42 protein-coding genes are annotated in these 40682 nt (G+C 71.5%); 33 read left to right on the forward strand and 9 right to left on the reverse strand.

The genetic code is table 11. The features are described from left to right. Positions 1-65: 65 nt before the first annotated feature. The 3 genes from M8C11_RS27720 to M8C11_RS27730 all read right to left on the reverse strand — a co-directional run bounded on the left by M8C11_RS27720 (position 66) and on the right by M8C11_RS27730 (position 2553). Entirely contained in the window at positions 66-824 is a 759-nt protein-coding gene (locus M8C11_RS27720) for a VOC family protein (RefSeq protein WP_252454294.1), read from the reverse strand. A 94-nt stretch (positions 825-918) separates the two neighbouring features. After that, a complete protein-coding gene (locus tag M8C11_RS27725; RefSeq protein WP_252454295.1) occupies positions 919-1656 on the reverse strand; it encodes an ABC transporter permease in 738 nt (245 codons plus the stop codon). A 9-nt stretch (positions 1657-1665) separates the two neighbouring features. Beyond that, complete coding sequence (locus tag M8C11_RS27730; protein WP_252454296.1) at positions 1666-2553, reverse strand: ABC transporter ATP-binding protein; 888 nt, start codon at positions 2551-2553, stop codon at positions 1666-1668. A 147-nt stretch (positions 2554-2700) separates the two neighbouring features. Here M8C11_RS27730 and M8C11_RS27735 point away from each other — a divergent pair, with 147 nt between their 5' ends. From M8C11_RS27735 to M8C11_RS27750, 4 genes are read left to right on the forward strand one after another with little or no spacing between them, the layout of a single operon-like run. Beyond that, a complete protein-coding gene (locus tag M8C11_RS27735; protein WP_252454297.1) occupies positions 2701-3021 on the forward strand; it encodes a type VII secretion target in 321 nt (106 codons plus the stop codon). Positions 3022-3033: 12 nt separating this feature from the next. Beyond that, on the forward strand, positions 3034-3960 hold the full coding sequence (locus M8C11_RS27740; RefSeq protein WP_252454298.1) for a WXG100 family type VII secretion target: 927 nt from the start codon (positions 3034-3036) through the stop codon (positions 3958-3960). A gap of 9 nt (positions 3961-3969) precedes the next feature. Then, a complete protein-coding gene (locus tag M8C11_RS27745) occupies positions 3970-4323 on the forward strand; it encodes a YbaB/EbfC family nucleoid-associated protein (protein WP_120572099.1) in 354 nt (117 codons plus the stop codon). Positions 4324-4327: 4 nt separating this feature from the next. Then, positions 4328-4927 (forward strand): hypothetical protein, encoded by a 600-nt coding sequence (locus tag M8C11_RS27750; protein ID WP_252454299.1) that lies wholly within the window; start codon positions 4328-4330, stop codon positions 4925-4927. A 47-nt stretch (positions 4928-4974) separates the two neighbouring features. On the opposite strand, the gene M8C11_RS27755 is transcribed toward M8C11_RS27750, so the two are convergent. Continuing rightward, positions 4975-7020, reverse strand: a complete 2046-nt coding sequence (locus tag M8C11_RS27755) for an AAA family ATPase (protein ID WP_252454300.1) — start codon at positions 7018-7020, stop codon at positions 4975-4977. Positions 7021-7241: 221 nt separating this feature from the next. On the opposite strand from M8C11_RS27755, the gene M8C11_RS27760 reads away from it, so the two are divergent. The 5 genes from M8C11_RS27760 to M8C11_RS27780 all read left to right on the forward strand — a co-directional run bounded on the left by M8C11_RS27760 (position 7242) and on the right by M8C11_RS27780 (position 10781). Beyond that, positions 7242-7613: a type II toxin-antitoxin system RelE/ParE family toxin gene (locus M8C11_RS27760; protein WP_252454302.1), complete on the forward strand. Its 372-nt coding sequence runs from the start codon at positions 7242-7244 to the stop codon at positions 7611-7613. After that, positions 7610-7930 (forward strand): helix-turn-helix transcriptional regulator, encoded by a 321-nt coding sequence (locus M8C11_RS27765; protein WP_120572095.1) that lies wholly within the window; start codon positions 7610-7612, stop codon positions 7928-7930. Before M8C11_RS27760 ends, M8C11_RS27765 begins: the two co-directional genes overlap by 4 nt. A 55-nt stretch (positions 7931-7985) precedes the next feature. Beyond that, positions 7986-8567, forward strand: coding sequence for a helix-turn-helix transcriptional regulator (locus M8C11_RS27770; RefSeq protein ID WP_252454304.1), 582 nt, complete (start codon positions 7986-7988; stop codon positions 8565-8567). 40 nt (positions 8568-8607) lie between these two features. After that, a complete protein-coding gene (locus M8C11_RS27775) occupies positions 8608-9861 on the forward strand; it encodes an MFS transporter (RefSeq protein WP_252454306.1) in 1254 nt (417 codons plus the stop codon). A gap of 68 nt (positions 9862-9929) precedes the next feature. Next, positions 9930-10781 (forward strand): menaquinone biosynthetic enzyme MqnA/MqnD family protein, encoded by an 852-nt coding sequence (locus M8C11_RS27780; protein WP_120572092.1) that lies wholly within the window; start codon positions 9930-9932, stop codon positions 10779-10781. 16 nt (positions 10782-10797) lie between these two features. Here the strand turns inward: M8C11_RS27780 and M8C11_RS27785 are convergent, their stop codons facing one another. Together M8C11_RS27785 and M8C11_RS27790 are read right to left on the reverse strand one after the other, a co-directional pair. Further along, the gene (locus M8C11_RS27785) at positions 10798-11736 is read right to left on the reverse strand and encodes a hypothetical protein (protein WP_252454308.1); all 939 of its coding nucleotides are present in this window, start codon (positions 11734-11736) and stop codon (positions 10798-10800) included. Then, complete coding sequence (locus M8C11_RS27790) at positions 11736-12716, reverse strand: hypothetical protein (RefSeq protein ID WP_252454310.1); 981 nt, start codon at positions 12714-12716, stop codon at positions 11736-11738. Before M8C11_RS27790 ends, M8C11_RS27785 begins: the two co-directional genes overlap by 1 nt. Positions 12717-13074: 358 nt before the next feature. Between M8C11_RS27790 and paaA the strand changes: the two genes are divergently transcribed. From paaA to paaE, 5 genes are read left to right on the forward strand one after another with little or no spacing between them, the layout of a single operon-like run. Then, positions 13075-14142: a 1,2-phenylacetyl-CoA epoxidase subunit PaaA gene (gene paaA, locus M8C11_RS27795; protein ID WP_252454311.1), complete on the forward strand. Its 1068-nt coding sequence runs from the start codon at positions 13075-13077 to the stop codon at positions 14140-14142. A gap of 53 nt (positions 14143-14195) precedes the next feature. Further along, entirely contained in the window at positions 14196-14540 is a 345-nt protein-coding gene (gene paaB, locus M8C11_RS27800; protein WP_047892131.1) for a 1,2-phenylacetyl-CoA epoxidase subunit PaaB, read from the forward strand. After that, complete coding sequence (gene paaC / locus M8C11_RS27805) at positions 14537-15319, forward strand: 1,2-phenylacetyl-CoA epoxidase subunit PaaC (protein ID WP_252454313.1); 783 nt, start codon at positions 14537-14539, stop codon at positions 15317-15319. The genes paaB and paaC overlap by 4 nt, the downstream gene beginning before the upstream one ends. Positions 15320-15374: 55 nt before the next feature. Next, positions 15375-15851 (forward strand): 1,2-phenylacetyl-CoA epoxidase subunit PaaD, encoded by a 477-nt coding sequence (paaD, locus tag M8C11_RS27810; protein ID WP_013283590.1) that lies wholly within the window; start codon positions 15375-15377, stop codon positions 15849-15851. After that, positions 15848-16960, forward strand: a complete 1113-nt coding sequence (paaE, locus tag M8C11_RS27815) for a 1,2-phenylacetyl-CoA epoxidase subunit PaaE (protein WP_252454315.1) — start codon at positions 15848-15850, stop codon at positions 16958-16960. Before paaD ends, paaE begins: the two co-directional genes overlap by 4 nt. Positions 16961-16972: 12 nt before the next feature. Here paaE and M8C11_RS27820 read toward each other — a convergent pair whose 3' ends face one another. The 3 genes from M8C11_RS27820 to M8C11_RS27830 form a co-directional block, all read right to left on the reverse strand. Then, positions 16973-17623, reverse strand: a complete 651-nt coding sequence (locus M8C11_RS27820) for a hypothetical protein (RefSeq protein WP_244933139.1) — start codon at positions 17621-17623, stop codon at positions 16973-16975. 155 nt (positions 17624-17778) lie between these two features. Further along, a complete protein-coding gene (locus M8C11_RS27825) occupies positions 17779-18306 on the reverse strand; it encodes a hypothetical protein (protein WP_120572084.1) in 528 nt (175 codons plus the stop codon). A gap of 34 nt (positions 18307-18340) precedes the next feature. Further along, positions 18341-18736 carry a hypothetical protein gene (locus M8C11_RS27830; RefSeq protein WP_120572083.1) on the reverse strand — a complete coding sequence of 132 codons (396 nt, stop codon included), beginning with the start codon at positions 18734-18736 and terminating at the stop codon, positions 18341-18343. A gap of 179 nt (positions 18737-18915) precedes the next feature. Between M8C11_RS27830 and mqnC the strand changes: the two genes are divergently transcribed. From mqnC to M8C11_RS27925, 19 genes are all read left to right on the forward strand, one after another. Continuing rightward, positions 18916-20106, forward strand: coding sequence for a cyclic dehypoxanthinyl futalosine synthase (gene mqnC, locus M8C11_RS27835; RefSeq protein ID WP_252454317.1), 1191 nt, complete (start codon positions 18916-18918; stop codon positions 20104-20106). Positions 20107-20493: 387 nt separating this feature from the next. Next, on the forward strand, positions 20494-21204 hold the full coding sequence (locus M8C11_RS27840) for a demethylmenaquinone methyltransferase (RefSeq protein ID WP_091414513.1): 711 nt from the start codon (positions 20494-20496) through the stop codon (positions 21202-21204). A gap of 74 nt (positions 21205-21278) precedes the next feature. Further along, entirely contained in the window at positions 21279-21497 is a 219-nt protein-coding gene (locus tag M8C11_RS27845) for a hypothetical protein (protein ID WP_018787811.1), read from the forward strand. A gap of 134 nt (positions 21498-21631) precedes the next feature. Continuing rightward, positions 21632-22906 carry a geranylgeranyl reductase family protein gene (locus M8C11_RS27850; protein ID WP_252454319.1) on the forward strand — a complete coding sequence of 425 codons (1275 nt, stop codon included), beginning with the start codon at positions 21632-21634 and terminating at the stop codon, positions 22904-22906. A 133-nt stretch (positions 22907-23039) separates the two neighbouring features. Next, positions 23040-23405 carry an NADH-quinone oxidoreductase subunit A gene (locus M8C11_RS27855; protein ID WP_013283601.1) on the forward strand — a complete coding sequence of 122 codons (366 nt, stop codon included), beginning with the start codon at positions 23040-23042 and terminating at the stop codon, positions 23403-23405. A gap of 11 nt (positions 23406-23416) precedes the next feature. Next, on the forward strand, positions 23417-24097 hold the full coding sequence (locus tag M8C11_RS27860) for an NADH-quinone oxidoreductase subunit B family protein (RefSeq protein WP_013283602.1): 681 nt from the start codon (positions 23417-23419) through the stop codon (positions 24095-24097). Then, complete coding sequence (locus M8C11_RS27865; protein ID WP_252454321.1) at positions 24094-24828, forward strand: NADH-quinone oxidoreductase subunit C; 735 nt, start codon at positions 24094-24096, stop codon at positions 24826-24828. Before M8C11_RS27860 ends, M8C11_RS27865 begins: the two co-directional genes overlap by 4 nt. A gap of 55 nt (positions 24829-24883) precedes the next feature. Further along, on the forward strand, positions 24884-26209 hold the full coding sequence (locus M8C11_RS27870; protein ID WP_120572080.1) for an NADH-quinone oxidoreductase subunit D: 1326 nt from the start codon (positions 24884-24886) through the stop codon (positions 26207-26209). Continuing rightward, positions 26206-27318, forward strand: coding sequence for an NADH-quinone oxidoreductase subunit NuoE (nuoE, locus tag M8C11_RS27875; RefSeq protein WP_120572079.1), 1113 nt, complete (start codon positions 26206-26208; stop codon positions 27316-27318). The genes M8C11_RS27870 and nuoE overlap by 4 nt, the downstream gene beginning before the upstream one ends. Next, positions 27315-28631, forward strand: a complete 1317-nt coding sequence (nuoF, locus tag M8C11_RS27880) for an NADH-quinone oxidoreductase subunit NuoF (RefSeq protein WP_252454323.1) — start codon at positions 27315-27317, stop codon at positions 28629-28631. Before nuoE ends, nuoF begins: the two co-directional genes overlap by 4 nt. Positions 28632-28686: 55 nt before the next feature. Next, positions 28687-31128 carry an NADH-quinone oxidoreductase subunit G gene (locus tag M8C11_RS27885; protein ID WP_120572077.1) on the forward strand — a complete coding sequence of 814 codons (2442 nt, stop codon included), beginning with the start codon at positions 28687-28689 and terminating at the stop codon, positions 31126-31128. After that, positions 31125-32480 (forward strand): NADH-quinone oxidoreductase subunit NuoH, encoded by a 1356-nt coding sequence (gene nuoH / locus M8C11_RS27890; protein WP_013283608.1) that lies wholly within the window; start codon positions 31125-31127, stop codon positions 32478-32480. Before M8C11_RS27885 ends, nuoH begins: the two co-directional genes overlap by 4 nt. 1 nt (position 32481) lies before the next feature. Next, positions 32482-33129 (forward strand): NADH-quinone oxidoreductase subunit NuoI, encoded by a 648-nt coding sequence (nuoI, locus tag M8C11_RS27895; RefSeq protein ID WP_252454325.1) that lies wholly within the window; start codon positions 32482-32484, stop codon positions 33127-33129. Next, entirely contained in the window at positions 33126-33896 is a 771-nt protein-coding gene (locus M8C11_RS27900) for an NADH-quinone oxidoreductase subunit J (RefSeq protein WP_120572074.1), read from the forward strand. The genes nuoI and M8C11_RS27900 overlap by 4 nt, the downstream gene beginning before the upstream one ends. Before the next feature lie 55 nt (positions 33897-33951). Then, positions 33952-34251 carry an NADH-quinone oxidoreductase subunit NuoK gene (gene nuoK, locus M8C11_RS27905; protein WP_013283611.1) on the forward strand — a complete coding sequence of 100 codons (300 nt, stop codon included), beginning with the start codon at positions 33952-33954 and terminating at the stop codon, positions 34249-34251. 7 nt (positions 34252-34258) lie between these two features. Further along, positions 34259-36220 (forward strand): NADH-quinone oxidoreductase subunit L, encoded by a 1962-nt coding sequence (nuoL, locus tag M8C11_RS27910; RefSeq protein WP_374669268.1) that lies wholly within the window; start codon positions 34259-34261, stop codon positions 36218-36220. 64 nt (positions 36221-36284) lie between these two features. Further along, positions 36285-37817 (forward strand): NADH-quinone oxidoreductase subunit M, encoded by a 1533-nt coding sequence (locus tag M8C11_RS27915; protein ID WP_120572072.1) that lies wholly within the window; start codon positions 36285-36287, stop codon positions 37815-37817. Further along, positions 37814-39367, forward strand: coding sequence for an NADH-quinone oxidoreductase subunit NuoN (gene nuoN / locus M8C11_RS27920; RefSeq protein ID WP_120572071.1), 1554 nt, complete (start codon positions 37814-37816; stop codon positions 39365-39367). Before M8C11_RS27915 ends, nuoN begins: the two co-directional genes overlap by 4 nt. A gap of 89 nt (positions 39368-39456) precedes the next feature. Then, positions 39457-40497 (forward strand): polyprenyl synthetase family protein, encoded by a 1041-nt coding sequence (locus M8C11_RS27925; RefSeq protein WP_120572070.1) that lies wholly within the window; start codon positions 39457-39459, stop codon positions 40495-40497. The last annotated feature ends 185 nt before the right edge of the window (positions 40498-40682 follow it).

Consider the following 40682-nt stretch of genomic DNA (forward strand, 5'->3'; position numbering starts at 1 on the left):
CCTTTTACCCGGGCCGAAAGTCCAAGATCGACGGGGAGGAGGGGGCGGGGGGAGGGCGGGACGGGTCAGCGGAGGGTGGAGATGGAGAAGAGGGCGCCGGACGGGTCGCGCAGGGCGGCGCTGCGGCCGGCCGGGTTGTCGCGCGGCGGGACGAGGATGGTGCCGCCCAGCTCGGCGGCCCGGGCGGCGGTGGCGTCGGCGTCCTCCACCGCGAAGTAGACCGCCCAGTACGCGGGCAGGTCCGCCGGCATCGGCTCGGCCCGGGGCAGCATCCCGGCGACGATGCGGGCCCCGCAGCGCCACCCGGTGTACGCGACCGGTCCGGCCGGACGCTCCTCCGGATGCCAGCCGAAGACCAGCGCGTAGAACTCCTTCGCACTGTCGGGGTCGGGGGTGACCAGCTCGTTCCAGCACATCGCGCCCGGTGCGTTGTACAGCTCGGCCCCGCGCATCGCCATCGGCTGCCACACGCTGAACACCGCGCCGGCCGGGTCGGCGAGCACCGCCATCCGGCCCTGTTGGGCGACGTCGAACGGGGAGACGACCACCTGCCCGCCGGCCGCCTCCACCCGGGTCGCGACCAGGTCGGCGTCGTCGGTCGCCACGTACGTGGACCAGACCGGCACCTGGTCCGGCGTACCGGGTGGGCCGGCCCCGGCGACCGCCTTGCCGTCCTTGCGGAAGACGGTGTAGCCGCCGGCGTCCGGCTCGGGGGAGATCTGCCCGGTCCAGCCGAACAGCTCGGGGTAGAACCGTCGTGCGTCGTCCAGACCGGGCGTGGCCAGGTCGGTCCAGCAGGGCGTGCCGGGCTCGACGCCGTTCACGGTGACCCCTCTCGCCGGGGGCGGCTCCGCTCGCCCGCCCTGTCGGCATCGTGGCACCGCCGGGTCGGCCGCCGGGCCGGAACCGGACAAAAGGTCAGCTGAAGCGGCGGCCCTCGTCTCGCCGGTACGCCCAGCCGGCGAGCGCGGCGAGCACGAGCACCCAGACCGCGAGCATCACCAGCGCCCGGTTGTCGGGCCGGAAGTCGGTGACCGCCGCCCAGAGCAGTTCCACGGCGCCCCGGGTCGGCAGGTAGGGGGCGATCGCCTTGATGAAGCCGGGCGCGTCGTCCGGCCCGGAGAGCAGGCCGCCGCCGAACGCGAGCGGGAAGAAGATCACCTGCGCCACCACGATCGCGGCCTTGCTCGGCAGCGAGTAGCCGATCGTCAGGCCGAGCAGCGTGAACGGCACCGAGATCACGGCGACCGCGCCGAGCCCGAGCAGGAACTGGAGCGCACCGACCCGCGCCTCGGTGGCGACCGCCGCGATCACCACCACCGGGATCATCGACACGTAGGTGAGCACCAGCCCGGCCAGGATCCGCCCGGCCAGCCGTGGCGCCGGTCCGGCCGGCAGGGTCCGGGTGTACGGGTTCCAGGGCTGGTCGCGGTCCTCGGCGACCCCCACGCCGTACTGGAAGATGTTGGCGCTCATCACCGCGAAGGTCACCATGGCGGCGGTGGCGTAGGTGGCGCCGGCCGGGTCGTCGCCGGCGAACGGCACCACGAAGAACAGCATGGCGGCGGCGGGGAAGAACGCGCTGCCGACCACAGCCACCGGGATCCGGATGATCTCCAGGAGCTGGTAGCGGGCGTGGACGAGGGCGAGCGGCACGGCGGTCTCCTAGACGGGGGTGGGCGCGGGCCGGTCGTCGGCCGTGATGGCGAGGAACGCCTCCTCCAGCGAGGTGGGCCGGACCTCCAGGTCGCGGAACGCCACCCCGGCGGTGACCAGGTCGCGGACGAGCTGGTCGGCGTCGGTGGTGAGCAGGTGCACCCGCCCGTCGGCGCGTTCGGTGGCGACCACGCCCGGCAGCGCCGGCAGGTCGTCGGCGACCAGGCTGACCCGGCGTACGCCGACGATCCCGCGGATCGCCGCCACCGAGTCGTCGGCGAGCACCCGCCCGTGGCCGATCACCACCACCCGCTGCGCGAGCGCCTCCACCTCCTCCAGGTAGTGGCTGCTCAGCAGCACGGTGCCGCCGTCGGCGTGGAAGCCGCGGATCGCGTCCCAGAGCGCGTGTCGCGCCTCCACGTCGAGGCCGGTGGTCGGCTCGTCGAGCACCACCAGCCGGGGACGGCCGACGAACGCCAGCGCCACGGCGAGCCGGCGACGCTGCCCGCCGGAGAGACCACCGGTCTGCCGGCGTACCTGGTCGGCGAGGCCGAACCGGTCGAGCAGCTCGCCGCGCGGCACCGGGTCGGGGAAGTGCGCGGAGACGAAGTCGACCACCTCGCCGACCCGCAGCGTGCCGGGCAGGCCGGTCTCCTGCGGGGTGACGCCGAGCTGCCGCCTGCTCGCCGGGTCGCGCGGGTCGCCGCCGCACAGCTCGACCCGGCCGGCGGTGGGTCGGCGCAGCCCGACCAGCAGGTTGATCAGCGTGCTCTTGCCGGCGCCGTTCGGGCCGAGCAGGCCGACCAGCTCCCCGGACCGGACGATCAGGTCGACCCGGTCCAGTGCCAGCACCTCGCCGTAGCGGCGGCTGACCTGTTCGGCGCGGGCCAGGATCATCGGCGATCTCCTCGGGCGGGGGCGGTGCATCCCCTGTCTACCGTGCGTGCGCCGGCCGCGGTGTCCCCTGACCGGGTGCTCGTATCCCCTAGTCTGGTGGCGCCGTCGACGACGGTGGAAGTTCCAACCGGACACTGGGGAGGGTCCGTGACCAGTCCGAGCAGGAATCTCGACGTCCAGCCGGAGGCGCTGAGGGCGTTCGCCGCCGCCTCCCGGGACCGGGCCGGCCGGTTCCGCGAGCTGGAGCGGGTGTTCCGCGACGGCCACGTGGCCCGGCACTCCTTCGGCGTGATGCCCGCGTCGTTCAGCCTCGCCGCGGCGTACGCGGAGCAGTTCGAGGCGTGCCTGCAAGGGCTGGCGGACGGTGCCGAGACCATGCTGACAGTCGCCACGGGGCTCGCCGAGACCGCCGCCGCGTACGACGACACGGACGTGGCGAACGACACCATGTTCACCGCCGGCGGCTGAGGGGGAGCGGGGATGAGCACCGAGGCGCTCCAGCGCAACAAGACCTACTTCGAGCAGATCGTGTCGGGCACGCCCGACCCGTTCAAGCCGCTGTCGAACGCGGTGCTGTGGCCGTTCGAGCAGCTCCTGGAGCTGGTCGCCGGTGAGCCGGACGACCTGATGCGGGCGGCCCAGCTCGCGATGACCACCGGGGAGGCGGTCCGGCAGATCGCCGGTGACCAGATCGCCGACCGGGCCCGGCTGCGCGGCGCCTGGGACGGCGACGCGGCGGACAAGTTCCACGCCTCGATGCAGTCCATCGAGGACGCGATGGAGGATCTGGCAAAAGGGCTGGACGGCACCAAGGAGGTGCTGGTCGACTCCGCGAACGCGGCGGTGGACGCGTTCAACCTGCTGGTCGAGCTGATCCTGGAGTTCCTGCTCTGGTTCCTGACCGAGATCATCATCGCCGCGGTGGCGGCGGCGCTGAGTGCCGGGGTGAGCCTGGCCGCCACCGTGGTGCGGGTGCTGGCCCGGCTGGCCACCACTGTCGGCCGCATGGTCAAGATCGTGGCCCGGTTCGCGGAGATCCTCACGAAGCTCGCCACCAAGCTCCAGAAGGTCGCCAACCTGCTCGACCACTACGCCAAGGTGGTGATGGAGCTGCGCCGGGCCAAGAAGGCGTACAGCGCGTTCAACAAGTCCGGTTACACGAAGGCGGCGCTCGCCTTCAAGGTCGAACGCGCCGCCGTCCTCTTCCCGGGCAAGTTCGCCATCAACCAGGCGTCCCCGGTGAACATCCCCGGCATCGGCGGCGCCCTGCTCGACACCGGGATGGGCCTGCATGACATCTCCGACGGGCGCAAGGACCGCAACTACCTGGTGGACGGCACGTACCGCGAGGATCTCGGCCCGTACACCAAGGGCGTGCAGAACGTGTTCGACTCGATCGTGAACTGAGAGGCAGCAATGACGTTCCCGGCCCTGGACCGGATCGAGGCGCTGGCCCGCAACCTGGACGGGTGGCAGCGCGAACTCGGCGCGCGGATGGCCGAGCTGGAGCAGAGCAGCGCCCAGGGGGTGAGCGACTCCGGCCTGGTCACCGTCGTGGCCGCCGCCGACGGCAAGATCCTCTCCACCGACATCAACGCGCGGGCCATGCGCTTCGACTCGTACACGCTCGCCGAGGAGATCACCTCGGCGGCGAACCGGGCGCAGGAGGCCGCCGCCGCCCGCGTACGCGAGATCGTCGGCGAGGTGATGGGCGACGCCCCGGCCGCGGAGCGCCGCGCCGACGACGGCTACGGCCACGACCGATACTGAGCCGATGGACGAGACCAGATACCGCGACCCGATCGACCGGCTCGTCGAGCCGGGCGAGCGCGTGCTGGCCCACGCCAAGGCCGACGTCGGCCAGGGGCTCGCTCCGGCGCCACCGCCCGAGCCGGAGCCCACTGCCGAGCCGAGCCGGCGGACGGTCGGCTCGGTGCTGCTCAACGTGCTGCTGCCGCTGGCCACCTGGGACCGTGGCGATCGCCTGGTCGACGCGATCGGCTGGGGGATCGCCGGGCGCGGCGCCCCCGGCTCGGCCGCCTCGCGCCTGCACCGCGCGCTCCGCCCGCCCCGGCCCGACCTCCAGGTCCGGGAGACGCTGCTCGCGGTCACCGACCGGCGGTTGCTGGTCTGCCGTACCGGCGGGGTCAAGCTGCTGGCCGGGCGCGAGGCCGAGGAACGCGCGCTGGCCGAGACCTCGGTGGCGTGGTCGGCCACCCGGGCGGAGATCGCCTCCGCGCGGGTGGGCTGGCACCGGCTCAACCCGAAGCGGCTGCGGATCGACTTCACCGACGGTTCCTGGCTGTCGTTCACCGTGCCGATCGCCGAGTCCGGCCGACCGCTGCGCGAGGTCGCCGCCGCGTTGTCCGCCTGACGGATCCGCCCGCCGGGCCGCAGCCGGGCGGCAGCCGCCCGCCCGCGTCAGGCCGTCAGTGGCGCGGGCAGCGGCTCGCGGTGCAGCACGGCCAGGCGGGAGACCGCCCGGGTCAGCACCACGTAGAGGCGGTGCAGCCCGCGCGGCTCGGCGGCCACGATCGCGGCCGGCTCGATGACCACCACGTGGTCGTACTCCAGGCCCTTGACCAGCGTCGCCGGGACCACTGTGACGCGCGCCGCGGCCTCGACGTCGTCGGCGGTCGCGGTCTCGACGCCCGCGTCGGCGAGCGCCGCGCGGAGCCGGTCGACCGCGTCGTCGGCGGCGATCACACCGACCGAGCCGTCGTGCGCGAGCGCCGCCCGCACCTCGGCCACCGTCGCGGCCGTCAGGTCCTCGGCGGTACGCACGTCCAGCGCACCGTCGTTGCGCAGCGACCGGGCCGGGGGTACGTCGACGGCGAGCGCCGGCAGCAGCCGGTTCGCGAACGCCACCACCGCGGCGGGCACCCGGAAGCCCACGCTCAGCGGCACCACAGCGGCGTCCGGCTTGCCCAGGTGGGCCAGGGACTCCCGCCAGTCGGTCGCCGCCCAGGGCGCGGTGCCCTGGGCCAGGTCGCCGAGCAGCGTGATCGAGCCGTGCTCGCTGCGCCGGGCGATGGCGCGGCACTGCATCGGGGAGAGGTCCTGCGCCTCGTCGACCACCACGTGCCCGAAGCCGGCGGGCCGTTCCAGCAGCCCGGCCACCTCGTCGATGAGCACCGCGTCGGCGGCGGTCCACCGGGTCGCCTTCGCGGTGCGGGCGACTTTGCCGGACCGGAACAACTCCTGTTCCTCGGGCGTGAGCAGGCCGTCCGCGGCGGCGGCCAGCGCGTCCGCGTCGGTACGCAGCCGGTGCAGCAGCCCGTCGGGGGTGAGCGCCGGCCAGACCGCGTCGAGCAGGTCGGTGACCGGCTTGATCCGGCTCATCCGGCGCAGCCAGGCGTCGCTCGGTGACTCCGCCCGGCGGGCCTCGGCCTGGCGTTGCAGCAGTCCCACCACCCGTGCCCGGACCCGCTCCCGGCCGGTCGCGTAGGGCAGCCCCTCTTGGCGGGTCTCGGTGACCAGCCGGTGCAGCGGGTCGAGCCCGATCCGCCACCGGTACGAGCCGTCCGACACCATGATCGGCTCGGTCGGCGTACCGATGTGGGCGTCGACGGCCCGGCGCAGCACCTCGGCCATCCGGACGTCGTGCTTGAGCGCGGCGGCGGCCGGGTCGTCGACCGCGCGGACCGGCACGCGCGCGACCAGGTCCTCCACAGTGGCCTGCTCGACCTCGACCTCGCCGAGCGCGGGCAGCACCGCCGCGATGTACGACAGGAACGCCCGGTTCGGCCCGACGATCAGCACGCCCGAGCGGCGCAGCCGTTCCCGGTGCAGATAGAGCAGGTACGCGGCGCGGTGCAGCCCGACCGCCGTCTTTCCGGTGCCCGGCGCGCCCTGCACGCAGATCGAATCGGCCAGGTCGGCCCGGACCAGCTCGTCCTGCTCCGGCTGGATGGTGGCGACGATGTCGCGCATCGGGCCGACGCGGGGGCGCTCGATCTCGGCGGTGAGGATGCGGCTCGCGGTGCCGAGTTCCTCGCCCCGGTCGAGGTGCTCGTCCTCGAAGCTGGTCAGCGTCCCGGCGCTGAACCCGAACCGGCGGCGTACGGCGACACCCTGCGGGTCGCGCGCGCTGGCCCGGTAGAACGACCGCGAGACCGGGGCGCGCCAGTCCAGCACCAGCGGTTCGCCCAGCTCGTCGGTGACGTGCCGCCGCCCGACGTGGTACTCCCGCCCGGCGTGGTCCGGGTCCACCTCCCCGAAGTCGAGGCGGCCGAAGAACAGCGGGGTGGTCGGGTCGTCGGCCAGCTCCTTGACCCGTCGGGCCATGTGCCGGCCGAGCTGCTCGGCGGTGTACGAGTCACCGGCCACCTTGTCGCCGGTGGCGAAGAGCGCCTGGGCGCGTTCCCGCATCCGGGTCAGCGCGGCGCGGGAGGCGTCGAGGTGGGCGCGCTCGGCGGCCAGTTCGGCGTCGAGGCCGGGTGTGGCGTCAAGATCGGTTGCGGGCACTGTGAACTCCGATGGCTCAACTGAGGCTCGCTCGCGTGTCCGGGGCGGTTGGCCTGCTCCCGGCGCGGGGACGTCCGCTGCGGTGCATGCTCACCGCGGCCGTCGGGCGGTCCTCCACGCTACGGGAGCACCGGCAGGTCGCGCCAACGAATTTCGTGGTGGCAGGCGATTCGCTCGACCCACCTCCGCCTTAAGAATATTATTAAGTCCGGAGGTGGGGGATGGAGTGGGAGATCCTGATGACCGGGCAGGTGGAGGAGTTCCTCGACCAGCTCTACGTCCTCGACCGCGACTCCCATCGCCTCGTCAACCAGGCCATCCTGGTGCTGGAACGCAACGGGCCCGCCGAGGGGCGGCCCCTCGTCGACAGCATCACCGCCTCGCGTCTCAGCAATCTCAAGGAGCTGCGGCCCCCGTCAGCGGGGCGCACCGAGATCAGGATTCTGTTCGTCTTCGATCCTTGGCGTTCGGCGGTGCTGCTGGTCGCCGGTGACAAGTCGGGGCAGTGGGCACGCTGGTACCGGGAGGCCATGCCGGAGGCGGAGCAGCTGTACGACACGTACCTGAAGGAACGGCAGGAGGAGAGCCGATGAGCGGCGTCAAGCGCTGGCGGGACACCACGCACCTGGACCGCGCGATCGACACGGCCGGCGGACCGCGCGCGTTCGAGGCCGAGGTCGGGGAGATGCTCGATCATGCTCGCGGGTGGCGGCTCGCCGAGCTGCGCAAGCGGCGGGAGATGACCCAGGAGCAGGTGGCGTCGAGGATGGGTGTCTCGGTCGCTCGGGTCTCACAGATCGAGGCGGGCAACGTCGCGACCCAGGAGGTGCTCGCGCGCTACATCGGCGCGCTCGGTGGCACCCTCAAACTGATCGCCGACTTCGGTGACGAGCAGCTCAAGGTCGCCTGATCCGATGGGTTCCACCGCTGGATCCCGGCGTCCGCGGACGCGGGATCATTGAGGTATGACCGAGGCGCTTCCCGGCAGGAGCCGGGTGACGATCAGTGATCCGCAGGTGATGCGGGCGCTCGCTCACCCGGCCCGCATGGCGATCATGGAACATCTCGGCACGCTGGAGGGCGGTGCGACGGCCACCGAGTGCGCCGAGATCGCCGGGCTGTCGCCGAGCGCTACCAGCTATCACCTGCGCGAGCTGGCGAAGTTCGGGCTGGTCCGGCAGGCGCCGGGCCGGGGTGACGCCCGGGAGCGGGTGTGGCAGGCGGTGAACCCGTCGTATCACGTCGAGGTGGGGCCGGACGCCGACCCGGAGGCGCGTGCCGCCGAGGCGGCCCTGGTCGAGGCGCACATGGTCCGTGACGCCCAGCGGGTCCGGGAGTGGTTGCGCCGCGCGCCGGACGAGTCGCCGGAGTGGTACGCGGCGACCTGGTTCAGCGACAGCGTGCTGCTCATGACCGCCGAGGAGCTGACCGAGCTGAACCAGGCGATCCAGGCGCTGATGGAGCCGTACCGGCGGCGGACCCGGACCGATCCGCCCGCCGGGGCCCGGCCGGTGGCGACGCAGTACCGGGCGATGCCTCTCGACTGACGGGTTGCGCACACCAGTTGTGAAGGATTACTTTCGAAGTATGTCTTTCACAACTGGTGAGTCGCGCTGGCCGGACGTCTGGCTCGCGGCCACCGCGCGCGGCATCTCCAGCTGCGGAGACTTCCTCGCCGCCGCCACGCTCACGCTCGCGCTCCAGTCCGCCGGCGCCGGCGGACTCGCCGTCTCCGGACTGCTGCTCGCCGCGACGCTCCCGCTCGTGGTGCTCGCGCCGCTGACCGGCCGGCTCGCCGACCGGGTGGACAGCCGGGTGCTGCTCGTCGCCGCCGGTCTCGTCCAGGCCGCGGTCTGCCTGGCGCTCGCGTACGCCCGGGACCCGGTCCTGGTGATCGCGCTCGTGGCGCTGCTCGCGGCCGGGCTCGCGGTCACCCAGCCGGCCATCGCCGCGCTGGTGCCGGTGATGGTCCGGCCCGAGGACCTGCCCCGGGCGGGCGCGCTCAACCAGACCGCTGGGACGCTCGGCGCGCTCGCCGGCCCGGCGCTGGCCGGGCTGCTGGTCGGGCAGTTCGGCACCCGGGTGCCGCTGCTCGTCGACGCGTTCAGTTACCTCGCGCTGGTGGCGGCCGGGCTGCTCATCCGTACCCGCAGGGGAGGGCGCCGGACGCCAGCCGGCGTCGCGGCGGCGGTCGCGCCACCGTGGCGGCTGCGCCGCGACCCGCTGCTGACGGTGATGGTCGCCAGCGTGGCGGCGGTGGTCGGCGCGGTCGGCGCGGTGAACGTGATCGAGGTCTTCTTCATCCGGGAGACGCTCGGCAGCAGCACCACCGTGTACGGCCTGGTCACCGGCTCCTGGACGCTCGGCATCATGCTCGGCGCGTGGCTGTTCGCCCGGGTCGCCCGCCGGCTCGCCGACGACGGCGCGCTGCTCGGCGCCGGACTGGTGCTGCTCGGTGGCTGCTGCCTGGCGGTGCTGGTCTCGGCGGCGGTGCCGTCGGCCTGGCTGCTCGTGCCGATCTGGCTGCTGGGCGGCGTGGCCAACGGAGGCAACAACGTCTTCGACCAGTTGCTGCTGGCACGACGGGTGCCGGAGGCCGCCCGGGGCCGGGCGTTCGCGGTCTTCGGGGCGGCCGCTCAGGGCGCCGCGATGGGTGGCTACCTGGTGGGCGGCCTGCTGCTGGAGGTGGCCGGCCCGCGCGGGCTCGTCGCCGGCTGCGGCGTGGCCGGCCTGCTCGTGGTCGTGGCGCTGGCCTGGCCGGTGCGCCGGGCGGTACGCGCCGAGCGGGCCGCCGTCGCCCGCGCGGCCACGCCCGCCGCCGTCGCCGTGCCAGGCGGTTAGGTGCGGACTTCACCACTCGATCGGATCCCCCGGCGGCGAGGCCGGAGCCACGGCGATACGGTCGGGTCATGGCCGACCGCATCGCCCGCCCCCGCGTGGGGCACATCCAGTTCCTCAACTGCCTGCCCATCTACTGGGGGCTGATGCGGTCCGGCGCGCTCATCGACGTCGACCTGCACAAGGACTCGCCGGACCGGCTGAGCGCCGACCTGGTCGCCGGTGACCTGGACATCGGGCCGATCACGCTGGTGGAGTTCCTCAAGCACGCCGACGAACTGCTGCTCCTGCCCGACCTGGCGGTGGGCAGCGACGGGCCGGTGCTCTCGGTGAACGTGGTGTCCACCCGCCCGCTGGGCGAGCTGGACGGCGCCCGGGTGGCGCTCGGCTCCACCTCGCGTACCGGGGTGCTGCTGGCCCAGCTGCTGCTCGCCGAGCGGCACGGGGTGCGGCCGGAGTACTTCCGCTGCCCGCCGGACCTGACCCAGATGCTGCTGGAGGCCGACGCCGGGGTGCTCATCGGTGACGTGGCGCTGCGCGCGCTCTACGAGGCGCCGGCCAAGGGCCTCGAAGTGACCGACCTGGGGCAGGCGTGGCACGACTGGACCGGGCTGCCGATGGTGTTCGCCGTCTGGGCGGTACGCCGCGAGTTCGCCGCCGCCCACCCCGGCCTGGTCAAGGAGGTGCACGAGGCGTTCCTGCGCTCGCGCGACCTGTGCCTGGCCGAGCTGGACCAGGTGGCGGAGGCGGCGGCCCGCTGGGAGACGTTCGACGCGGCCACGCTCGCCACGTACTTCCGGGCGCTCGACTTCTCGCTGGGCGAGCGGCAGGTGGCCGGGCTGCGCGAGTTCGCCCGCCGGGCGGCCGCGTACGGGGAGGTGCCGGCGCTGCCGGCCGACGGCCCGGAGTTCTTCCAGGGCTGACCGCGCGCCGCGCGGCTCAGGGTGCCGCGCGCAGCAGCGCCTTGGTGATCCGTTCGCAGGCGTCCATGCCGTACTCCCAGCCGCCCTCGACGCCGAACGGGGTGCGCAGCATCACGCCCATCGTCCAGGTGTCACCGATGGCCAGGCAGTTGACGTGGTACTCATCTTCCTTGTCCCGGTCGATCCACCCGTTCTTGATGGCGATCTTCTTCTGCTGGGCCGCCGGGAACGCCTTGCGGATGCCGAAGTCGCCGGGAGCGCGTACCAGACGCATCTCGTTGAGCAGCCACTTGGTCCACTTCGGCCCGGCCGCGCGGCCGTCGTCGATGCACAGACCGAGGCGGGCGGTGTCCCGGGGGGACAGCTCGGTACGGCTCCAGCCGCCGTCGGAGGCGACCTCGCTGTCGGTCAGCTTGCAGATCGAGATCAGCCGCTCGATCGAGTCCGAGCCGCCGACGTTCTCGTAGAACTCCTGCGCCCGGGTGTTGTCGCTGTCCCGGATGATCTTCGTGGCGTCGGCCAGCTTCGCGTCGCTCGGCGTCTTGCCGTCCTCGGCGCTCAGGCGCAGGTAGTCGGCCACCACCCAGGACTTGATCAGGGACGCGGTGGTGCTCGTCTCGCCCATGTTCGACGAGCCGATGATCTTCCCGGTGCGCTTGTCCAGCACGGACCAGCCGTACCAGCCCTTGATCTTGAGGCTGTCCAGGTTCTTCGCCTCAAACGGCAGAGGTTCGAGGGACCGTGAGGGGGCGACCCGCGGTTTCGCGTTGCGGTCGACAGTCTGCTGCGCCGACCGCTCGCTCGTCGGCTCGGGATGCGAGTTCGCGGTGGCCTCCAGCGGCGAGCCGGGGATCACGCGCAGGGAGAGGCCGAGCAGGCCGACGAGGACCGCAGCGAGGGCGCTGAACGCGAGCGGGCGCCGATAGCTGCCGGGCCGACGCCGGGCACCGGCCATCAGAGCTTCCCGACCGGCTGTTGCGGCACCTTGAGCGCGGCGCCGGGCAGCGGCGTCACGAGCTGGGTGGCGACGGCGGCGCACATCTTCGCACCGTACGGCAGACCGGAGCGGCCCGGGTACCGCATCATCACGGCGAGACTCCACTTGTCGGTGAACGCCAGGCAGCTGACGTGCCAGTTGCCGTCGTAGGCGAGCTGGGTCCAGCCGTTCTTCATGTGCACCGGACCCTGCGACTTGATCGTCGCCGGCAGGCCGTCGATGATGCCCCACCGGCCGCCGCCGGACCGCGCGCCCTGCTTGTTGACGCTGCCGGCCACCTTGGTCATCTCGCTGAGCAGCCACTTGGTCCACTTGGGCCCGGCGGCGCGGCCGTCGGCGATGCAGTCGCCGAGGCGGGCCGCGTCCCGCGGGGACATCTCGGTGAAGCTCCACCAGCCCTTGTAGTCGGGCACGTCGCCGGGCTTGGTGTCGGTCAGACCGCAGATCTGGATCGCGCGCGCGATGACCGGGTCCGGCTTGCCGCCGGGCTGGGGCCGGTAGGAGCCGCCCGCCGCCCGGTAGACCGCGTTCGCGCCGTCGTCGTCGCTGTCCCGGATCGCGAGGATCGCCGCCTTCTTGAGCCCGGCACTCGGCTGCTTGTCGCCGAGCTGGCGAAGGTAGTCCGCGACGATCCAGGCCTTGAGCATCGACTCGGTGGAGCTGGTCTGGTTCATGTTCTCGGCGCCGGTGACCGTGCCGGTCTCGCGGTCCATCAGGGCCCAGGAGAAGAACTCACCCTTGAAGTTCACCGACACCGGGGCGTCGGCGAGCGTCGGGGCCGCCGGCGCGGTCGGTGCCGGCGCCGGGACCTGCTCGCCGCCGCCGAGGCCGCCCACGCCGTCTCCGTCGGAGAACTTCGCGTACGCGGCCGGCACCAGCATGACGCCGCCGATGAGGACCGCCACGATGGCGAGCACCAAGGTCACGCGAGGTCGCATGAGTGGTGAGCTCCAGATGTCTGGCCGGGGGGACCGGCGCTTCCGCATGGGTTCGGCCCGGTCGCCACTAGGCCGGGGGAGGTGGCCTGAACGGTGACGATCATGAAGCCGAACGGTTTGCCGGTCGGAAGTCTACTTCCGGACAGCTCTGATGCCAGGTCTCGACACCCGTGACTTTGCCGGGTGGGCGGGATATTGAGGCGCTTTGCCATCATTGGGGGATTTCTTCTATTCGAAGTGATCGACATCACAGCTACCAGGGCCGATGGCGGCGCGTGCATGGCCGGTGACGCGAGGTGGTACCCGAAACCTGTTACACCCTCTGGTGTCATTCGTGGCGAGCTGTAACACTGGCTGCATGTATGGCAACGACTTCGCCCCGCCGGAGGACGCTCCGGGCGGCGGCCTGCTCGGCGAGGTGGAGGCGGCGGAGGCCGCGCTGCGCGAGGCGGCGGCGCGGGCCCGGCGTGGCGGCGCGGCCCCGGACGAGGACGTCGAGGCGTACTTCGCCGACGTCATCAACGCGGACCAGAAGATCGAGCCCCGCGACTGGATGCCCGAGGCGTACCGCCGGACGCTGATCCGGCAGATCGCCCAGCACGCCCACTCCGAGATCATCGGCATGCAGCCGGAGGGCAACTGGATCAGCCGGGCGCCCTCGCTCAAGCGCAAGGCGATCCTGCTCGCCAAGGTGCAGGACGAGGCCGGTCACGGCCTCTACCTCTACGCGGCCGCCGAGACGCTCGGGATCAGCCGCGACGAGCTGGTGGACCTGCTGCTCGACGGGCGGCAGAAGTACAGCTCGATCTTCAACTACCCGACCCTGACCTGGGCCGACGTGGGCGCGATCGGCTGGCTCGTGGACGGCGCGGCGATCGTCAACCAGGTGCCGCTGTGCCGCTGCTCGTACGGTCCGTACGCGCGGGCGATGATCCGGGTCTGCAAGGAGGAGTCGTTCCACCAGCGGCAGGGCTACGAGATCCTGCACACGCTGGCGCACGGCACCCCGGCGCAGAAGGCGATGGCGCAGGACGCGGTGGACCGCTGGTGGTACCCGTCACTGGCCATGTTCGGCCCGCCGGACGGCGACTCGACGCACAGCGCCCAGTCCATGGCCTGGAAGATCAAGCGCTTCTCCAACGACGAGCTGCGCCAGCGCTTCGTGGACATGTGCGTCGGCCAGGCGGAGGTGCTCGGCCTCACGCTCCCCGACCCGGACCTGCGCTGGAACGACGAGCGGCAGGCGTACGACTACACCCAGCCCGACTACGCCGAGCTGATGCGCGTGATCAAGGGCGACGGGCCGTGCAACAGGGAGCGCATGGCGCACCGGCGCAAGGCGCACGCCGACGGCGCGTGGGTACGGGAGGCCGCCGCGGCGTACGCCGCGAAGCGGGCGGAAAGAAAGGAGCCGGTGGCGGCATGAGCGAACGCACCGAGCGAAGCGAGGGCCGTGAGGACATGCGAGGTCGGCACGGCATGAGCGAACGCACCGAGCGAAGCGAGGGCCGTGAGGGCATGCCCAGCCAGCACGGCATGAACAGCGCGTCCTCTCCCCTGTGGGAGGTCTTCGTGCGCGCCCGCCGTGGCCTGTCGCACACCCACGTCGGCAGCCTGCACGCCCCCGACGCCGAGCTGGCCCTGCGCAACGCCCGCGACCTCTACACCCGCCGCCAGGAGGGCGTCTCCATCTGGGTGGTGCCGGCGAGCGCGATCACCGCGTCCAGCCCGGACGAGAAGGACGCGTTCTTCGACCCGGCCGCCGACAAGGTCTACCGCCACCCGACGTTCTACGAGGTCCCCGAAGGGGCTGCGCACCTATGAGCGCGAGGAGTGAGCCGGTTTTGCGAGCCCCGCAGTCGCGAACGGAAGGCGGCTCTGTGCCGTTGTTCGACTTCACGCTCGCCATCGGCGACGACGCGCTCGTCGCGGCGCAGCGCCTCGGTGAGTGGACCTCCCGCGCGCCGGAGATGGAGGAGGACATCGCGCTCGCCAACATCGCCCTCGACCAGCTCGGCGCGGCCCGGCTGCTGCTCACGTACGCGGGCGAGCTGGAGGGCGCGGGCCGCGACGAGGACGACCTGGCCTATCTGCGCGACGATCGCGAGTTCCGTAACTGCCTGCTGGTCGAGCTGCCCAACGGCGACTTCGGCGTGACCATGGCGAAGCTGTTCTTCCTGGCCGCGTACCAGTTGCGGCTCTACACGGCGCTGGCCGGCTGCGCCGACGAACGGCTGGCGGCGGTCGGCGCGAAGGCGCGCAAGGAGTCGGCGTACCACCTGGACCACGCCGCGCTGTGGGTGAAACGGCTCGGCGACGGCACCGAGGAGTCGCACCGGCGCATGCAGGACGCGGTCGACCAGGTGTGGCCGTACGTCCACGAGCTGTTCGCCCCGGACCCGGCGGCGCCGGTCGACCCGTCCACCCTTCGGGCCGACTTCGACGCCACCGTGTCCGCCGTGCTGGACGAGGCCACGCTGACCCGGCCGGAGGCCGGCTGGGCACCCGGCGGCGGCCGGGACGGCCTGCACACCGAGCACCTCTCGTACCTTCTCGCCGAGATGCAGGTGCTGCACCGCGCCCACCCCGGAGCGAGCTGGTGAGCGCGAGGAGTGCAGCGGAGCGGAGCCCCGCAGTCGCGAACGGAGGGTGGCGCTGGTGACCGACGCCAGGGCGGCCGCGGCGGCGGTGGTGGACCCGGAGATCCGGGTCATCACCATCGACGAGCTGGGCATCCTGCGCGCGGTCGACGAGGAACCGGACACCGGCCGGGTCGTCGTCACCATCACCCCCACCTACACCGGCTGCCCGGCGATGGACGTGATCCGGGAGGACATCCGGCGGGCGCTGGCCGCCGCCGGGCATCCGGACGCCGAGGTCCGCACCGTGTACCACCCGGCGTGGAGCACCGACTGGATCTCCGAGGCCGGCCGGGCCAAGCTCGCCGCCGCCGGCATCGCCCCGCCCGCGCCGCGCGGCGACGACACAGTGGTGCCGTTGACCCTGGCCGTACGCTGTCCGCGCTGCGGGTCGCCGGAGACCACACAGATCAGCCGCTTCGGCTCCACCGCGTGCAAGGCGCTGTGGCGCTGCCGCTCCTGTTCCGAACCCTTCGACCACCTGAAGGCGCTGTGACTGTCACCATCACCCGGCCGGTGCGCCGCCGGCCGGTCTTCCACCCGCTGCCCGTCGCCGCCGTGGACCGGCTCACCGACGACTCGGTGTCGATCACGTTCGCGGTACCGGAGGAGCTGCGCGAGACGTTCGCGTTCTCCGCCGGGCAGCACCTCACCGTCCGCCGTCCGGCCGACGGCGACGGCGAGGAGGTGCGGCGGTCGTACTCGATCTGCTCCACCCCCGACGAGCTGGCCCGGCACGGCCGGTTGCGGGTCGGGGTGCGTGAGGTGCCGGGTGGGGCGTTCTCCGCGTACGCCTGCGGCGCGCTGCGCGGCGGCGACACCGTCGAGGTGCTGCCGCCGCTGGGCCACTTCACCTCCGCGTTCACGCCGGACCGGGCCCGCCGGTACGGCGCGGTGGTCGCCGGTTCCGGCATCACCCCGGTCCTCGGGCTGGCCGCGACCGCGCTGGCGACCGAGCCGCGCAGCACGTTCACGCTCGTGTACGGCAACCGCACGGCGAACTCGGTGATGTTCGCCGAGGAGCTGGCCGACCTGAAGGACCGCTACCCGACCCGGCTGCACCTGGTGCACGTGCTGTCCCGGGAGATGGGCGAGTCGGCGCTGCTGTCCGGGCGGATCGACGCCGATCGGCTGACCCGGCTGCTCGACACACTCGTGCCCGGTGACGAGATCGAGGAGTGGTTCCTCTGCGGCCCGTACGGCATGGTGGTGGACGCCAAGGCGGTGCTCGCGGGTCGCGGCGTGCCGGACGCGGCGGTGCACACCGAGCTGTTCCACGTCGACGCCCCGCCGGAGCCGGTCCGGCGTGAGACCGACCGGCCCGGGGCCGGCACCGAGGTGACGATCCTGCTGGACGGGCGCTCGTCCAGTTTCACGATGGGCCGGGACGAGCGGGTGCTCGACGCGGCTCTGCGGGTGCGCGGCGAGTTGCCGTACGCCTGCAAGGGCGGCGTGTGTTCGACCTGCCGGGCCAAGGTGACCTCAGGTGAGGTGACGATGGCGCGCAACTACGCGCTGGAGCCCGACGAGGTGGCCGCCGGTTACGTGCTGACCTGCCAGTCCAGCCCGGTCACCGACGAGCTGACAGTCGACTACGACGCGTAGCGGCGCCGCCGCTCAGATCACCACCGGCGGTGCCGTGGCGGCGCGGCCACGGGCTCGGCTGACGTGGCCGCGCCACCCGCCGACGAGCGCGAACAGCGTCCATCCCGCCGCGCCGAGCACGAGCATGCCCCGCTTCCCGTCCGGGTCCACGTCCTGCGCGTCGGTCAGTTCCACCTCGCCCCGCGGGTCGACGAGTACCGTCAGGCGCTGGCCGACCCGGTAGCCGGGGGAGCTGCCCCGGTAGACCAGCGGCTCGTCGAGCCGGCCGGCGTCGCCCTGGAGGGCGAACTCGTGCCGCTTGCCGACCGTCTGCACGTCGACGATCGTCACCGGCTGGGCGACACCGCGCTCCCGGAGCACCGACTCCGGGGCGAGCTGCACGGCGCCCACCAGCACGAACAGGGCCGGCACCACCGACAGGAGAGTCAGCCACCAGCCCCGGTGCAGCAGGCGCAGGCCGACCGCGAAGGCGAGACAGCCGACCAGGCCGACGCAGATCGGCACCGCGATCGGCAGTCCCACGGTGAGGTGGCCGACCACCGTGGTCACGGCGATCACGGCGAGGCCGAAGCCGACGAGCACGGCGGTCATGGTGAGGGACCAGAGGGCGGAGCGGGCGCCGGCCACGCGTACGGGGGTGGGCGGGGGCGATACGACTGACACGCCGAGAGCGTAGACGCGGCCTGCCACGTCCATTTCTTGTCCGAACGGTTCGGACAGCGGTAACCTTCAACTGCCAGGGGCACTAGCCCCGTGGAAGTGGACCCGGCAGCCTTCCGGACGGTGGGTGAGCCGGGTCTCGCGCTGTCTGCGCCTCGTCAGACCTGCCGCGACTCACTGATCATGCGGCGGATGGAGTCCTTCCAGCGCCCGCCTTTGGCCCAGCACCAGGCCAACGCGTCGGGAACGGCCAGCAGACACTCCTCGTGGGCGCGTAGCTGGTCGTACCGCAGCCGCCCGTCCACCCCGCACTTCCTGACCTGCTCGAAGAGCAGGCGCTGATCGGCCTGGAAGGTCGAGTCGTCGCGTTCCAGGACGAGGCGGGCAGCCCCGATCTTCGCCGTGTGCTCCACCAGAGAGACGAGGCAGGCTTCGCGAGCGACCCGGGCGTTGCGATGGTCCTTCGCGTCGAAGATGACGGCGTGCGCGGAGAGCGCGAGAAACCCGTCGATGATCTGACGGCGCCGGTCGTCTCTCTCCTTGTGGAAGTGGATGCGGCGTTGGCCGGGCAGGATGAGATCACGAATCGACCGCCGTGCAGCGTTCAGGTCGGCCGGGTGCATGACCACGGCGGCGACGAGTAGCCCTCGCTCCTTGGTCTCGTCGACGAAGACGTGCGCGGTCATGGGACGAGGCTCTCCTGTCGCTGCTCGGACCCGGTCAGGCGTTGACGATTTCCCTGATGCGGTCGAGCTTCTGCCGGGCGGTCAGGCCGGCGGGGTTCTTGGTGCCGATGACGTCCAGCTCCGCTCGGACGTCACAGTCGTCCGGCTGAAGGATCGCATCGATCACACGTGCTCGGGGGCCGCCGTCCCGGACGTAGATCCAGACCGTCTGCGACTGCCGTGGCTCGGTGTTGAGCGCCGCGTCGAGCCGGTGGGGAGGGAAGAAACCGAGGCCGGTCGCCCTGAGCGTGTCGGCGATCTCGGCCAGGACCCAGCGGCCGAGCTTGCGGTAGCCCAACTCGTCCCGCAACTCGCCGAGGGTCGCTTCCGTTAGTCCTCCGTCCGCTCGGCAACGGGCCGCGATGCCTGGAGCGGTGTCCGTCTCGCTCACGTCCCACCCCAATGGCGTCGATGGATGTCGAACAAGATGATGCGAGATGCTCAACATCTTGTCAACCAATCACCGATGTTTTATTTCGATCTTGAGGATATTTTCGGGGAAGTGGGTTCGGCTCACACCGGAGGGCCCGGTACGGCGGCATCCACCGGTCGCGACGTACGCTCGGGGATGTGACGGCGAACCGGGAGATCGACGACATCCTGCAACGCGGCGCGGACGGCGGGCGGATCACGCCCGAGGAGGCGCTGCTGCTCTACACCGACGCGCCCTTCCACGCGCTGGGCGAGGCGGCCGACACGGTACGGCGGCGCCGCTACCCGGACAACATCGTCACGTACCTGATCGACCGCAACATCAACTACACGAACGTCTGCGTGACGGCGTGCAAGTTCTGCGCGTTCTACCGGGCCCCCAAGCACAAGGAGGGCTGGACCCACCCGACCGAGGAGATCCTGCGCCGCTGCGGCGAGGCGGTCGAGCTGGGCGCCACCCAGGTCATGCTCCAGGGCGGGCACCACCCGGACTACGGCGTCGAGTACTACGAGGAGTTGTTCTCCTCGGTCAAGAAGGCGTACCCGCAGCTCGCCATCCACTCGATCGGCCCGAGCGAGATCCTGCACATGGCCAAGGTCTCCGGCGTGAGCCTGGACGAGGCCATCGCCCGGATCAAGACCGCCGGCCTGGACTCGATCGCCGGTGCCGGCGCCGAGATGCTGCCGGACCGGCCGCGCAAGGCGATCGCGCCGCTGAAGGAGTCCGGCGCCCGCTGGCTGGAGGTCATGGAGCTGGCGCACCGGCAGGGCCTGGAGTCGACCGCCACCATGATGATGGGCACCGGCGAGACCAACGCCGAGCGCATCGAGCACCTGCGGATGATCCGCGACGTGCAGGACCGCACCGGCGGTTTCCGGGCCTTCATCCCGTGGACGTACCAGCCGGAGAACAACCACCTCAAGGGCCGCACCCAGGCGACCACGCTGGAGTACCTGCGCCTGGTCGCGGTGGCCCGGCTGTTCTTCGAGACGGTGCCGCACCTGCAGGCGTCCTGGCTGACCACCGGCAAGGACGTCGGGCAGCTCGCGTTGCACATGGGCGTGGACGACCTCGGCTCGATCATGCTGGAGGAGAACGTCATCTCCTCGGCCGGCGCCCGGCACCGGTCCAACCTGCACGAGCTGATCGGCATGATCCGGTCGGCCGACCGGATCCCGGCCCAGCGGGACACGCTCTACAACCGGCTCGCGGTGCACCACACGCCCGCCGACGACCCGAGCGACGACCGGGTGGTCTCGCACTTCTCGTCGATCGCGCTGCCCGGCGGCGGCGCCGGGAAGTCGCTGCCGCTGGTCGAGGTCAACTGACCCGGTTCCGCCGTTCGGCCGGTCGGCGTTCGTCGTGCGGCCGGAGCTCCGCCCGTTTCCGGTGAAGCTTGCGCCAGGGGTCTTCACCTGCGTGATCACCGGCGGCTAGCCTGCCCGCGCGACACCACCGATCCGGGCCGCGAGCAGGCAGGTAACAGGTCGGCGGCGACCCGGTCGAGCACGGCCCGGTGAGCCGACGACGCCATTACGCTTGCGGCGTCCGTCGGACCGTCGTCCTCCATCGGCCCATGAGGGCCGTTCACATAACGCACCGCGGCAGGGGCGGGATGGGTGACCATCCCGCCCCTGCCGTCTGCCGGGATCGATGGGAACAACGGCCGCGTACCCGGGGGGAGGCGAGGGCGGCGCGGCTGGCAGAGTGGAGGGGTGAGCCGTACCCCGCAGGGCCAGCGCGCCAGCCTGGACAAGCAGCCGCACGAGGTCGCCGCGATGTTCGACGGTGTCGCGGCCCGCTACGACCTGACGAACACCGTGCTCTCGTTCGGGCAGGACCGGTCGTGGCGGCGGGCCACCCGGGCGGCGCTCGGGCTGCGCCCGGGCGAGCGGGTGCTGGACGTGGGCGCCGGCACCGGTGTGTCGACCGAGGAACTGGCCCACTCCGGGGCGTACGCGGTCGGCGCGGACCTGTCGCTGGGCATGCTGTACGCCGGCAAGCGCACCCGCCCGTCGGTGCCGCTGCTGGCCGGGGACGCGCTGCGACTGCCGTTCGCCGACGCCAGCTTCGACGCGGTGACCATCTCCTTCGCGCTGCGCAACGTCAACGACACCGACGCGGCGCTGGCCGAGCTGGCCCGGGTGACCCGGCCGGGCGGGCGGCTGGTGGTGTGCGAGTTCAGCACTCCGGTGAACCCGGCGTTCCGCACCGTCTACCTGTCGTACCTGATGCGGTCGTTGCCGGCGGTGGCCCGCGCGGTGTCCAGCAACCCGGACGCCTACGTCTACCTGGCGGAGTCGATCCGGGCCTGGCCGGACCAGGCGGCGCTGGCCGCGCGGATCGGCGCGGCCGGCTGGGGACGGGTGGCGTGGCGCAACCTGACCGGCGGCGTCGTGGCGTTGCACCGGGCCGTCCGAAACTGACCGTCCGGCCAGCAGACGCTGGTCATTTCGTGAATATCCGGTTCTGGTCTACTTTGTCCCGTAGGCTCGCCCCCATGACGGGACCAGACCAGGCCGCCACCGACGACGACGCCGCCGAGCTGATCGCGCAGCTCCGCGAGCTGGCCGGCGCGGATCCCGCAGATGTCCGGCAGGTCGTCGCCGAGGTGCTCGCCGCGCTGGACCGGGCCGCCGGCGGCGCGTTGCGCGACCACCTGCCCGAGACCATCCGGCTCGACGCCGGGCTCGGACCGGCCGCGCAGGCGCGCCCGTGACCGGTCTCGACGCTCTTACCGGCGCGTTTCCGCGAAGTTAGGCCCCCCTCAGCGCGTACTGGTGTAACGCCGGTCATAGACTCCAACCGGATCGGCTTGTGAAGCATTTCACGAGCATGCGGGAGGAGGCGCGGATGACCGCGGTGGAGAACGACGCCGACGTCATCGTCGTGGGCGCCGGTCCCGGAGGATCGGCCACGGCGTACCACCTGGCGCGGCACGGCGTACGCGTGCTGCTGCTGGAGAAGACGGAATTTCCCCGGGAGAAGGTCTGCGGTGACGGGCTCACGCCCCGCGCCGTGCGGCAGCTGATCCGGATGGGCGTGGACACCTCGCCCGAGGCGGGCTGGCTGCACAACAAGGGCCTACGGGTGATCGGCGGCGGAGTACGCCTGGAGCTGGACTGGCCCGACCTGGCCAGCTTCCCCAACTACGGCCTGGTGCGCACCCGGCTCGACTTCGACGACCTGCTCGCCCAGCGCGCGGTCGCCGCCGGGGCGAAGCTCCAGACCAGCGTCAACGTCCTCGGGCCGGTGCTCGGCGCCGACGACCGGGTGATCGGCGTGCAGGCCGAGGTCGGCCCGGACAAGGAACCCGCCACGTTCCACGCGCCGCTCGTGGTCGCCGCCGACGGTGTCTCCGGCCGCTTCCCGCTCGCCCTCGGGTTGGCCAAGCGGGAGGACCGCCCGATCGGCGTGGCCGTCCGCCGCTACTACCGTTCGGCCGCCAAGCACGACGACGACTACCTGGAGTCCTGGCTGGAGCTGCGGGCCAAGGGCAGCGACGCGCTGCTGCCCGGCTACGGCTGGATCTTCGGCCTCGGCGACGGCCGGGTGAACGTCGGCCTGGGCGTGCTCAACTCCTCCTCGGCGTTCGGCAAGACGAACTACCGCAAGCTGCTCACCGACTGGCTCGCGAACACCCCCGAGGACTGGGGGATGACCGACGAGTCCAACGCGGAGGGTCCGATCCTCGGCGCCGCGCTGCCGATGGGCTTCAACCGGGTACCGCACTACACCCGCGGCGCCCTGCTCGTCGGCGACTCCGGCGGCATGGTCAACCCCTTCAACGGCGAGGGCATCGCGTACGCGATGGAGTCCGGCGAGATGGCCGCGGAGGTCGTGGTGCAGGCGCTCGCCCGCCCGGCCGGCGCGGAACGGGAGCGGGCGCTGATGGCGTACCCGCAGGAGCTGAAGGCCCGCTTCGGCGGCTACTACCGGCTCGGCGGCGTCTTCGTGAAGCTCATCGGCCGGCCCGAGATCATGCGGATGGCGACCAAGCACGGCATGCCGCACCCGATGCTCATGCGCTTCGTGCTCAAGCTGCTGGCCAACCTGACCGACCCGCGCGGCGGGGACGCGATGGACCGGGTCATCAACGCGATGACGAAGGTGGCCCCGGCCGTGTAGGAGACGACCGGCCCGGGGCCCGACGCCCACGAGCCGGACATAGATCGACCCCGCCGACCGAGGTCGTGAGGGACGTGAATAGTGTGATTTTGGCCAACCACCGAGGTCAGGGAAGGACGAGCAGGGGACAACGATGACGCTCTCTCCTTACGCACCCATCATCGGGCTGTTCGCCCTCGCTGCGGCGTTCGCGCTGTTCTCCGTGGCCGCTGCCCGACTCGCCGGCCCGCGGCGTCTCAACAAGGCCAAGCTCGAGGCGTACGAGTGTGGCATCGAGCCGAGCCCGCAGCCCGTCGGCGGCGGCCGGTTCCCGATCAAGTTCTACCTGACGGCGATGCTCTTCATCGTCTTCGACATCGAGATCATCTTCCTCTACCCCTGGGCGGTCTCCTTCGACGCCCTGCCGATCTTCGGCTTCGTGGAGATGGTCCTGTTCATCGTCGCGGTCTTCGTCGCATACGCCTACGTCTGGCGGCGCGGCGGCCTGGACTGGGACTGAGGAGGTAGCAGATGGGCATCGAGGAGAAGCTCCCCTCCGGCGTCCTGCTCACCAGCGTCGAGAAGCTGGTCAACTGGACGCGGAAGACCTCGGTCTGGGGCGCCACGTTCGGTCTGGCCTGCTGCGCCATCGAGATGATGGCGGCGGGCGGCCCGCACTACGACATGGGCCGCTGGGGCATGGAGGTCTTCCGCGCCTCGCCCCGCCAGGCGGACCTGATGATCGTGGCCGGCCGGGTGAGCCAGAAGATGGCCCCGGTCCTGCGCCAGATCTACGACCAGATGGCCGAGCCCCGCTGGGTCATCTCGATGGGCGTCTGCGCCAGCAGCGGCGGCATGTTCAACAACTACGCCATCGTGCAGGGCGTCGACCACGTCGTCCCGGTCGACATGTACCTCCCCGGCTGCCCGCCCCGGCCGGAGATGCTCATCGACGCGGTGCTCAAGCTGCGCGAGAAGATCATGCACGAGCCGCTGGGCCCGAACGGCCGCAAGATGCTGGAGGCCCGCCAGGCGCGCGGTGACGTGCCGGTGGTGCCGTACGGCTCGATGCCCTCGTCGTACCGCAGCGACAAGGCCCGCCGTGCCGAGTGGACGAAGGCCGTCCGCGAGGGGCGCGAGGAGCAGCTTCGGATCGAGAACTGGATGAAGGCGCAGAACCACCTTCAGGCGTCGCATAGGGGCCCGAAATGACCGCACCGAACGACAAGAACAACGACGGCGGGGTGCCGGTACCCACCACCCCGGCCGGTGCCAGCTCCACCGCCCCGGCGGAGTACCCGCCGGCCAGCCCGGCCGGCCGGGGCATGTTCGGCAACCAGGGCACCGGTGACGTCTCCGGCTACGGCGGCCTGGTCCGCCAGCGCAAGCCGATCGAGGAGGCGGCCCGGCCGTACGGGAGCTACTTCGACGAGGTGCGGGACGCGCTGGAGGAGGCGTACCCGGACTTCGGCGACGCGATCGAGAAGGTCGTGGTCGACCGGGGCGAGCTGACCCTGCACGTCCGCCCGGAGCGGATCGCCGAGGTCTGCCAGGTGATGCGCGACGACCTCGCGCTGCGCTTCGAGCTGCTCTCGTCGGTGTCCGGGGTGGACTACCTGGGCGCGGAGCGCCGCCTGCACGTGGTCTACCAGCTCACCTCGATGACCTACCGGCGCATGGTCCGGCTGGAGGTGGCGGTCTCCGCCGAGGAGCCGCACGTCCCGAGCGTCACCGCCGTCTACCCGACCGCCGACTGGCAGGAGCGGGAGACGTACGACATGTTCGGCGTCGTCTTCGACGGCCACCCCGCCCTGACCCGGATCCTCATGCCGGACGACTGGGAGGGGCACCCGCAGCGCAAGGACTACCCGCTGGGCGGCGTCCCCGTCGAGTACAAGGGTGCGGAGATCCCCCCGCCGGACAAGCGGCGGTCGTACCAGTGAGCGCGAGGAGTGCAGCGAAGCGGAGCCCCGCAGTCGCGAACGGAGGGTTGGCACTGTGACCACGTCGAACTACGCGACCGAGCGCGAGACGACCGAGGGCAAGGTCTTCACCGTCACCGGCGGGGACTGGGACGAGGTCGTCTCCGGCACGGACCCGATCAACGACGAGCGGATCGTCGTCAACATGGGTCCGCAGCACCCGTCCACCCACGGCGTGCTCCGGCTGGTCCTGGAGCTGGAGGGCGAGACGGTCCGCGAGGCCCGCTCGGTCGTCGGCTACCTGCACACCGGCATCGAGAAGAACCTGGAGTACCGCAACTGGGTCCAGGGCTCGACGTTCGTGACCCGGATGGACTACCTCTCGCCGCTGTTCAACGAGACGGCGTACGCGCTCGCGGTGGAGAAGCTGCTCGGCATCACCGACGACATCACCGAGCGGGCCACCACCATCCGAGTGCTGATGATGGAGCTCAACCGCGTCTCGTCGCACCTGGTCTGGCTGGCGACCACCGCCATGGAGCTGGGCGCGATCAACATGATGCTGTACGGCTTCCGCGAGCGGGAGTACGTCCTCGACATCTTCGAGACCATCACCGGCCTGCGGATGAACCACGCGTACGTGCGGCCGGGCGGCGTGGCGCAGGACGTGCCGGACGACGCGATCCGCAAGATCCGCGACTTCCTCCAGCTGATGCCGAAGCGGCTCAAGGAGTACGAGAACCTGCTGTCGGGCCAGCCGATCTGGCTGGAGCGTACGCAGCACGTGGCGGTGCTCGACGTGACCGCCTGCATGGCGCTCGGCGTCACCGGCCCGGTGCTGCGGTCCGCGGGCCTCGCCTGGGACCTGCGCAAGACGATGCCGTACTGCGGTTACGAGACGTACGAGTTCGACGTGCCGACGCACACCGACGGTGACGTGTGGGGCCGCTACCTGGTGCGGGTGGCGGAGATCCGCGAGTCGCTGAAACTGATCGAGCAGGCGCTGGACCGCCTGAAGCCCGGCCCGGTGATGGTCTCCGACAAGAAGATCGCCTGGCCGGCGCAGCTCGCCATCGGCGTGGACGGCATGGGCAACTCGCTGGAGCACGTCGCCAAGATCATGGGTCAGTCGATGGAGTCGCTGATCCACCACTTCAAGCTCGTCACCGAAGGCTTCCGGGTTCCGCCGGGCCAGGTGTACGTCGGCATCGAGTCACCCCGCGGCGAGCTGGGCGTGCACGCGGTGTCCGACGGCGGCACCCGGCCCTACCGGGTGCACTACCGGGAACCGAGCTTCGTCAACCTCCAGGCCCTCCCGGCGATGGCCGAGGGCGGCCTGATCGCCGACGTGATCGCCGGCGGCGCCTCGCTGGACCCCGTGATGGGTGGTTGTGACCGATGAGCTTTTCCGAAACGACTCGCGTCCGGGCGCGGGAGATCATCGCCCGGTACCCGGCGGACCGGTCCCGCTCGGCGCTGCTGCCGCTGCTGCACCTGGTCCAGTCCGAGGAGGGCTACGTCTCCCCGGCCGGTGTCGAGTTCTGCGCCGAGGTGCTCGGGCTGAACAAGGCCCAGGTCGGCGCCGTCGCCACCTTCTACACCATGTACAAGCGCAAGCCCACCGGTGACTACCTGGTGAGCGTCTGCACCAACACGATGTGCGACGTGCTCGGCGGGCAGAAGGTCTACGACACCCTCGCCGAGCACCTCGGCGTCGGGCACGAGGAGACCACCGCCGACGGGAAGATCACCCTGGAGCACGCCGAGTGCCTGGCGGCGTGCGACTACGGCCCGGTGATGACCGTCAACTACGACTTCTTCGACAACGTGGAGCCGCAGGCCGCGCTCGACGTGGTCGAGGAGCTGCGCGCCGGCGGCCGGCCGATGCCGACCCGCGGGGCGCGGCTCTGCACGCTCAAGGAGATGGCGGTCCAGCTCGCCGGTTTCGCCGACGAGCGCGACGGCGCGGTGGCCGACGGCGGGCCGGGCGAGCCCAGCCTGCGCGGCCTGCGCCTGGCCGAGCAGCACGGCGTCTCGGTGCCGGGCTTCGACCCGAAGACGCCGATCCGCAGCAAGGCCGAGGCCGACCGGGCCGCCGCCGAGGAGAAGGCGAAGGCCGAGGCCGCGAAGCCGGCCCCCGCACCCGAGCCGGCCAAGGCAGTCGAGCCGGCCAAGCCGGAGGCGGCCACCGGCAGCACCGCGCCGGACGTGAAGGCGCCGGACGCCAAGTCGCCGCAGGTGCGTACCGCCGAGACCCGGCAGCCGGACGCGAGCACCCCGGTGCCCGACGCGCCCGGCACGAAGATGCCGGTGGACGGCCCGGCCCCGGCGCCGCGCGACGCGCGGGCGGCCGAGGCGGCCGGCGCGGCGGCGAACCCGCCGGCCGGCGACGGCAAGCCCGCCGGCGATGCGGCCGGCGCGCAGGAGCGCAACCTCAAGGAAGCGGAATCCGGTACGGGCGCGGACGGCGGCGACCCGGCGGACGCGAGCGGAACGGGGGTCCGGAAGTGACCACTCCTCGGCCGGAGACGCTGGCCAAGCTCACGCCGGTGCTCACCAAGCGCTGGCTCTCGCCGGACGCGTGGCGGCTCGGCACCTACGAGAAGCTGGACGGCTACGCCGCCCTGCGCAAGGCGCTCAAGGCGCACCCGGACGACCTGATCCAGCTGATCAAGGACTCCGGACTGCGCGGCCGGGGCGGCGCGGGCTTCCCGACCGGTCTCAAGTGGGGGTTCATCCCGCAGGGCGACGGCAAGCCGCACTACCTCGTGGTGAACGCCGACGAGGGCGAGCCGGGCACCTGCAAGGACCTGCCGCTGATGACCCACGACCCGCACTCGCTGGTCGAGGGCGTCATCATCGCCTCGTACGCGATCCGGGCCAACCGGGCGTACATCTACATCCGCGGTGAGGCCGTGCACGCCGCCCGGCGGCTGCGCAGCGCGGTCGACGAGGCGTACGCCAAGGGTTATCTCGGCCGCAACGTCCTCGGTTCGGGCTTCGACCTGGACCTGGTGGTGCACTCGGGCGCCGGGGCGTACATCTGCGGTGAGGAGACCGCGCTGCTGGACTCGCTGGAGGGCTTCCGCGGCCAGCCCCGGCTGCGCCCGCCGTTCCCGGCGACCCACGGCCTGTACGCCAGCCCGACAGTGGTCAACAACGTCGGCACCATCGCCAGCGTGCCGTACATCGTGCTCGGTGGCGCGGACTGGTGGAAGACGATGGGCACGGAGAAGTCGTCCGGCCCGATGATCTACTCGCTGTCCGGCCGGATCGCCAACCCGGGCCAGTACGAGTGCTCGATGGGCATCACGCTGCGCGAGCTGATCGAGCTGGCCGGCGGCATGAAGCCCGGGCACAACCTGAAGTTCTGGACCCCGGGTGGCTCGTCGACGCCGCTGCTGACCGCCGAGCACCTGGACGTGCCGCTGGACTTCGAGGGGGTGGCGGCGGCCGGCTCGATCCTGGGCACCACCGCCACGCAGATCTTCTCCGACCAGGACTGCCCGGTGTACGCGACCTACCGGTGGCTGGAGTTCTACCACCACGAGTCGTGCGGCAAGTGCACCCCGTGCCGGGAGGGCAACTACTGGATGGTCCGGGTCTACCGGCGCATCCTGGCCGGCCAGGGCACCCACGAGGACCTGGACACCCTGCTCGACACCTGCGACAACATCCTCGGCCGCTCGTTCTGCGGTCTGGGTGACGGCGCGACCAGCTCGGTGACCTCGTCGCTGAAGTACTTCAAGCAGGACTACCTCGACTACATCGAGGGACGTACCGCGCCGAAGCTGTCGGACAAGCAGCTGGTGGGAGCTCACTGATGAGCGCGAGGAACGAGCTTGCGAGTCCCGCAGTCGCGAATGGAAGGCGGCGCTGATGACCGACGTAGCCAAGCAGACCGAGACCGTCACGCTGACCATCGACGGCGTCGAGGTCACCGCGCCGAAGGGCGCGCTGCTGATCCGCGTCGCCGAGCAGCTCGGCACCGAGATCCCGCGCTTCTGCGACCACCCGCTGCTGGCCCCGGCCGGCGCCTGCCGGCAGTGCCTGGTGGAGGTGGAGGGCCAGCGCAAGCCGGTCGCCTCCTGCACGCAGACCGTCGCCGACGGCATGGTGGTGCGGACGCAGCTCACCTCCCCGGTCGCCAAGAAGGCCCAGGAGGGGGTGATGGAGCTGCTGCTCCTCAACCACCCCCTGGACTGCCCGATGTGCGACAAGGGCGGCGAGTGCCCGCTGCAGAACCAGGCGATGTCCACCGGCCGGACGGACTCGCGGTTCCACGAGCACAAGCGGGAGTACCCGAAGCCGCTGCCGATCAGCACCCAGGTGCTGCTCGACCGCGAGCGCTGCGTGCTCTGCCAGCGGTGCACCCGGTTCTCCGAGGAGATCGCCGGGGACAAGTTCATCGACCTGATGGGACGCTCCTCGCACGAGGAGATCAACATCTACCGGGACGAGGAGTACGGCGAGGACGGCGACGCCGGTGACGTCCCGTTCAACTCGTACTTCTCCGGCAACACCGTGCAGATCTGCCCGGTGGGCGCGCTGACCGGTTCCCAGTACCGGTTCCGGGCCCGCCCGTTCGACCTGGTCTCCACGCCCAGCGTCTGCGAGCACTGCTCGGCCGGCTGCGCCCAGCGCACCGACTGGCGGCGCGGCAAGGTCCTGCGCCGGCTGGCCGGCGACGACCCGGCGGTGAACGAGGAGTGGAACTGCGACAAGGGCCGCTGGGGCTTCCAGTACACCCGCGCGTTCGACCGGATCAGCACCCCGATGGTGCGCGACGAGAAGACCGGTGAGCTGCGCGAGGCGTCCTGGAGCGAGGCGCTCACCCGGGCCGCCGAGGGGCTGCGCGCGGCCCGCGACGGCGCGACCGGCACGGCGGTGCTGACCGGCGGCCGGCTCACCGTCGAGGACGCCTACGCGTACGCGAAGTTCGCCCGCATCGCGCTGCACACCAACGACATCGACTTCCGGGCCCGCCCGGTCTCCCGCGAGGAGGCCGACTTCCTGGCCAGCAGCGTCGCCGGGGTCACCGACGTGACCTACACGGACGTGGAGAACGCGCCCGCCGTGGTGCTGGTCGGCCTGGAGCCGGAGGAGGAGTGCCCGATCCTCTTCCTGCGGCTGCGCAAGGCGTACCTGAAGAAGAAGCTCACGGTGTACGCGATCGCGCCGTTCGCGACCCGCGGCCTGGAGAAGCTCGGGGCGAAGCTCGCCCGGGTGGTGCCCGGCGAGGAAGCCGGCGTGCTGGCCGAGCACGCCACGGTGGCCGAGGCGCTGGGCCGGCCCGGCGCGATCCTGATCGTCGGCGAGCGCCTGGCCGAGGTGCCGGGCGGCCTGTCGGCGGCGGCGGACGTCGCCCGGCGTACCGGTGCCCGGCTGGTCTGGGTGCCGCGGCGCGCGGGTGACCGCGGCGCCGTCGACGCGGGCTGCCTGCCCAACCTGCTCCCCGGCGGCCGGGTCGTCACCGAGCCGGCCGCGCGCGCGGAGCTGGGCGAGGCGTGGGACATCCCGGCCGGGGTGATCCCCAGCCAGGCCGGCCGCGACACCGACGGCATCCTCACCGCCGCCGCGAACGGCAAGCTGGGCGCCCTGGTGGTGGCCGGCGTCGACCCGGCCGACCTGGCCGACCCGCGCCTGGCCGAGTCCGCACTGGACGCGGTGCCGTTCCTGGTCAGCCTGGAACTGCGGATGAGCGCGGTGTCCCGCCGCGCCGACGTGGTCCTGCCGGTCGCGCCGGTGGTCGAGAAGGCCGGTAGCTTCCTGGACTGGGAGGGCCGGCTGCGCACGTTCGAGAAGGTGCTGGACACCGGCGCGATGACCGACGCCCGCATCCTCGACGCGCTCGCCGCGCAGCTCGACGTGCGGCTCGGCACCGGCGACGTGCCAGCCATCCGCCGCGAGCTGGGCGCGCTGCCGCGCACCCGGGTCGAGCGGCCGTCGGCGCCCTCGGTCGAGCCGGCCGCCGTGCGGCAGCCGGGACCGGGCGAGGCGGTGCTCGCCACCTGGCACCAGCTGATCGACCTGGGCAGCCTCACCGACGGCGACGAGCACCTCGCCGGCACCGCCCGCCCGCCGGTGGTCCGGCTGGGCAAGGGCACCGCCGAGGCGCTGGGCGTCGCCGACGGTGACCCGGTCACGGTGGGCACCGACCGCGGCGCGATCACGCTGCCGGCGGCGATCACCGAGATGCCCGACGGCGTCGTCTGGCTGCCGACCAACTCACCCGGCTCCACCGTGCGGCGCGGCCTCGGCGCGACGTCCGGTGACGTGGTGAGCGTCTCCGCAGTCGGGAACGAAAGGTGGGTGCAGTGAACCCCGTCATCCTCGCGGCGCAGGACCCGACGCTTGCCGACTTCGGCAAGGACCCGTGGTGGCTGGTCCTCGGCAAGATCCTGTTCGCGTTCGTCGTCGCCGTCGCCGCCACGCTGCTCGGCGTCTGGTTCGAGCGCCGGGTCGTCGGCCGCATGGCGGTGCGGCCCGGCCCCAACCAGGCCGGCCCGTTCGGTCTGCTCCAGACGCTCGCCGACGGCGTGAAGCTGGCCTTCAAGGAGGACATCCTCCCGCGCAAGGCCGACAAGGTCGTCTACTTCTTCGCCCCGGTGATCTCGGTGGTCTGCGCGGTCACCGCGCTGTCGGTGATCCCGTTCGGGCCGATGGTGAGCATCTTCGGGCACCGCACGCCGCTCCAGGTCACCGACGTGTCGGTGGCGGTGCTGGTGGTGCTGGCCTTCTCCTCGCTCGCCGTGTACGGCATCGTGCTCGGCGGCTGGGCCAGCGGCTCCACCTACCCGCTGCTCGGCGGTCTGCGCTCGGCGGCCCAGCTGGTCTCGTACGAGGTCACCATGGGCCTGAGCGTGGTCGCGGTGTTCATGACTGCGGGCACCATGTCGACGAGCGGGATCGTCGCCGCGCAGGGCGACGGCACCCGGCTGAGCATCGGCGGCTTCGACCTCGCCGCCCCCGGCTGGTACGCGATCCTGCTGCTGCCCAGCTTCATCATGTTCTTCATCGCCATCGTCGGTGAGACGAACCGGGCGCCGTTCGACCTGCCCGAGGCGGAGTCGGAGCTGGTGGCCGGTTTCCAGACCGAGTACAGCTCGCTGAAGTTCGCGCTGTTCATGCTCAGCGAGTACGTCGCGATGGTGACCATGTCGGCGTTCACCGTGACGCTGTTCCTCGGCGGCTGGCACGCCCCGTGGCCGATCACGATCTGGTCGGGCGCCAACGAGGGCTGGTGGCCGATGCTGTGGTTCTTCGGCAAGGTCATCATGCTGGTGTTCGTCTTCGTCTGGCTGCGCGGCACGCTGCCCCGGCTCCGCTACGACCAGTTCATGCGGTTCGGCTGGAAGGTGCTGCTGCCGCTGAACCTGGTCTGGATCATGGTGCTCGCCGGGCTGCGCTCGATCGAGGACTGGCAGACCCGGGACCGGCTGCTCGTCACCGCCGTCGGCGCGGGCGTGCTGCTGCTGGCCACGCTCTTCTGGCCGTCGCGGAAGAAGGAGCCGAAGCCGTCGCTCCAGGAGCAGGCGGACACCCGGCCGTACGGCAGCTTCCCGCTGCCGCCGATGGATCTTCAGGTTCCGCCGAGCCCGCGTACGAAGCGCGTGCTCGCCGAGCGGGAGCCGGCCAACGTGGTCGCCGGCCCGGACTCCAGGGAGGTGTGACGTGGGCGCGATCACCGGAACGTTCAAGGGCTTCGGTGTCACCTTCTCGCACATGTTCAAGAAGGTCGTCACCACCGACTACCCGTTCAAGCCGCCGGTCTCGGCGCCGCGCTACCACGGGCGGCACATCCTCAACCGGCACCCGGACGGGCTGGAGAAGTGCATCGGCTGCGAGCTGTGCGCCTGGGCCTGCCCGGCCGACGCGATCTACGTGGAGGGTGGCGACAACACCGAGGAGCAGCGCTTCTCCCCGGGTGAGCGGTACGCCAGCACCTACCAGATCAACTATGCCCGGTGCATCTTCTGCGGGCTGTGCATCGAGGCCTGCCCGACCCGTTCGCTCACCATGAGCAACGAGTACGAGCTGGCCCGGGACAACCGGCAGGACCTGATCTTCACCAAGGAGCAGCTGCTCGCGCCGCTGCTCGAAGGCATGGAGCAGCCGCCGCACCCGATGCGGCTGGGCGACAGCGAGAAGGACTACTACGTCGGCGCGCTCACCAACCCGGGCACCTCGGCCGGCGCCGAGCGCTCGCCGATGGGCCCCGGCGGGTACCACGTGGAGGAGCACCCGGGCGTGACCTTCCCCGGCGCCGAGCAGGCCGAGCAGCGGTCCGCCGCCGCGGCGGGCAAGGGAGGCAAGGCATGACCTCGGCAACGGTGCTCGCCGCGGCGGGACAGGTGTCCGGGGGTGAGGAGGTCACCTTCTGGATCCTCGCCCCGCTGGCCCTGCTCGGGGCGGTCGGCATGGTGTGGGCCCGCAACGCGGTCCACTCCGCGCTCTGGCTGGTGCTGACCATGCTCTGCCTGGGCGTGTTCTACGTGCTCCAGGCCGGGCCGTTCATCGGCATGGTGCAGATCATCGTCTACACCGGCGCGATCATGATGCTGTTCCTGTTCGTGCTGATGCTGGTCGGCCGGGACGCGTCCGACTCGCTCATCGAGACGCTGCGCGGCCAGCGGGTCGCCGCCGTGGTCCTCGGGCTCGGCTTCGCCGGCCTGGTGGGCACCGGCCTCTACCGCGCGCTCGACGGCGTCCAGGCGGTCGGGCTCGACCAGGCCAACGGCGAGGGCAACGTCCAGGGCATCGCCCGGCTGCTGTTCACCAAGTACGTCTTCGCCTTCGAGCTGACCTCGGCGCTGCTGATCACCGCCGCCGTCGGCGCGATGGTGCTGGCGCACGTGGAGCGGCGCAAGGCGGACCGGATGGACCAGATCGCCACCATGAAGGCGCGGTTCCGCCCCGGCAACTACCCCGGACCGAAGCCCGGCCCGGGTGTCTACGCCACGTCCTCCTCGGTGGCCACCCCGGCCCGTCTGCCCGACGGCCGGCTGACCGACCGCAGCATCCCGGAGATCATGCCGGTGCGCGAGCTGACGGCCGAGGAGACCGCACCGAAGGGGACTGATCGGTGAGCGCGAGGAGTGCAGCGAAGCGGAGCCCCGCAGTCGCGAACGAAAGGCTGGCACGGTGACCCCGGACTACTACCTCATCCTCGCGGCGGTGCTGTTCACCATCGGCGCCGTGGGCGTGCTGGTCCGGCGCAACGCGATCGTGCTGTTCATGTGCATCGAGCTGATGCTCAACGCGGCCAACCTGACCCTGGTCACGTTCAGCCGGATCAACGGCGACCTGAACGGCCAGATCATGGCGTTCTTCGTGATGGTGGTGGCGGCGGCCGAGGTCGTGGTCGGGCTCGCGATCATCATGGCGATCTTCCGGACCCGGCGCTCGGCCAGCGTCGACGACGCCAACCTGCTGAAGTACTGAGGGGCTCGTGGTGGAACAGATTCTGACGATCGCCCAGTCTGAGCCAGCCGAAGCCGTCACCTTCGCCACGGCGGACGGGATGCTGGGCAGTGTCTGGCTGCTGGTGGCGATCCCGCTGGTCAGCGCGGCGATCCTGCTGCTGCTCGGCAGGCGGGCCGACCGCTGGGGCCACTGGCTGGGCGTGGGCGCCATCGGCGCCGCCTTCGTGCTCGGGCTCACCTACTTCTTCCAGCTCCGCGGGCTGGATAACAAGCAGGTCGAGCTGAGCCTCTGGGACTTCATGGCGGTCGGCAACCTGAAGGTGGACTTCGGTCTGCTCTTCGACCCGCTGGCCGCGGTCTTCGTCCTGCTGATCACCGGGGTGGGCTTCCTGATCCACCTCTACGCCGTGGAGTACATGGCGCACGACGCGGGCCGGCGGCTGTTCTTCGCGTACTTCAACCTGTTCGTCGCCGCCATGCTCCTGCTGGTGCTCGGCAACAACTACGTGATGCTCTACTTCGGCTGGGAGGGCGTCGGCCTGGCGTCGTACCTGCTGATCTCCTTCTGGTACGGCCGGCCCAGCGCGGCCACCGCCGGCAAGAAGGCGTTCCTGATGAACCGGGTCGGCGACGCCGGCCTGGCCATCGGCATCTTCATCATGTTCGCCATGCTCGGCACCACCCAGTACGACGAGGTGTTCAACGGGGTCGGCTCGCTGACCTCGACCACCGTGCTGGTGCTCGGCCTGCTGCTCCTGCTCGGCGCGGCCGGCAAGTCCGGCCAGTTCCCGCTCCAGGCGTGGTTGCCGGACGCGATGGAGGGCCCGACCCCGGTGTCCGCGCTCATCCACGCGGCCACCATGGTCACCGCGGGCGTCTACCTGATCGCCCGCTCCAACGCGATCTTCTCGGCCAACGAGACGCTCCAGCTCGTGGTGGTCAGCGTCGGCGCGCTCACGCTGCTGATGGGCTGCATCATCGGCGCGGCCAAGGACGACATCAAGCGCGTGCTGGCCTGGTCGACGGTGAGCCAGATCGGCTACATGTTCCTGGGCGTCGGCCTCGGCGGCGCCGCGTACGCGCTGGCCATCGTGCACCTGCTGGCGCACGGCTTCTTCAAGGCCAACATGTTCCTCGGCGCCGGTTCGGTCATGCACGGCATGAACGACCAGGTGGACATCCGCCGCTTCGGCGGGCTGTCCAAGTACATGAAGGTCACCTGGCTGACGTTCATGATGGGCTGGCTCGCCATCATCGGCATGTTCCCGTTCTCCGGCTACTTCTCCAAGGAGCCGATCATCGTGGCCGCGTTCGAGCGGGAGGGCTGGACGGCCTGGCTGTTCGGCATGGCCGCGCTGCTCGGCGCCGGGCTCACCGCGTTCTACATGACGCGGCTGTTCGTGCTCACGTTCCACGGCCCGAAGCGCTGGACCGAGGACATCGAGCACCCGCACGAGTCGCCGAAGCTGATGACCGTTCCGCTGATCCTGCTGGCGATCGGCTCGGTCGGCGCGGGCTTCCTGCTCGCCACCTCCGTGCCGGACTGGCTCACCGCCACCAACGGGCTCGGCGCCGAGAGCGGGGAGCACGCGCCGGTGCTGGCGCACTGGCTGCTCACCGCGCTGTCGCTGCTGGTCACCGTGCTGGGCGCCGGGCTGGCCTGGTTCCTGTTCCGCTCCGGTACGGCCACCGAGCCGCAGCCGGTCGGCGTGGTGGTAACCGCCGCGCGCCGGAACCTCTACACGGACGCCTTCAACGAGGCGGTCTTCGAGAAGCCGGGCATCTTCCTCACCCGGGCGCTGGTGTTCCTCGACAACCGGGGCGTCGACGGGCTGGTCAACGGCCTGGCCGCCGCCGTGGGCGGGGGCTCGGGCCGGCTCCGGCGCCTCCAGACCGGCTTCGTGCGGTCGTACGCGACCTCGATCCTGACCGGCGCGCTGCTCGTTGTGGCGGCGTTCCTGGCGGTGCAGGCGGGGTGGCTGGCGTGATCGACCTCAACGCGGCCGCCCCCGCCGGCGGGCCACGCAGTCACGACGGAGGTAAGGCCGAATAATGTCCAACTTCCCGTTCCTCTCGGTGCTGACCGTGGCGCCGCTGGTCGGCGCCCTGGTGGTGGCACTGCTGCCCCGCAGCCGCCCGGACCTGGCCAAGCTGGTCGCGTTCGGCTGGTCGCTGCTGGTGCTGGTGCTGTCGGTGGTGATGTGGTTCGCCTTCTCCGCCGGCGGTGACCGGTTCCAGTTCCGCGAGTCGTACCCGTGGATCCCGAACTGGGGTGTGAGCTTCACCTTCGAGGTGGACGGCATCGCGCTGGTCATGCTGATGCTGATCGCGATCCTGGTGCCGCTGGTGATCCTGGCGTCCTGGCACGACGCCGAGGCGTCGAAGCGCTCGGTGCCCGCGTACTTCGCGCTGCTGCTCGTCCTCGAGTGCACGATGATCGGCGTCTTCGCCGCCGCCGACGTCTTCCTGTTCTACGTGTTCTTCGAGGTCATGCTGGTGCCGATGTACTTCCTGATCGGCAGCTACGGCGGCCACCAGCGGCAGTACGCGGCGGTGAAGTTCTTCCTCTACTCGCTGGTCGGCGGTCTGTTCATGCTGGCCGCGGTGATCGGCCTCTGGGTGGTCGGCGGGAAGACCTTCGACTGGCAGGCGCTGAGCCAGGCCGAGTTCGCCACCGACACGGCCCGCTGGCTGTTCCTCGGCTTCTTCGTCGCCTTCGCGATCAAGGCGCCGTTCTTCCCGTTCCACACCTGGCTGCCGGACGCCGGTGGCGCGGCTCCGGCCGGTGCCGCCGCGCTGCTGGTCGGCGTGCTGGACAAGGTCGGCACGTTCGGCATCCTGCGCTACTGCCTCCCGCTGTTCCCGGAGGCGTCGCGGTGGTTCGCCCCGTGGGCGCTCGCGCTGGGCGTCATCGGCATCATCTACGCGGCGCTGCTGGCGGTCGGCCAGAACGACCTGAAGCGGCTGGTGTCGTACACCTCGATCGCGCACTTCGGGTTCATCGGCGTCGGCATCTTCGCGTTCACCACCCAGGCCGGCACCGGCGCGGTGCTCTACATGCTCAACCACGGACTGGCCACCGGCCTGCTGTTCCTGGTGGTCGGCATGCTGATCGCCCGGCGCGGCTCGGCGCTGATCAGCGACTTCGGCGGCGCCGGCAAGCTGGTGCCGGTGCTGGCCGGTGTGCTCTTCTTCGCCGGTCTCGCCTCGCTCGCGCTGCCCGGTACCGCGCCGTTCGTCTCCGAGTTCCTGGTGCTGATCGGCACGTTCACCGTCAACAAGCCGGTCGCGGTGATCGCCACGCTCGGCATCATCCTGGCGGCGGCGTACGTGCTGTGGATGGTGCAGCGCACCACGCAGGGCACGCTGAACCCGGCGCTGACCGAGGTCGAGGGCATGCGCCGCGACCTCACCCTGCGCGAGAAGGTGGTCGTCGCGCCGCTGATCGCGCTGATCGTGCTGCTCGGCTTCTATCCCAAGCCGGTCACCGATGTCATCAACCCCGCCGTCCAGGCGACCATGCAGGACGTCGGCAAGTCCGATCCCGCCCCTGAGGTCGGCAGCGTCCAGGAGGCTGCGAAGTGAGTGAACTGAGGCTGCCGTCGATCGACTACGGGGCGCTCGCTCCGATCCTGATCATGCTGGGCGCGGCGCTGCTCGGGGTCCTGGTCGAGGCGTTCGTACCGCGCCGCCTGCGTAACGCGGTGCAGCTCGGGCTCGCCCTGGTGGCGATGCTCGCCGCGATCGTCATGGTGATCCTGAACGCCGACGACCGGCTGATCACCATCGGCGGCGCCATCGCGATCGACGGCCCGACGCTGTTCCTGCAGGGCGCCATCCTGGTGCTCGCCGTGATGGCGCTGCTGCTCGTCGGCGAGCGCACCGTCGAGCGGGGCGGCGCGTTCGTGGCGCACGCCGCTGTCACCGCCGAGTCGGCGGAGGACCGGCGGCAGGCCGAGGGCGTCGGTGGCGCCACGGAGGTCTACCCGCTGATGTCGTTCGCGATCGGCGGCATGCTGATCTTCGTGGCGGCGAACGACCTGCTGACCATGTTCGTCGCGCTGGAGGTCTTCTCGCTGCCGCTCTACCTGCTCTGCGCGCTGGCCCGCCGCCGGCGTCTGCTGAGCCAGGAGGCGGCGCTGAAGTACTTCATGCTCGGCGCGTACGCCTCGGCGTTCTTCCTGTTCGGTGTCGCCCTGATCTACGGCTTCACCTCCGGCATCCCGGGCCGCGCGGCCGGCGTCGACTTCGCCACCGTGCACGCCGCGGTCACCGAGTCGCCGTCCAGCCCGGTGCTGCTGTTCGCCGGCATGGCGCTGCTCGCCATCGGCCTGCTGTTCAAGGCCGCCGCCGCGCCGTTCCACGTCTGGACGCCGGACGTCTACCAGGGCGCGCCGACGCCGGTCACCGGCTTCATGGCGGCCTGCACCAAGGTCGCCGCGTTCGGGGCTCTGCTGCGCGTCTTCCACGTCGCGTTCGCCGGGGCCTCCTGGGACTTCACCCCGGTGCTCGGCGCGATCGCGGTGCTGACCATGCTGGTCGGCGCGGTGCTGGCGGTCACCCAGACCGACATCAAGCGCCTGCTGGCGTACTCGTCGATCGCGAACGCCGGTTACCTGCTCGTCGGTGTGCTGGCGCCGAGCCGTGAAGGGCTCTCCGGCACCATGTTCTACCTGGCCGCGTACGGCTTCTCGGTGCTCGCCGCGTTCGCCGTGGTGACGCTCGTGCGCGACGCCGACGGGGAGGCCACCCACCTGTCCCGCTGGGCCGGGCTGGGCCGCCGCTCGCCGTTCTTCGCGGCGATCTTCACGTTCATCCTGCTGGCCTTCGCCGGTATCCCGCTGACCAGCGGCTTCACCAGCAAGTTCGCGGTCTTCGGCCCGGCCCTGGAGGCGAACCAGGCGTGGCTGGTGATCGCCGGCGTGCTGACCAGCATGGTGCTGGCCTTCCCGTACCTGCGGGTCGTGGTGATGATGTGGCTGTCCGAGCCGGGCGAGTCCACCCCGACGGTGACCGTGCCGGGCGCGCTCACCTCGGCCGCGCTGGTCATCGGCGTGCTCGCCACGCTGGTCCTCGGCGTGGTGCCCGGCCCGCTGCTCGACCTGACCACCGGTGCCGCCGAATTCGTCAGATGACAGACGTGATCCCACCGGGGGCCGGTACGCCGTGGCGTACCGGCCCTCGGCCCGTATCCCCGTCGACGAGCAGGTCGAACGGGTGTGGCATGGTTGAGGACGTGGCGAACCCGGCTGGCGAGCGTTCAGGTCAGTTCGGCGCGCTCGGCCTGCACCTCGCCGACCCGCGCGTCGAAGCCTCCGTGCTGGGCGTGCTCGACCGGGTCGAGGCGAGCCTGCGGGCGAGCGTGGCGAGCGCCGACCCGCTGGTGACCGAGGCTTCCCGTCACCTGGTCGAGGCCGGCGGCAAGCGGTTCCGTCCGCTGCTGGTGGCGCTCGGCGCGCAGTTCGGCGACCCGGACGCCGACCAGGTCGTACCCGCCGCCGTGGTGATGGAGCTCACCCACCTGGCGACGCTCTACCACGACGACGTGATGGACGAGGCCGCAGTGCGGCGTGGCGCCCCGAGCGCCAACTCCCGCTGGACCAACTCGGTCGCCATCCTGGTCGGCGACTACCTCTTCGCCCGGGCCGCGGACATCGCGGCCGACCTGGGCCCCGAGGCGGTACGCCTCCAGGCGCGCACGTTCGCCCGCCTGGTGCACGGCCAGATCGCCGAGACGGTCGGCCCGCGCGACACCGACCCGGTCGCGCACTACCTGCACGTGATCGCCGAGAAGACCGGCTCGCTGATCGCCACGTCGGCCCGCTTCGGCGGCATGTTCGGCGGCGCGTCGCCCGAGCACGTCGAGGCCCTGGCCGAGTACGGCGAGATCATCGGCGTCGCGTTCCAGCTCTCCGACGACCTGCTGGACATCGCCAGCGAGTCGGTCCAGTCCGGCAAGACGCCCGGCACCGACTTGCGCGAGGGCGTACCCACCCTGCCGGTGCTCTACGCGATGGCCTCCGACGACGCGGACGCGGCGAGCGTACGGCTGCGCGAGATCCTGGCCACCGGCCCGCTGGTGGACGACGCGCTGCACGCCGAGGCGCTGGGCCTGCTGCGGGAGTCCCCGGCGCTCAAGCGGGCCCGGGAGACGGTACGCAGCTACGCCGAGGACGCACGGGCCCGGCTGGCCCCGCTCCCCGAGGGCCCGGCGCGTCGCGCGCTGGAGTCCCTCTGCGACTACATCGCCGACCGCACCAGCTGACCCACTTCCCACCCCACCGCGCACCCCGCCTGCCGCGCCGGCCGCCCCAAGCGCTCCGTGCGCCCCGTCGATCATGAGGTTGACGGGCTCGGGGACGGCGTGTCGCGCCGCCAACCTCATGATCGACGGGAGGGGTTGGGCGGGACGGGGGGCCGGGCCGGTGGTCAGGTGGGGGTGGGGGTGGG

It is taken from the genome of Micromonospora sp. CPM1 (assembly GCF_023896895.1).
Classification (GTDB): Bacteria; Actinomycetota; Actinomycetes; order Mycobacteriales; family Micromonosporaceae; genus Micromonospora; species Micromonospora tulbaghiae.

Excerpts from the sequence above, each read along its gene's own strand:
- M8C11_RS27865 (WP_252454321.1), top strand. The coding sequence starts at position 24,094 with ATGACCGCACCGAACGACAAGAACAACGACGGCGGGGTGCCGGTACCC.
- M8C11_RS27850 (WP_252454319.1), top strand. The coding sequence starts at position 21,632 with ATGACCGCGGTGGAGAACGACGCCGACGTCATCGTCGTGGGCGCCGGT.
- M8C11_RS27785 (WP_252454308.1), bottom strand. The coding sequence starts at position 11,736 with ATGGCCGGTGCCCGGCGTCGGCCCGGCAGCTATCGGCGCCCGCTCGCG.
- paaA (WP_252454311.1), top strand. The coding sequence starts at position 13,075 with ATGTATGGCAACGACTTCGCCCCGCCGGAGGACGCTCCGGGCGGCGGC.
- M8C11_RS27740 (WP_252454298.1), top strand. The coding sequence starts at position 3,034 with ATGAGCACCGAGGCGCTCCAGCGCAACAAGACCTACTTCGAGCAGATC.
- M8C11_RS27750 (WP_252454299.1), top strand. The coding sequence starts at position 4,328 with ATGGACGAGACCAGATACCGCGACCCGATCGACCGGCTCGTCGAGCCG.
- M8C11_RS27900 (WP_120572074.1), top strand. The coding sequence starts at position 33,126 with ATGACCTCGGCAACGGTGCTCGCCGCGGCGGGACAGGTGTCCGGGGGT.
- M8C11_RS27745 (WP_120572099.1), top strand. The coding sequence starts at position 3,970 with ATGACGTTCCCGGCCCTGGACCGGATCGAGGCGCTGGCCCGCAACCTG.
- M8C11_RS27765 (WP_120572095.1), top strand. The coding sequence starts at position 7,610 with ATGAGCGGCGTCAAGCGCTGGCGGGACACCACGCACCTGGACCGCGCG.
- M8C11_RS27855 (WP_013283601.1), top strand. The coding sequence starts at position 23,040 with ATGACGCTCTCTCCTTACGCACCCATCATCGGGCTGTTCGCCCTCGCT.
- M8C11_RS27915 (WP_120572072.1), top strand. The coding sequence starts at position 36,285 with ATGTCCAACTTCCCGTTCCTCTCGGTGCTGACCGTGGCGCCGCTGGTC.
- paaC (WP_252454313.1), top strand. The coding sequence starts at position 14,537 with ATGAGCGCGAGGAGTGAGCCGGTTTTGCGAGCCCCGCAGTCGCGAACG.
- paaB (WP_047892131.1), top strand. The coding sequence starts at position 14,196 with ATGAGCGAACGCACCGAGCGAAGCGAGGGCCGTGAGGGCATGCCCAGC.
- M8C11_RS27760 (WP_252454302.1), top strand. The coding sequence starts at position 7,242 with ATGGAGTGGGAGATCCTGATGACCGGGCAGGTGGAGGAGTTCCTCGAC.
- M8C11_RS27775 (WP_252454306.1), top strand. The coding sequence starts at position 8,608 with ATGTCTTTCACAACTGGTGAGTCGCGCTGGCCGGACGTCTGGCTCGCG.
- M8C11_RS27770 (WP_252454304.1), top strand. The coding sequence starts at position 7,986 with ATGACCGAGGCGCTTCCCGGCAGGAGCCGGGTGACGATCAGTGATCCG.
- M8C11_RS27925 (WP_120572070.1), top strand. The coding sequence starts at position 39,457 with ATGGTTGAGGACGTGGCGAACCCGGCTGGCGAGCGTTCAGGTCAGTTC.
- nuoE (WP_120572079.1), top strand. The coding sequence starts at position 26,206 with ATGAGCTTTTCCGAAACGACTCGCGTCCGGGCGCGGGAGATCATCGCC.
- M8C11_RS27860 (WP_013283602.1), top strand. The coding sequence starts at position 23,417 with ATGGGCATCGAGGAGAAGCTCCCCTCCGGCGTCCTGCTCACCAGCGTC.
- M8C11_RS27825 (WP_120572084.1), bottom strand. The coding sequence starts at position 18,306 with ATGACCGCGCACGTCTTCGTCGACGAGACCAAGGAGCGAGGGCTACTC.
- M8C11_RS27790 (WP_252454310.1), bottom strand. The coding sequence starts at position 12,716 with ATGCGACCTCGCGTGACCTTGGTGCTCGCCATCGTGGCGGTCCTCATC.
- M8C11_RS27730 (WP_252454296.1), bottom strand. The coding sequence starts at position 2,553 with ATGATCCTGGCCCGCGCCGAACAGGTCAGCCGCCGCTACGGCGAGGTG.
- M8C11_RS27780 (WP_120572092.1), top strand. The coding sequence starts at position 9,930 with ATGGCCGACCGCATCGCCCGCCCCCGCGTGGGGCACATCCAGTTCCTC.
- M8C11_RS27885 (WP_120572077.1), top strand. The coding sequence starts at position 28,687 with ATGACCGACGTAGCCAAGCAGACCGAGACCGTCACGCTGACCATCGAC.
- M8C11_RS27845 (WP_018787811.1), top strand. The coding sequence starts at position 21,279 with ATGACGGGACCAGACCAGGCCGCCACCGACGACGACGCCGCCGAGCTG.